At 66.9% G+C, this 54,224-nt stretch carries 60 protein-coding genes (1 of these 60 running past the window's edge); 27 read left to right on the top strand and 33 right to left on the bottom strand.

Annotated features, from left to right (window positions below; translation table 11 throughout):
* The 8 genes from BM282_RS07180 to BM282_RS07145 form a co-directional block, all read left to right on the top strand.
* A protein-coding gene (locus BM282_RS07180) for a complex I subunit 1/NuoH family protein (RefSeq protein WP_089878569.1) crosses the window boundary here: on the top strand, nt 1-963 show its 3' portion. 108 nt of this gene lie to the left of the window's left edge; the window shows 963 of its 1,071 coding nt (coding positions 109-1,071); its start codon lies off the left edge, out of view; its stop codon occupies nt 961-963.
* Complete coding sequence (locus BM282_RS07175; protein ID WP_089878567.1) at nt 960-1,421, top strand: NuoI/complex I 23 kDa subunit family protein; 462 nt, start codon at nt 960-962, stop codon at nt 1,419-1,421. Before BM282_RS07180 ends, BM282_RS07175 begins: the two co-directional genes overlap by 4 nt.
* 109 nt (nt 1,422-1,530) lie before the next feature.
* Complete coding sequence (locus BM282_RS07170; RefSeq protein ID WP_089878564.1) at nt 1,531-1,791, top strand: NADH-quinone oxidoreductase subunit J; 261 nt, start codon at nt 1,531-1,533, stop codon at nt 1,789-1,791.
* Complete coding sequence (locus BM282_RS07165; protein WP_089878560.1) at nt 1,788-2,165, top strand: proton-conducting membrane transporter; 378 nt, start codon at nt 1,788-1,790, stop codon at nt 2,163-2,165. Before BM282_RS07170 ends, BM282_RS07165 begins: the two co-directional genes overlap by 4 nt.
* A complete protein-coding gene (gene nuoK, locus BM282_RS07160; RefSeq protein ID WP_089878557.1) occupies nt 2,165-2,467 on the top strand; it encodes an NADH-quinone oxidoreductase subunit NuoK in 303 nt (100 codons plus the stop codon). Before BM282_RS07165 ends, nuoK begins: the two co-directional genes overlap by 1 nt.
* Before the next feature lies 1 nt (nt 2,468).
* Nucleotides 2,469-4,490, top strand: a complete 2,022-nt coding sequence (nuoL, locus tag BM282_RS07155; RefSeq protein WP_089878554.1) for an NADH-quinone oxidoreductase subunit L — start codon at nt 2,469-2,471, stop codon at nt 4,488-4,490.
* Nucleotides 4,487-6,016, top strand: coding sequence for a complex I subunit 4 family protein (locus BM282_RS07150; RefSeq protein ID WP_089878551.1), 1,530 nt, complete (start codon nt 4,487-4,489; stop codon nt 6,014-6,016). The genes nuoL and BM282_RS07150 overlap by 4 nt, the downstream gene beginning before the upstream one ends.
* Nucleotides 6,016-7,533 (top strand): NADH-quinone oxidoreductase subunit N, encoded by a 1,518-nt coding sequence (locus BM282_RS07145; RefSeq protein ID WP_089878548.1) that lies wholly within the window; start codon nt 6,016-6,018, stop codon nt 7,531-7,533. Before BM282_RS07150 ends, BM282_RS07145 begins: the two co-directional genes overlap by 1 nt.
* Nucleotides 7,534-7,610: 77 nt before the next feature.
* Here the strand turns inward: BM282_RS07145 and BM282_RS07140 are convergent, their stop codons facing one another.
* Nucleotides 7,611-8,009: a DUF7522 family protein gene (locus tag BM282_RS07140; RefSeq protein WP_089878545.1), complete on the bottom strand. Its 399-nt coding sequence runs from the start codon at nt 8,007-8,009 to the stop codon at nt 7,611-7,613.
* 120 nt (nt 8,010-8,129) lie between these two features.
* On the opposite strand from BM282_RS07140, the gene BM282_RS07135 reads away from it, so the two are divergent.
* Both BM282_RS07135 and BM282_RS07130 read left to right on the top strand, forming a co-directional pair.
* Complete coding sequence (locus BM282_RS07135) at nt 8,130-9,599, top strand: DHH family phosphoesterase (protein ID WP_089878542.1); 1,470 nt, start codon at nt 8,130-8,132, stop codon at nt 9,597-9,599.
* Nucleotides 9,600-9,643: 44 nt separating this feature from the next.
* Nucleotides 9,644-10,432 (top strand): CBS domain-containing protein, encoded by a 789-nt coding sequence (locus BM282_RS07130; protein ID WP_089878517.1) that lies wholly within the window; start codon nt 9,644-9,646, stop codon nt 10,430-10,432.
* A gap of 16 nt (nt 10,433-10,448) precedes the next feature.
* Here BM282_RS07130 and BM282_RS07125 read toward each other — a convergent pair whose 3' ends face one another.
* Nucleotides 10,449-10,682, bottom strand: a complete 234-nt coding sequence (locus BM282_RS07125) for a DUF7543 family protein (protein WP_089878515.1) — start codon at nt 10,680-10,682, stop codon at nt 10,449-10,451.
* Nucleotides 10,683-10,783: 101 nt separating this feature from the next.
* Nucleotides 10,784-10,960: a hypothetical protein gene (locus BM282_RS18465; protein WP_175501421.1), complete on the bottom strand. Its 177-nt coding sequence runs from the start codon at nt 10,958-10,960 to the stop codon at nt 10,784-10,786.
* Nucleotides 10,961-11,060: 100 nt separating this feature from the next.
* Here BM282_RS18465 and BM282_RS07120 point away from each other — a divergent pair, with 100 nt between their 5' ends.
* Nucleotides 11,061-12,395 (top strand): MFS transporter, encoded by a 1,335-nt coding sequence (locus tag BM282_RS07120; protein ID WP_089878512.1) that lies wholly within the window; start codon nt 11,061-11,063, stop codon nt 12,393-12,395.
* 160 nt (nt 12,396-12,555) lie between these two features.
* The gene (locus tag BM282_RS07115) at nt 12,556-13,134 is read left to right on the top strand and encodes an EcsC family protein (RefSeq protein ID WP_175501419.1); all 579 of its coding nucleotides are present in this window, start codon (nt 12,556-12,558) and stop codon (nt 13,132-13,134) included.
* A gap of 18 nt (nt 13,135-13,152) precedes the next feature.
* Here BM282_RS07115 and BM282_RS07110 read toward each other — a convergent pair whose 3' ends face one another.
* Entirely contained in the window at nt 13,153-13,965 is an 813-nt protein-coding gene (locus tag BM282_RS07110; protein WP_089878508.1) for a hypothetical protein, read from the bottom strand.
* A gap of 89 nt (nt 13,966-14,054) precedes the next feature.
* Nucleotides 14,055-15,116 carry a DUF7544 domain-containing protein gene (locus BM282_RS07105; RefSeq protein WP_089878505.1) on the bottom strand — a complete coding sequence of 354 codons (1,062 nt, stop codon included), beginning with the start codon at nt 15,114-15,116 and terminating at the stop codon, nt 14,055-14,057.
* 93 nt (nt 15,117-15,209) lie between these two features.
* On the opposite strand from BM282_RS07105, the gene BM282_RS07100 reads away from it, so the two are divergent.
* Together BM282_RS07100 and BM282_RS07095 are read left to right on the top strand one after the other, a co-directional pair.
* Complete coding sequence (locus BM282_RS07100; protein WP_175501443.1) at nt 15,210-16,319, top strand: aminopeptidase P family protein; 1,110 nt, start codon at nt 15,210-15,212, stop codon at nt 16,317-16,319.
* A 68-nt stretch (nt 16,320-16,387) separates the two neighbouring features.
* Nucleotides 16,388-16,573, top strand: a complete 186-nt coding sequence (locus tag BM282_RS07095) for a hypothetical protein (RefSeq protein ID WP_089878498.1) — start codon at nt 16,388-16,390, stop codon at nt 16,571-16,573.
* A gap of 10 nt (nt 16,574-16,583) precedes the next feature.
* On the opposite strand, the gene BM282_RS07090 is transcribed toward BM282_RS07095, so the two are convergent.
* The 6 genes from BM282_RS07090 to BM282_RS07065 form a co-directional block, all read right to left on the bottom strand.
* On the bottom strand, nt 16,584-17,681 hold the full coding sequence (locus BM282_RS07090) for a phosphotransacetylase family protein (protein ID WP_089878497.1): 1,098 nt from the start codon (nt 17,679-17,681) through the stop codon (nt 16,584-16,586).
* 3 nt (nt 17,682-17,684) lie between these two features.
* Nucleotides 17,685-19,778, bottom strand: coding sequence for an acetate--CoA ligase family protein (locus BM282_RS07085; protein ID WP_089878494.1), 2,094 nt, complete (start codon nt 19,776-19,778; stop codon nt 17,685-17,687).
* A 147-nt stretch (nt 19,779-19,925) separates the two neighbouring features.
* Nucleotides 19,926-20,216 carry a hypothetical protein gene (locus tag BM282_RS07080; protein WP_089878492.1) on the bottom strand — a complete coding sequence of 97 codons (291 nt, stop codon included), beginning with the start codon at nt 20,214-20,216 and terminating at the stop codon, nt 19,926-19,928.
* Between the two features lie 42 nt (nt 20,217-20,258).
* Nucleotides 20,259-21,479, bottom strand: a complete 1,221-nt coding sequence (locus BM282_RS07075) for a putative manganese transporter (protein WP_089878490.1) — start codon at nt 21,477-21,479, stop codon at nt 20,259-20,261.
* A gap of 105 nt (nt 21,480-21,584) precedes the next feature.
* On the bottom strand, nt 21,585-22,064 hold the full coding sequence (locus BM282_RS07070) for a YbaK/EbsC family protein (RefSeq protein ID WP_089878487.1): 480 nt from the start codon (nt 22,062-22,064) through the stop codon (nt 21,585-21,587).
* Nucleotides 22,065-22,099: 35 nt separating this feature from the next.
* Complete coding sequence (locus BM282_RS07065) at nt 22,100-22,420, bottom strand: MazG nucleotide pyrophosphohydrolase domain-containing protein (RefSeq protein ID WP_089879486.1); 321 nt, start codon at nt 22,418-22,420, stop codon at nt 22,100-22,102.
* Between the two features lie 236 nt (nt 22,421-22,656).
* On the opposite strand from BM282_RS07065, the gene BM282_RS07060 reads away from it, so the two are divergent.
* Together BM282_RS07060 and BM282_RS07055 are read left to right on the top strand one after the other, a co-directional pair.
* Nucleotides 22,657-23,418, top strand: a complete 762-nt coding sequence (locus BM282_RS07060) for a mechanosensitive ion channel family protein (RefSeq protein ID WP_089878485.1) — start codon at nt 22,657-22,659, stop codon at nt 23,416-23,418.
* Between the two features lie 150 nt (nt 23,419-23,568).
* Nucleotides 23,569-24,411, top strand: a complete 843-nt coding sequence (locus BM282_RS07055; protein WP_089878482.1) for a ZIP family metal transporter — start codon at nt 23,569-23,571, stop codon at nt 24,409-24,411.
* Between the two features lie 45 nt (nt 24,412-24,456).
* Here the strand turns inward: BM282_RS07055 and BM282_RS07050 are convergent, their stop codons facing one another.
* The 3 genes from BM282_RS07050 to BM282_RS07040 form a co-directional block, all read right to left on the bottom strand.
* Complete coding sequence (locus tag BM282_RS07050; RefSeq protein ID WP_089878479.1) at nt 24,457-24,741, bottom strand: DUF7545 family protein; 285 nt, start codon at nt 24,739-24,741, stop codon at nt 24,457-24,459.
* A gap of 84 nt (nt 24,742-24,825) precedes the next feature.
* Nucleotides 24,826-25,881, bottom strand: a complete 1,056-nt coding sequence (locus BM282_RS07045) for an NAD(P)/FAD-dependent oxidoreductase (RefSeq protein ID WP_089878477.1) — start codon at nt 25,879-25,881, stop codon at nt 24,826-24,828.
* 107 nt (nt 25,882-25,988) lie between these two features.
* The gene (locus BM282_RS07040) at nt 25,989-26,423 is read right to left on the bottom strand and encodes a hypothetical protein (protein ID WP_089878474.1); all 435 of its coding nucleotides are present in this window, start codon (nt 26,421-26,423) and stop codon (nt 25,989-25,991) included.
* An 88-nt stretch (nt 26,424-26,511) separates the two neighbouring features.
* Here BM282_RS07040 and BM282_RS07035 point away from each other — a divergent pair, with 88 nt between their 5' ends.
* On the top strand, nt 26,512-26,799 hold the full coding sequence (locus BM282_RS07035) for a DUF357 domain-containing protein (protein ID WP_089878471.1): 288 nt from the start codon (nt 26,512-26,514) through the stop codon (nt 26,797-26,799).
* Between the two features lie 17 nt (nt 26,800-26,816).
* Here BM282_RS07035 and cysS read toward each other — a convergent pair whose 3' ends face one another.
* From cysS to BM282_RS07020, 3 genes are all read right to left on the bottom strand, one after another.
* A complete protein-coding gene (gene cysS / locus BM282_RS07030) occupies nt 26,817-28,304 on the bottom strand; it encodes a cysteine--tRNA ligase (RefSeq protein WP_089878468.1) in 1,488 nt (495 codons plus the stop codon).
* An 86-nt stretch (nt 28,305-28,390) separates the two neighbouring features.
* Nucleotides 28,391-28,597, bottom strand: coding sequence for a hypothetical protein (locus BM282_RS07025; protein ID WP_089878465.1), 207 nt, complete (start codon nt 28,595-28,597; stop codon nt 28,391-28,393).
* 45 nt (nt 28,598-28,642) lie between these two features.
* On the bottom strand, nt 28,643-29,146 hold the full coding sequence (locus BM282_RS07020) for a DUF7523 family protein (protein ID WP_089878462.1): 504 nt from the start codon (nt 29,144-29,146) through the stop codon (nt 28,643-28,645).
* Between the two features lie 219 nt (nt 29,147-29,365).
* Here BM282_RS07020 and BM282_RS07015 point away from each other — a divergent pair, with 219 nt between their 5' ends.
* The 3 genes from BM282_RS07015 to BM282_RS07005 all read left to right on the top strand — a co-directional run bounded on the left by BM282_RS07015 (nt 29,366) and on the right by BM282_RS07005 (nt 33,929).
* On the top strand, nt 29,366-31,807 hold the full coding sequence (locus tag BM282_RS07015; RefSeq protein ID WP_217642689.1) for a S8 family serine peptidase: 2,442 nt from the start codon (nt 29,366-29,368) through the stop codon (nt 31,805-31,807).
* Nucleotides 31,808-31,930: 123 nt separating this feature from the next.
* Entirely contained in the window at nt 31,931-32,806 is an 876-nt protein-coding gene (locus BM282_RS07010; protein WP_089878460.1) for a CbiX/SirB N-terminal domain-containing protein, read from the top strand.
* Nucleotides 32,799-33,929, top strand: a complete 1,131-nt coding sequence (locus BM282_RS07005; RefSeq protein WP_089878457.1) for a DR2241 family protein — start codon at nt 32,799-32,801, stop codon at nt 33,927-33,929. Before BM282_RS07010 ends, BM282_RS07005 begins: the two co-directional genes overlap by 8 nt.
* Nucleotides 33,930-33,946: 17 nt before the next feature.
* Here the strand turns inward: BM282_RS07005 and BM282_RS07000 are convergent, their stop codons facing one another.
* Entirely contained in the window at nt 33,947-34,525 is a 579-nt protein-coding gene (locus BM282_RS07000) for a DUF7524 family protein (protein ID WP_089878454.1), read from the bottom strand.
* Nucleotides 34,526-34,575: 50 nt separating this feature from the next.
* Nucleotides 34,576-34,764, bottom strand: a complete 189-nt coding sequence (locus BM282_RS06995) for a methytransferase partner Trm112 (RefSeq protein WP_089878451.1) — start codon at nt 34,762-34,764, stop codon at nt 34,576-34,578.
* A gap of 111 nt (nt 34,765-34,875) precedes the next feature.
* Here BM282_RS06995 and BM282_RS06990 point away from each other — a divergent pair, with 111 nt between their 5' ends.
* Nucleotides 34,876-35,244, top strand: a complete 369-nt coding sequence (locus BM282_RS06990) for a group I truncated hemoglobin (RefSeq protein ID WP_089878450.1) — start codon at nt 34,876-34,878, stop codon at nt 35,242-35,244.
* A gap of 27 nt (nt 35,245-35,271) precedes the next feature.
* On the opposite strand, the gene BM282_RS06985 is transcribed toward BM282_RS06990, so the two are convergent.
* The gene (locus BM282_RS06985; RefSeq protein ID WP_089878447.1) at nt 35,272-36,609 is read right to left on the bottom strand and encodes an adenylosuccinate synthase; all 1,338 of its coding nucleotides are present in this window, start codon (nt 36,607-36,609) and stop codon (nt 35,272-35,274) included.
* Between the two features lie 318 nt (nt 36,610-36,927).
* Between BM282_RS06985 and BM282_RS06980 the strand changes: the two genes are divergently transcribed.
* Nucleotides 36,928-37,233, top strand: a complete 306-nt coding sequence (locus BM282_RS06980; protein ID WP_089878444.1) for a hypothetical protein — start codon at nt 36,928-36,930, stop codon at nt 37,231-37,233.
* Between the two features lie 299 nt (nt 37,234-37,532).
* Here the strand turns inward: BM282_RS06980 and BM282_RS06975 are convergent, their stop codons facing one another.
* Entirely contained in the window at nt 37,533-39,683 is a 2,151-nt protein-coding gene (locus tag BM282_RS06975; RefSeq protein ID WP_089878441.1) for a DUF7527 domain-containing protein, read from the bottom strand.
* A 173-nt stretch (nt 39,684-39,856) separates the two neighbouring features.
* Between BM282_RS06975 and BM282_RS06970 the strand changes: the two genes are divergently transcribed.
* Nucleotides 39,857-40,627 (top strand): DUF547 domain-containing protein, encoded by a 771-nt coding sequence (locus tag BM282_RS06970; RefSeq protein WP_089878438.1) that lies wholly within the window; start codon nt 39,857-39,859, stop codon nt 40,625-40,627.
* On the opposite strand, the gene BM282_RS06965 is transcribed toward BM282_RS06970, so the two are convergent.
* From BM282_RS06965 to BM282_RS06955, 3 genes are all read right to left on the bottom strand, one after another.
* Nucleotides 40,624-40,941, bottom strand: coding sequence for a hypothetical protein (locus BM282_RS06965; protein WP_245758324.1), 318 nt, complete (start codon nt 40,939-40,941; stop codon nt 40,624-40,626). The genes BM282_RS06970 and BM282_RS06965 overlap by 4 nt on opposite strands.
* Nucleotides 40,941-43,388: a penicillin acylase family protein gene (locus tag BM282_RS06960; RefSeq protein ID WP_089878433.1), complete on the bottom strand. Its 2,448-nt coding sequence runs from the start codon at nt 43,386-43,388 to the stop codon at nt 40,941-40,943. The genes BM282_RS06965 and BM282_RS06960 overlap by 1 nt, the downstream gene beginning before the upstream one ends.
* Before the next feature lie 63 nt (nt 43,389-43,451).
* Nucleotides 43,452-43,781 carry a hypothetical protein gene (locus BM282_RS06955; RefSeq protein ID WP_089878431.1) on the bottom strand — a complete coding sequence of 110 codons (330 nt, stop codon included), beginning with the start codon at nt 43,779-43,781 and terminating at the stop codon, nt 43,452-43,454.
* Between the two features lie 52 nt (nt 43,782-43,833).
* On the opposite strand from BM282_RS06955, the gene BM282_RS06950 reads away from it, so the two are divergent.
* A complete protein-coding gene (locus BM282_RS06950; RefSeq protein WP_089878429.1) occupies nt 43,834-45,486 on the top strand; it encodes a potassium channel family protein in 1,653 nt (550 codons plus the stop codon).
* Here the strand turns inward: BM282_RS06950 and BM282_RS06945 are convergent.
* The 3 genes from BM282_RS06945 to BM282_RS06935 form a co-directional block, all read right to left on the bottom strand.
* Nucleotides 45,467-46,042, bottom strand: coding sequence for a DUF998 domain-containing protein (locus BM282_RS06945; protein WP_089878426.1), 576 nt, complete (start codon nt 46,040-46,042; stop codon nt 45,467-45,469). The genes BM282_RS06950 and BM282_RS06945 overlap by 20 nt on opposite strands.
* Nucleotides 46,043-46,105: 63 nt before the next feature.
* Nucleotides 46,106-46,975 carry a cytochrome c oxidase subunit 3 gene (locus tag BM282_RS06940; protein ID WP_089878423.1) on the bottom strand — a complete coding sequence of 290 codons (870 nt, stop codon included), beginning with the start codon at nt 46,973-46,975 and terminating at the stop codon, nt 46,106-46,108.
* A gap of 117 nt (nt 46,976-47,092) precedes the next feature.
* Nucleotides 47,093-48,163, bottom strand: coding sequence for a phytoene/squalene synthase family protein (locus BM282_RS06935; protein WP_089878420.1), 1,071 nt, complete (start codon nt 48,161-48,163; stop codon nt 47,093-47,095).
* Between the two features lie 110 nt (nt 48,164-48,273).
* On the opposite strand from BM282_RS06935, the gene BM282_RS06930 reads away from it, so the two are divergent.
* Nucleotides 48,274-49,422 (top strand): acyl-CoA dehydrogenase, encoded by a 1,149-nt coding sequence (locus BM282_RS06930; RefSeq protein ID WP_089879482.1) that lies wholly within the window; start codon nt 48,274-48,276, stop codon nt 49,420-49,422.
* Here BM282_RS06930 and BM282_RS06925 read toward each other — a convergent pair whose 3' ends face one another.
* Complete coding sequence (locus tag BM282_RS06925; RefSeq protein ID WP_089878417.1) at nt 49,423-49,743, bottom strand: DNA-binding protein; 321 nt, start codon at nt 49,741-49,743, stop codon at nt 49,423-49,425.
* 86 nt (nt 49,744-49,829) lie between these two features.
* Here BM282_RS06925 and BM282_RS06920 point away from each other — a divergent pair, with 86 nt between their 5' ends.
* Entirely contained in the window at nt 49,830-50,105 is a 276-nt protein-coding gene (locus BM282_RS06920; RefSeq protein ID WP_089878414.1) for a DUF7111 family protein, read from the top strand.
* A gap of 28 nt (nt 50,106-50,133) precedes the next feature.
* Here the strand turns inward: BM282_RS06920 and BM282_RS06915 are convergent, their stop codons facing one another.
* Nucleotides 50,134-50,835 carry a protein sorting system archaetidylserine synthase gene (locus tag BM282_RS06915; RefSeq protein ID WP_089878411.1) on the bottom strand — a complete coding sequence of 234 codons (702 nt, stop codon included), beginning with the start codon at nt 50,833-50,835 and terminating at the stop codon, nt 50,134-50,136.
* A gap of 154 nt (nt 50,836-50,989) precedes the next feature.
* Here BM282_RS06915 and BM282_RS06910 point away from each other — a divergent pair, with 154 nt between their 5' ends.
* Nucleotides 50,990-51,451 carry a cupredoxin domain-containing protein gene (locus tag BM282_RS06910; RefSeq protein ID WP_089878408.1) on the top strand — a complete coding sequence of 154 codons (462 nt, stop codon included), beginning with the start codon at nt 50,990-50,992 and terminating at the stop codon, nt 51,449-51,451.
* Nucleotides 51,452-51,581: 130 nt separating this feature from the next.
* On the opposite strand, the gene BM282_RS06905 is transcribed toward BM282_RS06910, so the two are convergent.
* The 4 genes from BM282_RS06905 to BM282_RS06890 are packed head-to-tail and all read right to left on the bottom strand — an operon-like array spanning nt 51,582 to nt 54,160.
* The gene (locus BM282_RS06905) at nt 51,582-52,229 is read right to left on the bottom strand and encodes a 30S ribosomal protein S3ae (RefSeq protein ID WP_089878404.1); all 648 of its coding nucleotides are present in this window, start codon (nt 52,227-52,229) and stop codon (nt 51,582-51,584) included.
* Complete coding sequence (locus BM282_RS06900; RefSeq protein WP_089878401.1) at nt 52,226-52,498, bottom strand: KEOPS complex subunit Pcc1; 273 nt, start codon at nt 52,496-52,498, stop codon at nt 52,226-52,228. The genes BM282_RS06905 and BM282_RS06900 overlap by 4 nt, the downstream gene beginning before the upstream one ends.
* A complete protein-coding gene (locus BM282_RS06895; RefSeq protein ID WP_089878398.1) occupies nt 52,495-53,688 on the bottom strand; it encodes a hypothetical protein in 1,194 nt (397 codons plus the stop codon). The genes BM282_RS06900 and BM282_RS06895 overlap by 4 nt, the downstream gene beginning before the upstream one ends.
* A gap of 7 nt (nt 53,689-53,695) precedes the next feature.
* The gene (locus BM282_RS06890; RefSeq protein WP_089878396.1) at nt 53,696-54,160 is read right to left on the bottom strand and encodes a 30S ribosomal protein S15; all 465 of its coding nucleotides are present in this window, start codon (nt 54,158-54,160) and stop codon (nt 53,696-53,698) included.
* Nucleotides 54,161-54,224 lie beyond the last annotated feature (64 nt).

The following is a 54,224-nucleotide window of genomic DNA, read 5'->3' as shown; positions in this document are numbered from 1 at the left end:
TTCCTCATCGCGAACCTCCTGTTGGTCCAGACGGCCGTCGCCGGACCGTGGGCCAAACGGAAGATTACCGCCGCGTTCACGGACCGTATCGCGGTCAACCGCATCGGACCGTTCGGTCTGCTCATCATCGTGGCCGACGCGGTTCGACTGCTGTCGAAAGAACTCGTCGTACCCGAACACGTCGACCGTCCCGCGTGGGACCTCGGACCCATCGTCATCCCGTTCTCCGCGCTGCTCGGATTCGCCGTCATCCCGATGGGAAGCGGCATCCACCTCGCGGACCCCGAGACGGGACTGGCGTTCGCCTTCGCGGCGGCGTCCATCGCCTCGCTCGGACTGGTGATGATGGGGTACGCCTCGAACAACAAGTACTCGCTGCTCGGCGGTCTCCGCGCCATCGCGGCGAACCTCGCGTACGAGATTCCGCTCATCATCACGGCGGCGTCGGTGGTCATCTTCACCGGGTCGCTCCAGATGTCCGAAATCGTCGCCGCGCAGACCGAACCGCTTCTCACCGTCGCGGGCGTGACGATTCCGCAGTGGTTCGCATTCGTCAACCCGTTCGCGTTCGTGCTGTTCGTCGTCGCGAACCTCGCGGAGGTCGGACGGAACCCGTTCGACATCCCCGAGGCACCGACCGAAATCGTCGCCGGATACCAGACCGAGTACTCCTCGGTCCTGTTCGTGCTCATCTACCTCGGTGAGTTCATCCACATCTTCCTCGGCGGCGCAATCGCGGCGACGCTGTTCCTCGGCGGCCCGGCCGGACCCGGCCCGGAGAGTCTCGGGTTCATCTGGTTCGTCGCGAAGATATGGGCGTTCTACTTCTTCACGCAGTGGATGCGCTCTGCGATTCCGCGTCTCCGCGTCGACCAGTTCCTCGACGTGGGCTGGAAGGGCATGCTCGTCCTTTCGTTCGCGAACCTGGTGCTCACGGCCATCATCGTGGGAGTGATAGCATGATCGGACTGCTCAAATCCATGGCGACGACGATGAAGCACGCACTGGACGGTCAGACGTTCACGGTCGAGTATCCGGACGTCGCACCCGAAGTGAGTCCCCGGTTCCGCGGGGTCCACAAGTTCAGCCAAGAGCGCTGTATCTGGTGCCGTCAGTGCGAGAACGTCTGTCCGAACGACACGATTCAGATCGTTCAGGACGACCAGCGAAACGGCGAACAGTACAACCTCCACATCGGACAGTGCATCTACTGCCGACTCTGCGAGGAGGTCTGTCCCGTGGACGCGATTCTGCTGACGCAGAACTTCGAGTTCACCGCCGACACGAAAGACGACTTCGTGTACAACAAAGAACAGCTAAAGAACGTCCCGTGGTACAAGGACATCGACCCGCTGAACTCCCGCGAACCCGACCGCGACGCGTGGATCGGCGAGGGAGACGGCGAAGTCGACTACCAGTGAGGTGACTCACTGTACCGACCGTTCGCACGTCCGCTCGGCCGACTCGCGACGATTCGGCCCCCGGACGTTCTCGAAATGTTCAAAGGGATTCCTCAAGGAGACACACACAATGGTTTATGAAACCATCGCGTTCGCGCTGTTCGCCCTCGTTACCGTGGGCTGCAGCCTGGGCGTCGTCCTCGTGCGGGACATCTGGCATTCCGCACTCCTGCTCGGGGGCGCGCTCTTGAGCGTCGCGGTGCACTACGTGATGCTGCAAGCGGAGTTTCTCGCCGCGATGCAGATCCTCGTCTACGTTGGCGGGGTGCTCATTCTGGTCACGTTCGCCGTGATGCTGACGCGTACGAATACGGAGGCGAGTAGTACATGACAACGAAACCGCAGCTGAAGCTCGGGTCGCATCTCGTGCCGGGACTGGCGGCCGTCGCGCTGTTCGTCGTGATGGCGGCGGCGTTCCTGACGGCGTCGTTCCCGCAGGTGCAGGGCTTCCCGGCCGACGCGAACATCACCGCCAGCATCGGCTACGCGATGTTCAACCTCGACTTCGGCGACGTACCCTCGGAGAGCTTCCTCGTCGCCTTCATCGTCATCGCGGTGGCGCTTGACGTCGCGCTCGACGGGACCATTCTGCTGGCGCGACGCGAGTCCGGCACCGCCGAAGGCGGGCTTATCTCGGACGGTGGGCGGCGACTGAAGCAGACGCTCACCGGGTCCGAAACCGACGAGACGGAGGGTGAGAACTGATGGTTCCACCGGAGTACTATCTGGTGCTCTCCGCGGCCATCTTCTGCATCGGCCTGTTCGGCATCCTGACGCGGCGGAACGCGCTGTTGTTCCTGATGTCGGTCGAGCTGATGCTCAACGCCGCCAACATCAACCTCGTCGCGTTCTCCTACGTGTGGGGGAACGTCACCGGTCAGACGTTCGCGCTGTTCACGATGGCGCTCGCGGCCGCAGAGGTCGCGATCGGACTCGGTATCATCATGGTGCTGTACCGGAACTTCGGCGGCGTCGACGTCACCGACGCGACGACGATGAGGTGGTAAGATGGCAGGAATATTCGACTTCGTTCCGGCGATCGTACTGTTGCCGTTCGTCTCGTTCCTCGTCGCGCTCGCGGTGGGCAACCGCATGCCCAAGGGCGGCGCGTTCGCCGGCATCGTCGCGACGGCAGGCTCGTTCCTGCTCTCGCTCGCGACGTTCTTCACGGTCAGTCAGGGACAGACGTACAATCAAACGATATACACGTGGGCGCAGGGTCTCGACGGAGCCGTCACCTTAGAGTTCGGCCTCCTCATCGACCCGCTGTCGGCGCTGATGCTCGTCATCGTGACGCTCATCGCGCTGCTCGTCCACATCTTCAGCCTCGGCTACATGAACGACGAGGGCGAGACGGGCCTGCCGCGCTACTACGCCGGCCTCGGCCTGTTCACCGCCTCCATGCTCGGGTTCGTCGTCGCCGACAACCTGCTCATGGCGTTCATGTTCTTCGAGCTGGTGGGGCTGTGTTCGTACCTCCTCATCGGCTTCTGGTTCCGCGAACCCGGCCCGCCGTCGGCGGCGAAGAAGGCGTTCCTCGTCACCCGCTTCGGTGACTACTTCTTCCTCGTCGGCGTCGTCGCCGTCTTCGCGACGTTCGGGACGGCGGCGTTCGCCGGGTCCGAATCGTTCCCGCACCTCGCCGAACAGGCGCTCGCGGGTGAAACGTCGGTGAACACGTTCGGCTTCGCGGCAGAGACGTGGTTCACCATCGTCGGCCTCCTCGTCCTCGGTGGCGTCGTCGGGAAGTCCGCGCAGTTCCCGCTGCACACGTGGCTCCCGGACGCGATGGAGGGTCCGACGCCCGTCTCCGCGCTCATCCACGCCGCGACGATGGTCGCCGCCGGTGTCTACCTCGTCGCGCGGATGTACGGCTTCTACGCGCTCAGTCCGACGGCGCTCGCCATCATCGCCCTCATCGGGGGCTTCACCGCCCTCTTCGCGGCGACGATGGGCGTCGTCAAGCGCGAAATCAAGCAGGTGCTCGCGTACTCCACCATCTCCCAGTACGGCTACATGATGCTGGGGCTGGGTGGCGGTGGCTACGTCGCCGCGACGTTCCACCTCATGACGCACGCGTTCTTCAAGGCGCTCCTGTTCCTCGGTGCTGGCTCTGTCATCATCGCGATGCACCACAACGAGAACATGTGGGACATGGGCGGGCTCAAAGAGAAGATGCCCGTCACCTACTACACGTTCCTCTCCGGGTCGCTGGCGCTGGCGGGCATCTTCCCGTTCGCCGGCTTCTGGTCGAAGGACGAGGTGCTGTACGAGACGCTCATCCACGGCCTCGGCGGCAGTCCGATTCTGCTCGTCGCGTACGCGATGGGCCTCCTCGCCGTGTTCTTCACCGGCTTCTACACCTTCCGGATGGTGTTTCTCACCTTCCACGGGAAGCCGCGTTCGCAGACGGCCCGTGACCCGCACGGCGTCCGCTGGAACGTCAAAGGACCGCTCGCCGTCCTCGGCGTCCTCGCCGCGACGACGGGTGTGGTCAACATGGTGCCCGTCGAGAAACTCCTCGGCATCAAGGGCATCGACTTCCTGCACCAGTGGCTCGACATGAGCCTCGACGGCCTGACCGCCCACCACTACGCGGAACTCACCCCGTACAGTTCCGCGTACATCGGCGGTGAGGCGACGACGGTGGCCATCGGGGCCGCCGTCTCGCTGGGCCTCGCTATCGCCGGTGCCGGACTGGCGTACGTCCTGTACAACGTCCCCGAGCCGACGGAACACACCGACAAGCTCGGCGGCATCAAGACGCTGCTGTACAACAACTACTACCAAGACGAGTACCAGGTCTGGCTGGCGAACAGCGTCGTCCGCCCCATCTCGCGCGGCGCGGACAAGTTCGACCAGGGCGTCGTCGACGGCGTCGTCAACGGCGTCTCCAGCGTCAGCCTGTTCTCCGGGAGTCGCGTCCGCCGGATTCAGACGGGGGTCGTGAGCAACTACGCCGCGCTCCTCACGCTGGGTCTGACGGTGCTGCTTCTCGGGTTCGGTCTGCTCGGAGGGTGGTTCCAATGATGATCGAAGCACTCATGGCGGTCACGTTCGCCGCCGCGCTGGTCGTGTTCGTCGCCCCCGACGAGTACGCCGGCCGGTTGGCGGCGGCGCTCAGTCTGCTCCCCGTGGTCGGGAGCCTCCTGATGTGGGCACAGTACGACGCGAGCGGTAACGCGCTCCTCGGCGGAGACATCGCGTTCGAGACAGACTTCGTCTGGCTGTCGCTCGGCAATCTGGACGTCCACTGGTTCGTCGGCGTCGACGGCATCTCGCTGCCGCTTCTCGTCCTCACGACGATTCTCACGACGCTGGCTATCGTCAGCGCGTGGACGCCCATCGACGTCCGCCAGTCGCAGTTCTACGGTCTGATGCTGTTCATGGAGGCGAACCTCCTCGGCGTCTTCACGGCGCTCGACTTCTTCGTCTGGTTCGTCTTCTGGGAGGCCGTCCTTGTCCCGATGTACTTCCTCATCGGTATCTGGGGCGGCCCCCGCCGCAAGTACGCGGCGATCAAGTTCTTCGTCTACACGAACATCGCGTCGCTCGTGATGTTCATCGGCTTCATCGCGCTCGTGTTCGGCCTCGGCGACTCCGTGTCGTCGATGCGCCTGCCCGAAATCGCGCAGGCGCTCAGGGCGGACCAACTCGGGAGCTTCGCCGGACTCAGCGCGGACGCGCTGAAACTCGTCGCGTTCGTCGCGATGTTCCTCGGATTCGCCGTGAAGGTGCCCGTCGTGCCGCTTCACACGTGGCTGCCGGACGCTCACGTCGAGGCTCCCACGCCGGCGTCGGTGATGCTGGCCGGCGTCCTCCTGAAGATGGGGACGTACGCCCTGCTTCGGTTCAACTTCACGATGATGCCCGACGTGGCGAAGGCGCTCGTCGTTCCCATCGCCGTCATCGCGGTGCTGAGCGTCATCTACGGCGCGATTCTCGCGCTGGCACAGCAGGACCTCAAGCGCATCGTCGCGTACTCCTCTGTGTCTTCGATGGGCTACGTCATCCTCGGCCTCGTCGCGTACACGACGTACGGCGTCGGCGGCGCGACGTTCCAGATGATCGCACACGGCCTCATCTCCGGTCTGATGTTCATGGCCGTCGGCGTCATCTACAACACGACGCACACGCGGATGCTCGGCGACATGTCCGGTATCGCCGACCGGATGCCCGTCACCTCGGGCATCTTCGTCGCGGGCGCGTTCGGCTACATGGGACTGCCGCTGATGGCGGGCTTCGCCGGGGAGTTCTTCATCTTCCAGGGCTCGTTCCAGTCCACCGTCCACTCCGCGATGCCGCTGTTCACGGCGGCGGCGATGTTCGGTATCGTCATCGTCGCCGGCTACCTGCTGTCGGCGATGCAGCGCACGCTGTTCGGGCCGTTCCGATTCGACGGCGACTACGAGGTCACGGAGGCGGCGTTCCACGACGTGGCACCCCTCGCCGTGCTCCTCTTGCTCGTCATCGTCCTCGGTGTCGACCCGGACATCTTCTTCACGATGATTCAACAAGCGGTTAATCCGATTCTCGAGACGGGAGGTGGGCTCTGATGGCTGGCGCACTCGCGCTCCAGAGCGGCCCGCTTCCGGACTGGACGGCGGTTTCGCCGGCGCTCATCCTCGCGCTGACGGGACTGCTGCTCTTCGTCATCGACAGTATCGACTCCGACTCAGACAACACGGTCCTCTTGGCCGGCCTCTCGACGGTCGGGTCGCTGTTCGCGTTCGGCGTCGCGGGCTGGTTCCTCGTCGAAGGGACCGGACAGGCGGCGACCGGCGGGGCGATATCGCTGTACGGTGACGCGCTCGTCGTCGACGGGATGAGCCTGTTCTTCACGCTCATCTTCACCATCGTCGCCGCGATGGTCTGCATCGCGTCGCTCGACTACGTCGCAGAACAGCGCCACCAAGCGGAGTTCTTCTCGCTCGTGCTGTTCGCCGCGACCGGCATGACGCTCATGTCGATGTCGAACTCGCTGGCGACGGCGTTCATCAGTCTCGAACTCGCCTCGCTTCCGTCGTACGCGCTCGTGGCGTACCTGAAGGACAACAGAGGAAGCGTCGAGGCGGCGCTGAAGTACTTCCTCATCGGCGCGCTGTCGTCTGCGGTGTTCGCGTTCGGTATCAGTCTCGTCTACGCCGCAACCGGTTCGCTGCTCCTCTCGGACATCGCCAGTTCGCTCGGCGACGCCGACGGGATGACCGGCATCCTCGGGATGGGCGTACTGATGCTCCTCGGCGGGTTCGCGTTCAAGACGGCCTCCGTCCCGTTCCACTTCTGGGCGCCGGAGGCGTACGAGGGTGCGCCCGCACCGATATCGGCGTTCCTCTCGTCGGCCTCGAAGGCCGCCGGGTTCGCCATCGCGTTCCGCGTCTTCGTCGAAGCGTTCCCGCTCGGGCAACTCCCGGCGGGCGTCGACTGGGTGCTCGCGTTCCAGGTGCTTGCCGTCGTCACGATGACGCTCGGTAACTTCGCCGCGGCGACCCAAGAGAACGTCAAGCGGATGCTCGCGTACTCCTCTATCGGACACGCGGGCTACGCGCTCATCGGCCTCGCCGCGCTCACCGCCGGCGGACCGAACGCCAACGTCCTCGGTGCGTCGATGGCGCACCTGCTCGTGTACGGCTTCATGAACACGGGCGCGTTCCTGTTCATCGCCCTGGTCGAGTACTGGGGCGTCGGCACGACGTTCGAGGACTACAACGGCCTCGGCGCGCGCGCCCCGATGGCGTGCGTCGCCATGAGCGTCTTCATGTTCAGTCTCGCCGGTCTGCCACCGTTCGGCGGCTTCTTCTCGAAGTACGTCCTGTTCTACTCGGCCATCGAGGCCGGGTTCTGGTGGCTCGCCGCCGTGGGCGCGGTCAACAGCGCACTGTCGCTGTTCTACTACAGCCGCGTCGTGAAGGCGATGTGGATAGAAGACGCCGCTCCGACGCTGGAACTCGGCTCGAAGCCCGTCGGCCTCTACACGGCCGTCATCTTCGCCGCCGTCGGGACGCTGCTGTTGCTCCCGGCGTTCCAGCCCGTCATCGAGACGGCACAAACCGTCGCCACGGCGCTCTTCTGAGCGCTTTCGGCGAAGAATTCCGATTCGGATTTTTTGCGTTCGGTTCGACGACGCGTTCGCGTTCGGTCGGAGACGCGCTACACCGCCTCCGAGAGCTGTCGTTCCAGTAACTCTCCGAGCGCGCTCGCGACGTCTTCGGAGCGACGCATCGTCAACCCGTCCGTCGTGACGAACACCCCGTGGTCGCCGTGGGTGATGCGCGTCATGTAGCCGTTCTCGAACGCGCGGATGGTGAACTGGTAGTCGCCGAGTTCGGACCCGCGGTAGGCGCGTGTCGCGTGAAACCCGTCCGTCTCGTGTTCGACGAATCCCGCCAAGTCGGCATCGGAGTCGAGGTCAGACCGAAGGTACACCTGCTGGAACGCCGAGGGCGTAAAGTAGGTGATACTTCGGAGACTGTCCCCGACGGCGGTTCGACAGGCGGCACGAATCGACTCCGAGAACTCGGAGTCTACGAGGTCAGGGTCGGCATCCATGACGTGCGTTATCACACGTGGACGAGTCATAATTCCATCGCCCGGACGAAACCGGCCGCCCGGGCGCACTCCGGCCGGTCGGACGGTAGGGTTTTGCCGGGGGGGAACCACGGGACGGACATGCAACGGCGGTTGGTCCTCGGATGCGGGTCGGCCGCACGGGGCGTGGTCGAGGAGGTTGCCGGGTGGCCGGGGACGCTGACGGTTCTCTCGCCCCGAAAGAGCGTCGTCGACTCGTTCCGAGAGGAGGGCGTCGAGGCGAGACGGTCCGCGCTCGACGACGAGGAAGCGTACCCCGACGCGGCCGACCTGGTGTTCGCCGCCAGCGACGACGCGGCGGCGAACCTCGAAGCGGTCCGGACGGCGGCCGAACGGTTCCCGGACGCGTACCTCGTCGCCTACGTCGGCACCGACGCCGACGCCGACGTTCGCGAGGCGCTCGACGCGTCGACGGACCGCCTCGTCGACGCGCGACGGGCGCTCGCGGACCGACTGTCCGAGTTGACCGACGACGACTCGGCCGAGCGTCTGCACCGTCTGCTCCGCGTCCTCAAGAGCGTCGACGGCACCCTCGCCGTCGTCATGCACGACAACCCCGACCCGGACGCCATCGCCAGCGCCCTCGCACTCGCCCGCATCGCCGAGAGCGTCGGAGTGCGAGCAGAGCCCTGCTACTTCGGCGAGATATCGCACCAGGAGAACCGCGCGCTCGTCAACCTCCTCGAAGTGTCTCTCACCAACCTCGAACGCGGGGCCGACACGTCGGGGTACGGCGGCGTCGCCCTCGTCGACCACTCGCGTCCGGGCGTGAACGACGGCCTCCCCGAGGACACCGAAGTCGACATCGTGGTCGACCACCACCCGCCCAGAGCGCCCGTCGAGGCCCGCTTTCTGGACCTTCGGCGCGACATCGGGGCGACGAGCACGCTGATAGCCGACTACCTTCGTCGCCTCGGCGTCGAACCCGGCGAGACGGTGGCGACGGCGCTCCTGTTCGGTATCCGCGTCGACACGCGCGACTTCACTCGCGAGGTGTCCGTCACCGACTTCGAGGCCGCGGCGTGGCTGGTGCCACACGCGAACCTCTCGACGCTCCAGCGCGTCGAGTCGCCGAGCATGAGTTCGGAGGTGTTGGAGACGCTGGCACGGGCGATTCAGAACCGCGACGTCCGCGGCGACGTCTTAGCGACGAACGTCGGCGAGATTCGCGACCGCGACGCCCTCGCGCAGGCGGCGGACCGCCTCCTCGACATGGAGGGGACCCGCGTGACGGTCGTCTACGGCTTCAAAGAGGGGACGGTCTACGTCTCGGGGCGGGCGCGCGGGACGGACGTGGACCTCGGTGAGACGCTCAGAGACGCCCTCGGCCCCATCGGCAGCGCGGGTGGACACGCCGACATGGCCGGCGCGCAGATTCCGCTCGGCATCCTGGCGGACGTGGGTGAGGACTCCCGCGAGTCGCTCTCGCGCGTCGTCACCGACGTCATCTCCGGTCGCCTGTTCGAGACGCTCGAAGACGCGACGCGGACGCTCGACGTGGACGAAGACGGAACCGACCTCGCCTTCGAGTTCCCGATGGACGAGTGGTGAACGCCGGGGCCACGCTTTTGACAGTCCCTCGCGTACCCCCCACGATGAGCGGGAAGGCGGCCGTCAAGGACTACATGACCAGAGAGGTACAGACGGTGTCTCCCACCGACACCGTCGCAGACGTGGCGAAACGAATCGTCGAGAGCGACGGACACAACGGCTTTCCCGTCTGCGACGGGCGGAAAGTAGAGGGGTTCGTCACCGCCCGTGACCTCCTCCTCGAAACCGACGACGCACCCATCTTCACGGTCATGTCCGAGGACATCATCGTCGCGCATCCCGACATGGCCGTCACCGACGCCGCGCGGGTCATCCTCCGGTCGGGTATCCAGAAACTGCCCGTCGTCGACGATGCGGGGAACCTCGTAGGCATCATCTCGAACACGGACGTGATTCGCTCGCAGATAGAGCGCGCGACGCCCGAGAAAGTCGGAAAACTGATGCGCACGCTCGAACAGATTCACGGAATCACGGTCCATCAGGAGAAGGCGACGGTCCACCTCGACGACCTCATCCCGACGCAGGCGCGCGTCTACGCCGATGAACTGGAGGGCCGGCGCTACGAACTCGACCGCGGTCTCGCGGAACCACTCGTCGTCATCGACAACGACGGCACCCTCCTCCTCGCGGACGGTCACCACCGCGTGATGGCCGCCCACCGCACCGGTATCGAGGAGATGGACGCCTACGTCATCGTCGTGGACGACCCAATCGAACTCGGGATGCAGCGAACGGCCGAGAAGGAGGGACTGCGGTCTATCGGCGACATCGACGTCGTCGACTACGGCCGACATCCGCTGGTCGAGACGACCCGCCGTCTCCAACGGGACTGACGCCGGTACGCACCGCTTACCGGTCGTCCACGTCGTACTCCTCGCGCCACTCCTCGACCAGCGCGAGCGCCTCGTCTTCGCTGTCGAAACGCTCTCTCCGGTAGCCGCGCCCCTCGTCGGACTGATAGAGGCGGTCCAACCGAACCACGAACGTCTCGTCGACGCGGCGACGGAGCCGAATCGTCGCGGTGCCGTCGCTTCGCTCCCACTCGGTGATTTGACCGTCCGCGCGGACTTCCTGCCAACTCATGGCTGTCCGTCCGCGACGGGCCTACCTGTGTCTTGCTCTCTGGTCCGACGGAGACGGCCGACGAGCGCCCACGAGCGACGCGAGGCGGTCCGTGGGGCGCTCTAGTCGAGCGCTTTCGTCTGCGCCCACGTGGCCGCTTCGACGCCCGCGAGGGGGCCGGTTCGAGCGCCGCAGTCCGGACACTCGGGGTAGCCGAGACTGTCGTAGCCGACGGTGTCGGCCCGTTCGAGTTCACCGCACGCCGCACACTCGAAGTACGAGGTCCATTCGAATGCCATGGGGTATCATGGGAGAAGACAGTCTTTGTTATCGACCACTTACCGCCGCGCGTGGCCCGTACCGGTGGCTTCATTCCCGGGTCGGCCCGAGTTCCGGTCGATGGGTGTGGACAACTCTCGGCGGGCGCTCGCCGTCGTCTTCGTCATCGTCTTCGTCGACCTGCTCGGGTTCGGCATTCTGATTCCGGTCATCCCCCTGTACGCGCTCTCGTTCGGCGCGACGGAGTTCGTCGGCAGTCTCCTCATCGCCTCCTACTCCGCGATGCAGTTTCTCGCAGCCCCCTTCCTCGGCCGCCTGTCGGACACCCGTGGCCGTCGTCCCGTCCTCTTGCTCTCGCTCACCGGGTCCGTCCTCGCGTGGACGCTGTTCGGCCTCGCTGGGTCGCTGGCCGTCCTCTTCTTCGCGCGGATGCTCGCCGGTGCGATGGGCGGCAACATCGCCACCGCGCAGGCGTACATCGCCGACGTGACGCCGCCGGAAGAGCGCGCTCGGGGACTCGGACTCCTCGGCGCGGCGTTCGGCCTCGGCTTCATTTTCGGCCCCGCGATGGGAGGGTTCTTCGCCAGCGACGCCGTCGTCACCGCCGCGCAGTCCGTGTTTCCGGCGTGGCTCCCGGCGACGGAGTTCTCGCTGCCCAGTTTCGCCGCCGCCGCCATCACCGCCTCGAACCTCGTCGCCGCGTACTTCCTCCTCCCCGAATCTCGCCCGCCGGAGGCCCGTGGAGAGAGCCGTGCGGAAGAACGCGAGTCGCGCGTCGCGGAACTGTTGGCCGCCCTGCGAACGCCCGCGCTCGGAACGCTCGTCGTCGCCTTCTTCCTCGTCTCGTTCGCCTTCTCGGCGCTGGAGAGTCAGTTCATCTTTCTCACGAACGAGCAGTACGGCTACGGCGCGACGGAGAACGCCCTGCTTCTCACCTACTTCGGCGTCGTCATCGCCGTCGTTCAGGGCGGCCTCATCGGCCCGCTCACGGACCGCTACGGCGAGTACCGCGTCGCCATCGCGGGCGCGGCGATACAGGTGTTCACCCTCGCCGCCGTCCCGTTCGCGCCGAAAATCGGGTCGTACCTCCCGGCCGTCGGCCCCCTCCTCCCCGTCGGTCCGACGCTCCCCGCCGCCATCGTCGCCCTCGCTCTCGTCGTGACGCCGCTGGCGTTCGGCAACGCCATCACGAACGTCTCTCTGAACACCCTCGTCTCGCGTTCGGCGACGGCCGACGACCAGGGCGGCGCGTTCGGACTCACCCAGAGCGCCGGCAGTCTCGCGCGGACGTTCGGCCCCGCACTCGCCGGACTGCTCTACACGGGTGTCGACTTCTGGGCCCCGTTCGTCCTCGGCGGCGCGTTGATGATACCCATCGTCGCCCTCCTGTTGCGACTGGACGCGTCGCTACTGGTCGGTCAGGGTGAGTCGAGAGACGCGGAGTCGGTGGACTGAACGCGGTCGGTCTCGACTCGTGACGGATGACGACGCCGCCGGACCCCGCGCCGGCGAGACGAGTCAGTCCGGGAGCAACGCAGATTATCTCCACCGGCGACGTACCTGTCAGCGAAATATTATGGCTCTCTTCGGGCGTAGACGAACGGTCTCGAGCGACGTGGTCGAACCGAACCGAATCACCGAGACGTTAGAGAAGTTCGGAAGCGACGCGACGGACGCGATACGGTCGGCCAGTCGGTACGACGACACCGAGGAGTGGGTCGTCCACCAGGCGCGGAAGTCGTTCGTTGCAGGCGCGGGTGCGGGTGCAGTCCCCGGCGCGTATTGGGTTCTCGGACCCGTGGACGTCATCTACCTCGTTCGGACGATGATGACGACTGCGTGGGGTGTCGGAGTGATACGCGGTTGTTCGATAGATGCCGCCACCGACTTAGCGTTGATTCTCGCCGTCTGGTCCGGACACGTCGACCCCGCGGACGTGCGGATGCAGTTGGCCAGAGAGTCTATCGTCGAGTTCCGAGACAGTCAGCACGGAGTCTCCAGACAGTTCCTCAAGAAAGTCTCGACGAAAGTGGCTGCGAAGATCGGCGCGAAGGTGGCGGGAAAAGTCGTCGGTCACCACATCCCCGTCGTCGGACCGATAGCCTGTGGCGGCGTCAACGCCTACTTCGTCCGGTCGATAGCGGACGTCGCCGAGCACTACTACGCCGAAAAGGAGGCGTTCTCGACGTACTGAGCGGAGCGGACGAGGTTGTCAGGACCGTCGCCCGGAGCGAGCGCGCAGGACGTGTTCGAGGACGCTCACGAGGTGTTTGACGTCTATCGTGCGCGCCCGCCTCGACAGTTCGGAACCGAGAGCGAGGACGAACGCCAGACAGAGTTCGTGTTCGACCGTGTCGATGCTGACGGCGTCTACGAGCGTCGCGGTGAGCGATTCGATGTCGGCGTCGGAGACGCCCATCGCGTGAATCGCCCCGTCCGCGAGGACGAGCGTGGTTCCGAACGCCGCGAGTTTCGCGTACTTCGGTCTGACGCCGTGTTGTTTCAGCACTCGTACGAGTTGGTCTTCGAGGAACGGAGACACACCCAGCACGTTCTCGACCGTTCCGCGATGCGACTCGTCGATTCCCAACTCCTCGGCCGTATCGAGCGCCAGTTTCAGCAGGCCCGGGATGGTGTTCCGTCCCTGCGCCTGCGCCAACTGCCGTTTGAAGACGGCGAACGGTTCCCCGCTGTCGGTCGTTCTCGCTCGCTCGAACAGTTGGAACGTCTCGGGTTTTCGAATCGCGCTCTCGTTCTCGGTGAACACCTGCTGGAAGTACGTCGAGGGATGACCGGCCAGCGTGCTGCCGTCCGTCGCGCCCGCGAACAGCGTCGAGACGTCGAAGTCGTCGATGGACGGCCGAGATATCAACTCGGTCGTCGTCGGGTCGACGAGTCCGTCGACGTCCCACGCCTCCGCACCGTCGCCGAAGATACCGTCTCCCCCGTCGAACGTACCGACCGGAACGCTCCAGCCGTCGGCGTCGAGTTCCGTGACCGACCGGATATCGTCGATGTCGATCATGCTTTCACCGGGTGCACAGACGCGAGCGGCGAGAATAACTGTAGTTCATCCCACACGAGGAGGTCCGTTCCGCCGACCCTACCACGGGGTCAGGCGGCCACGGAGCCGCCGGGGCTGTCGCCGGTCGTCTCCTGCGGCGACGCGCCCACGAGGTCGAGTCCGTCGTCCAGACGCCCGAGGACGTACAGCGAGTAGTACCGGAAGAACGTCACGACGGGGACGAGGAGGAACGCGCCCGCGACGGCGACGGTGAGCGCGTAACAGAGACCGACGACGGCGAGGAGCGCCCACGCGACGAGGGGGAGCGCACCCGGTGCGGAGAACGCCAGCAACACCGCGCCGCCGAGAATCACGAACGGAAGGGCGACGAGGACGGCGACGAACAGCGTCGCCGCCGCGACGAGCGCACCGACCAGGATGCCGAGCGAGAACCGGATGATGACGTACAGCGCGAACTCCTCCCACTCGGTGCGGAGCGTGGGGAAGAAGCGCCGCCAGCCGTCGAGGACGCCGACGTCGGCGGCGAGCATCGTCGGCACCACGAAGTCCGTCGTCAGTTGGAACAGGAGGGCGACGACGAGTGCGAGTGCGACGCCGACGAGGACGACGGGGAGGAGGACGACGAGGAGTCCCGGGTTGACGGTGGCACCGCCGAAGACGGTGAGCGCGAGGGGGCCACCGACGACGAGGAGGGTGAGGGCGACGACGGCGAACTGGAAGCCGAACAGACGGAGCCCGTTCCCGAGATGCGTGCGGAACGGGCCGCGGATGCGCACCTCGCGGTCGGCGAGTCCGGTGACGAAGACGAACTGCATCACCGCGGCGACGAGCGAGAACGCGAGGGCGAACAGGAACAGGACGCCGACGAGGGCGGCGACGCCGAGGAGCACGCGCTGACCGGTCACCACCCCGGGGTCGAACGGCGGGAGACCGTCGAACGGGAGGTCGAACGGACCGAGCGGTCCGAACTGCGGGAGTCCGGGCGTCGTCGTTCCGCCGAGGTTGAAGTTCACGGAGGCGTTGCTCGCCGTCCCGCCGACGAAGACGGCGACGAGAGCGAGGCGGGCCCACGTCCCGAGGCTGAACGGGCGGAGGAGTCCCGTCGTCGCCGCGCGCGCGTCGTCCAAGGAGTCAATCGAGTGCCACGACATACGTACCGATGGGTCGCGTGAGCGGATAAAACGGCAGGTCGGCCGACCCCCCGCAGGTTCTTGTACGGTGCGGCGGAACGTCACGGTATGGCGATTACACCGTTCGAGCGCCGGACGCGCGACGCGCAGGCCGCACTCGCAGACGCGGAGGCAGACGCTCTCGTCTGTTTCCCCAGCCGAAACCTGTTCTACCTCTCGGGGTTCGACGAAGCACCCGGCGAACGCCACCTCTTCTATCTCGTTCCGGCCGACGGCGACCCGGTGTTTCTCGTCCCCGACCTGTACGAGACGCAGGTGCGGTCGGCCTCGTGGGTCGACGAGGTGCGGACGTGGGCGGACGACGCCGACCCCGTCGCCGCCACCGCCGACGCACTCGACGCGATGGACCTCCCGTCGGCCCCGCACGTCCTCGTCGACGACACGATGTGGGCGCGGTTCACCCACGACCTGCGCGCCGTCCTGCCCGAGGCGACGTTCGGCCTCGCGAGCGACGTGGTCGCTCCGCTTCGCGTCCGGAAAGACGACGCCGAACTCGACGCACTCCGTCGGGCGGGCGTCGCCGCGGACGAAGCGGTCGACGCCGTCCGGGAACTCGGCGCGGACGCCGTCGGGATGACCGAGACCGAACTCGCGGCCCGCATCGAGACGTACCTCGCGGAGGCGGGCGGCGCGGGCGTCTCATTCGAGACTATCGTCGGGTCGGGGCCGAACGGCGCGATGCCGCACCACCACCACGGTGACCGGGAGATAACCGCGGGCGACCCGGTCGTTCTCGACTTCGGCACGCGCGTGGACGGCTATCCGAGCGACCAGACGCGAACGCTCGTCTTCGACGGCGACCCCGGCGAGCGATTCCGCGAGGTGCACGAGGTGGTCCGCGAGGCGCAGGCGGCCGCCGTCGACGCCGTCGAACCCGGCGTCACCGCGGCGTCGGTCGACCGCGCGGCCCGCGAGGTCATCGACGAGGCGGGCTACGGCGACGCGTTCGTCCACCGGACGGGACACGGCGTCGGACTGGACGTGCACGAAGACCCCTACATCGTCGCCGGGAACGACACGGAACTCGAACTGGGGATGGTGTTCAGCGTCGAACCCGGCGTCTACCTCGACGGCGAGTTCGGCGTCCGCATCGAAGACCTGGTCGTCGTCACCGAGAACGGCCGTGAGCGGTTGAACGACACCGACCGCGGCTGGGAGTGCTGAGGTAGGCGGCTCGAGGCGGTTCGCTCGCGGATAGAAGACGGTTTGTCCGGGGAACGCCACGGGAGCGTATGCTCACCAGAGCGCAGCGAGTCGTACTGGCCGGCGTCGTCCTCTCGATTCCGACGACGTATCTCGTCTACGTCGCCACCGGGTCGTTTCCGCTGGCGGGAGCGACGCTTCTCTCGGTCGGATTCGTCGTCCCGTCGGGTATCAACGGCTATCTGGACGGTCCGAGCGAAAAATCGAGTCGCTGACGTCGCCGGACTACTCGGCTTCGTCGGCCGTCTCGTCGTCGCCGCTCACGTCGCCACCGACGAGCGAGTCGACGTCGGTGTGTTCGAAGAGGAGGTCACGCATCCGCGCCACCGTCTCCTCGTCGCGGGTGCGGCCCGAGTGAATCACGTCCTCCGCTCTGTCGACGACGGACAGCGTGTCGCCGTTGACGAGGAGGACGGGGACGCCCCGCTCTTCGGCCTTCCCGAGGACGGCCGGAGACGGGCGGTGGCCGCCGGTGAGGATGATGGCCTTCACGCCCGGCGCTTCGATGGCGGCCGTGATTATCTCCGAGCGGTCGCCGCCGGTGATGACCGCGGCGTTCTTCGTCCGTCGGAAGTAGCGCAGGGCGGCGTCGCCGCCCATCGCACCGACGAGGAACCGTTCGACGTAGGCGTCGCTTCCGCCTTGCGTCGCCACGTCGGCGCCGAGTTCGTCGGCCAGTCCGTCGACGGTGACGCCGGCGAGTTCTCGCTCGCGCGGGACGACGCCGAGGACGGGGACGCCGCGGCCTTCGAGGAACGGCACGACTTCCTGTTCGAGTTCGTCGAAGGCGGCGTCGGAGACGCCGTTGAAGAGGACGCCCGCGAGTCGGTCGTCGAACTGCTCGGCGGCGGCGAGGACGTCGTCGACGTCGCCGGGTTTCTCGTAGTGGCTCACCAGCAAGACGCCCGCGTCGAGTCGTTCGGCCACGTCGACGTCCGTCAGGTCGACGATGCCGCCGGTGCTCCAGACGCCGCCGCCCTCGACGAGCATCAGGTCCTTGTCGGCCGAGAGCTGCTCGAAGTACTCCTCGATTATCTCGCCGAGTTCGTCGCCGTCTTCTTGACCGCGAATCGCGCCGTCGACGAACGTCGGCGAGTAGACGACGGGTTCCATCTGGTGCATCTCGGCGTCGAGTCCGAGCACCTCGCGGGCGAGCATCGGGTCTTCGTCGAGCGTCTTGCCGACGTTCGACTGCAGGCGCGTGCCCTTCGGCTTCATGTAGCCGACCGAGCGGCCGCGTTCCTGCGCGAGTTTGCCGAGTGCGAGCGTGACTGCCGTCTTGCCGGTGCTTTCGTGGGTCGAGGTGACGAGTAACGTGTTCATGGGTCAGAGTTGGTCGGGGTCTACCGTCAATCGCACGTCGACGGCTTTGACGCCGTCGGGGGTTGCGACGAGGGGGTTGATGTCCAGTTCGAGGATGGCCGGAAAGTCCGTGACGAGTTGGGAGAGACGCTGGATGGTCTCGGTGACGCCCTCCACGTCGACGGGGTCGCGGCCACGCGCACCGCGAAGCAGCGGTGCGGAGTCTATCTCTTCTGTCATCGCGCGCGCTTCGGACTCCGCGACGGGAGCGACGCGGAACGTCGTGTCTTCGAGGACTTCCACGAAGATACCGCCGAGGCCGAACATGAGAAGCGGACCGAACTGCGGGTCTTTGTTCATGCCGACGATGGTCTCGACGCCGCTGTCGAGGTCGACCATCTCCTGCACCTGCACGCCGATGATGTTGGCGTCGGGTTGGTAGTTGCGCGCTCGGGTCACGAGGTCCTCGTAGGCGTCGTACACCTCCTCGTTCGGCACGCCGACTTTGACGCCGCCGATGTCGGATTTGTGCAGGATGTCGGGGCTGACGATTTTCATCACGACGTCGCCGTCGATGCGCTCTGCGACTTCGAGCGCGTCCGCGGGGGCGTCGACGATGTCGCCCTGCGGCGTCTCGATGCCGTAGGCGTCGAGCAGGTCCATCGCTTCCACGCCGAGGCGCGTGTCGTCGCGGTCCTCGACCGAGGAGAGAATCTCGTGGACCCGCTTTTCGTCCACGTCGAACGTCGTCGGCCGGTCGTACTCGCGTTCGGAGATGTCGCGGAACCGAGAGAGCGAGTCGAGTCCCTGCACGGCGCGGGCGGGGTCGAAGTAGTTCGGGATGCCCGCCTCGGTGAGTGCCTCCGCGGCCGGTTTGACGCGTTCGCCGCCCATGAAACAGGCGGCGACGGGCTTGTCGTACTTCTCCTGTAACTCCACCGTATCGGCGGCGAGTTGCTGGTAGTCCAGCACCGCCGTCGGACACGTCAGGACGATGGCACTCCCGACGTTGTCGTCGGCGAGTGCCAAGTCGAGTGCGTTTCGGAAGCGTTCGTTGTCGGCGTCGCCGACGATGTCGACGGGGTTGTAGATGTTCCCCTCGGCGGGGAGTTTTTCGGAGAACGCGTCGAGGGTGTCGTCGGTGAACGACGCCATCGAGAGGCGCGAGTCGCCGACGGCGTCCGTGGTCATCACGCCGGGACCGCCCGCGTTCGTGATGACGGCCACGTCGTCGCTGTCGGGGAGGGGTTGGCTCTCCAGCACTCGCGCGGCGTCGAACAGGCCCTGCACCGACTCGGCGCGGATGACGCCCGCCTGCTCTAACCCCGCTTCGTACGCCTGGTCGGACCCGGCGATGGTGCCCGTGTGACTCGACGCCGCCTGCGCGCCCGCGTCCGTCCGCCCGGACTTCACGAGGACGATAGGCGTGTCTTGGGTCACCTCGCGGGCGGTGTCGATGAACTCGCGGCCCTCGGAGATGCCTTCGAGGTAGCCGATGATGACGTCGGTGTCCTCGTCGTCGCCCCAGGCGTCGACGAAGTCAGCCTCGTCGAGGACGGCTTTGTTCCCGAGCGACACCACGTCTTTGAAGCCGATTCCCTGGTCGTTCGCCCAGTCGAGGACGGCCGTGATGAACGCGCCCGACTGGCTCATGAACGACATGTTGCCGGGAGTCGCGTTCTCGGGGCCGAACGTGGCGTTCATCTGCTTCGGCGTCGACATGACGCCCAGGCTGTTCGGACCGACGAGGTTCAGGCCGTACTCGGTCGCCACGTCGACGAGTTCTTGCTCGCGGGAGGCGCCTTCGCTCCCCGTCTCGCCGAACCCGGCGGTGATGACGACGACGTTCTGGACGCCCGCCTCACCGGCCTCGCGAACCGCGTCCACCGCGATGTGCGGCGGGACGACGATTATCGCGAGGTCGGCGTCGGACTCGCCGACACCGGCCACCGCCGGGACGCCGAAGACCTCGTCGTACTTCGGGTTCACGGGGACGACGTCCCCCTCGAAGTCGTCGACGAGGTTCTCCATGATGGCGCGACCGACGGACCCTTCGCGCTCTGTCGCACCCACGACGGCGACGCGTCGCGGTGCGAACAACTCGGATAACTCTCCCATCGCCGCGAACTACTCGCTCTCGCCGTTTAAATCCGGGTATGTATAGTTTTACATGGGCCGTGCGGCCACGTCTCCCTCACGATTTTTCGTTCGTTCACGAATTTCTGTAGATGTGTTCGGTTCTCTCTTCGGGCGGCGAGGCGGGCGTCACACCACGTCGTCGGGGGCGTGCGCCGCGCGCATCTCCGCGACGGCGTCGGCGTACCGGGCTCTCGTCTCGTCGTCTTCGACGGTTCCGAGGTGGTCGGCGTCGGTGTCGAGGGCGGCCGTCGTGTCGCGGACGTCCGAGAAACTCGTGAGCGAGCGCTCTTTGCGGAGGTACTGCGACCCGTCGGGCGTCGCGTAGACGAGGATGATGATGTTCTGCTCGTCGTCGGAGTAGGTCCGCTCGACCAACCAGACGCGGGTGGTCGCTTCGGATTCGGAATCGGCGCTCATGGTGTCGACGTCCGCCGCGTGGGAGAAAAGTCCGCCGCCGACTCAGCCGATGACGCCGAAGCCGAACATCGGGAAGCCGAAGACGGCCGTCCACGTGTAGTGGAGGGCGACGCCGACGACGACGGCCGGAATCGTCGTGTAGATGCTGGCGACGACGGCGGCCGTCTTGTCGATGGCGATGAGGGGGAACAACGCGTCGCCGTCCTGACTGATGGCGTTCGCCGTCAGCGCGGAGAACGGAATCGCGCCCTGCGCGTACGCCGCCGAGAGGATAATCTGCGGCCCGCATCCGGGGATGAGGCCGACGGCGGCGCCCGCGACGGGCGCGAGGACGCCCGCCGCGGCGGCGGCGGAACCGATGTCCAACCCAGTGAAGAGGATGGTGTACTCGTAGAGGAGGTACGCGCCGATGACCCAGACGGTGACGAACGACGTCTCCATCGCGGCGTGCGTCAGCGTCTCGTAGACGCTCCCGAAGGTGTCCTTCGCTCGCCCGACGTCGCCGTGGCCGATGTACGTCCGACCGACGAAGTAGAGATACGCCGACAGCGTCGTTCCCGTAATCCCGGCGACGGTGAACACGCCCGCGAAGGAGAGTCCGGCGACCATCGGCACGTCCGGTGCGCCGCGGAGGAGATAGAGGACGCCCGCGCCGAGGCCGGCGGCGGCGGCGACCCACCACGCCGCGAGGGCGGCGAGCGTCACGGAACGCATCGTCCCGGACTCGCGAGTCGGGCCGTGGTCGTGGCGTTCGCAGGTGACTCCCTCGTCGTAGTGGTGGACCTTGCTTCCGGCTACCGGCGTCGCGACACCGCCGTCTGTCAGGGTGGGACGGAGTTGTCTCACCGCTCTGTCGACGCGGCCGACGCCCAGTCCGAACGCGTCGATGGCGTAACCGAACACGACGCCCGTGACGAGTGCGATGCCATAGGCGTACAGGGCCGCCTCGGGCGCGAGGACGAGAATAACGAACGCCGCGTCACCCGCGGTGGCGATGAGCGTCGCCACCACCGTCCCGAACGAGACGGACCCGCGGATGTATAGCGGCATCATCACGATTGCGCCGCCACACCCCGGTGTCAGACCCATCAGCGCACCCACGATGGGCCCCGCGCGGCGGTTCTCCTCTAGCTTCTTCACGAGGCGGCCGTCCGTCCGGTACTGGACGTAACTGAAGAGGAGGACGGTCACGGCGACGAACGCGCTCACCTGCACGAAACCGTCGCGCACCGACCCGAGAAAGATATCGAACAGCTCAGACATAGACTCCCCCTCCGAGAGGTACGTCGTCCTCCGAAGCGCAGATAATAGTAGTCATCTCACTCAAAGATTAGACGCGTCTAAAAATAAAGTTATGTGAGAGAAATGCTACTCTTCTGCCACCGCGACGACGTCCGCGTCGGCGAGTCGACGGAGTTCGGACGGGTCGACGGGGAAGACGGCTTCGGGCGTTCCCGCCGCCGCCCAGACGGTGTCGTGCGTCGTCAGCGTCTCGTCGAAGAGGACGGGGAGCGACGACGCGTGGCAGAACGGCGGGACGCCGCCGATAGCCCACCCGACGACGTCCCGAATCCGTTCCGGGTCGGCCATCGACACCGCCGCGGGCGACACGCCGAGGTGGTCGGCGAGTCGCCTCTCGTCCACGCGGTTCGCGCCACTCGTGACGACGACGACGAGCGACCCGTCGGCGTCGAAGACCAGACTGCTGGCTATCTGACTCACGTCGCATCCGACGGCCGCGGCGGCGTCTTCGGCCGTCTTCGTTCCTTCGGGGAACTCCTCTACGGTCACCTCGAACCCGTACCGTTCGTTCGCGGCGTCCGCGAACTCGCGCGCTCTGCGGTGCATGCTGTCCACCCGCACGCGATGGGGCCGCTAAAAACTCACTTTTCCGGCACGCCAGACCCCGGGTCGCCGCTGTCGTCGATGCGCGACTCGTACTTCGCCAACGACTCGTCGACGGCCGCCTCGGCGTCGACGCCGAGTTCCTCGGCGAGTGCGTACAGACAGAACAGTGTGTCGCCGAGTTCGTCGCGGTTCACGTCGAGGTTCTCGGGGGTCGACCCGTACGCCGTGGAGTTCGTCGCGTCCGCGGCGAGTTCGCCGACTTCGCTCGCGAGGTCCAAGAGGCGGTAGGCGGGCGGCGCGTGCAGGTCGTTCGCGTCGAGGAAGTCCGCGACGCGTCGTTGCGGGTCGCTCGTCACACAGAACATCCGTCGAGGAGACGTATTAAGCCCTCCCGCATTGCCGTCCGAATCGAGTGACGAAACCGAGAGAAACGGTGTGTTAACGTGCGCACACGAGTTCTGATGCTCCGTCAGATAGTCTCCCCGCCGGGTGTCTCTCGGTTACGGCGATATTTAGGAACGTGACGGAAAGTCGGCACGACGGTTCTCGAATCATACCTACGTTCTCCTGAGTCGTATCCTGACGACGTCCTATGCAGACAGTACTCCAACTCGCAGTACCCGAATTCCTTCAGGAGGTCATCGCGGAGACCATCGCGTTCACGCCGCGTCTCATCGGTGCACTCCTCGTGCTCCTCGTCGGGTGGTTCCTCGGCGGAATCGCCGCGAGAGTCGTCACGAGAATCGCCGACCGCGTCGAACTCGACAAGGCGACGCTGAAGACGCCCCTCGGTGCGATGCTCGGCGGCACGGAACGGGCCGTCTCGACGGCGTTCGGGACGCTCGCACGCTGGTTCGTGTTCGCCGTCGCCATCCTCGCCGCGGCGAACGTCCTCGCCATCGCCCTCCTCTCGGAGTGGGTGAGCACGGCCGTCTCGTACCTCCCGGCGTTCGTCGCCGGCCTCCTCGTCATCGTCGTCGGCTTCGTGGTGGCCGACTTCATCGGCGACGCCATCCTCCGCACGCAGGCGGCGACGGAGACGCGCTACACGGGCATCTTCGCGACGGGAACTCGGATGTTCCTCTACTTCACCGCCGTCGTCATCGGCCTCAGCACGATGGGCATCAACGTCGAACTCCTGTTCACCATCGCGCAGGCGTTCGCGTGGGGCCTCGCCGCCGCCTTCGCCATCGGCGCGGGTATCGCCCTCGGATGGGGTGGCAAAGACTACGTCGCCTCCAACATCGGCCGCTGGATGGGCAACGTCAACTACGCCGCGACGCGGTCGGACCGCGCGGGCGACGGCGCGATGGCCGACGGCGGCCACGTCGACGCCGACCCGATGGACGACTGAGTCGTCGCTCGCGAACGTTTCGGTTCGGTCGGTTCAATCGATTCGACCGGTTCGGTTTTTCGAGACTCGCCCCTCCGAGCGTCGGGTTTAGGGCCGCCGAAAACATCAGAAATATGGTACGTTTATCCGCGTCGGGAGCCAACGGTCGGTATGTCTGTCGGGAGTTTCCTCTTCGTCTTCGTCGCCGGACTCGTCACCGCCTTGGCGACGGGACTCGGTGCGCTCCCGTTCTTCTTCGTCAAGGAGGTGAGCGACCGTTGGAACGTCGCACTGTGGGGTCTCGCGTCGGGCATCATGCTGTCGGCGTCCGTCTTCGGACTCGTGTTGGAGGCGCTCGCCGAGTACGTCAGCGTGTCGCTCTCGGGAGTGTCGGCGACGGCGGTGCCCGCGCGGACGCTTCTCCTCCTCGGCGTCGGCCTCCTCGCCGGCGTCGCCCTCGTCGTCGTCGCCCACCGCGTCATCGACGGCGCGGAGGTGGACCCGAAGCGCTACGAGGAGGCCGACTTCCGGAAACTCCTCCTCATCCTCGGCGTCCTCACCGTCCACAGTTTCCCCGAGGGCGTCGCCGTCGGCGTCGCGTTCGCGGACCTCGGATTGGAGGGCGGACTCCGCCTGTTCGGCGTCGCCGTCCCCCTCCTCGCGGTGTTCATGACCGTCGCCATCTCCATCCACAACGTCCCCGAGGGCGTCGCCATCTCTATCCCCCTGCGCGCGATGGGCGTCTCGAACTGGCGACTCGTCTGGTGGTCGGTGTTCTCCAGTCTCCCGCAACCCATCGGCGCCGTCGTCGCGTTCTACTTCGTGCGCCTCGCCCGCGAGTTCCTCCCCGTCGGATTCGGCTTCGCCGCCGGAGCGATGATATACCTCGTTCTCACGGAGTTCATCCCCGAAGCGCTCGAACGCGGCGCGGAACTCCCCAGCGGCGGCCGCCCGGAACTCCTCGCGGGCGTCGTCGGCGGCGTCGTCGCGATGGTGCCGTTGCTGTTCGTGTGAGTCGGTCGAGTCGCGAGAAGACGGCACGGCGACGGGCGTGCGTCGTTAGTGACTGTGACCCATCGCGTCCGAGAGCGAGAGGCCGAACCGTTCTTCGAACAGTTCTTCCATCTTCTCGTTGAGTTCCGCGAGGTCCGCCGGCGTGTCGCCCTCGGCGTGGTGGACGGCGACGTGCGCCTGCTGTGCGAACGACTGCACGACGAGGTCACCGACGACGTTCGTCGCCTCCTCGCCCTGTTCTGTGAACACGTCGACGAGTCCCTCCGGGAGTTCGACCTCTTCGACGTCTCCGTCCGGTCCTTCGATGGTGTAGGTCTCGGTTTCGACCATAGCCTCACTGGGTCCTCTCTACTTAAGGGTCTGTGGGAATCTGGCAACGAGGCGAGACGGAGAGAACGGCGTCGAAACGCGACGTCAGTCGTCGGATTCGGCCGCCGCGGGTTCGGGCTCTGCTCGCTCTTCGCGTTCGAGTTCTTCGAGGTAGTCGTCGGCGTCGAGGGCGGCCTTCACGCCGTCGCCGCCCGCCGTCGCCGCCTGCTGGTAGTGGAAGTCCACGACGTCGCCGGCGGCGAAGATGCCGGGGACGTCCGTGGCCGTCTGGTTGGCCCCCTTCCCACCCTTCGCGACGACGTAGCCGTCGGCGTCGCGTTCGACGCCCGTCCCTTCGAGGTAGTCGGCGTTCGGCGTGTGACCGATGGCGTAGAACACCGCGCCGCAGTCGAAGTCGAACGTCTCCGTCTCGGGGTCGTCGAGTTTGTCCGTCGGGTGGCCGTCGGGATGGCGGACCATCGTCACGTGGTCGACGCCCTCCTCGGGCGACCCGTGGAGTTCCGTCACCTCGGTGTTGAGCAGGAGTTCTATCTCGCCGTCGTCGACTTTCTCCATCACGCGGTCGATCCAGTAGTCCTCCGCGCGGAACTCCTCGCGGCGGTGCGCGATGTACACCGTCGAGGCGAACTTCGTGAGGAAGTTGGCCTCCTCCATCGCGGCGTCGCCGCCGCCGACGACGAGAATCTTCTCGTCGCGGAAGAACGCGCCGTCACAGGTCGCACACGTCGAGAGACCGTAGCCCATCAGGTCGTCCTCGCCGGGGATGCCGAGCGTCCGGGCGGACGCGCCCGAGGCGGCGATGATGGCGTCTGCGGTGTAGACGTCGCCGTTCTTCATCGTCACCGTGAACGGTCGCTCGTCCGCCTCGACGGACTCGACGATGCCGTGGTCTACCTCCGCGCCGAACCGTTCGGCCTGCGTCTTCATGTTCTGGATGAGTTCGGGGCCGGAGATACCTTCGGGGAAGCCCGGATAGTTGTCCACCTCGGTCGTCAGCGTCAACTGCCCGCCGGGTTCGTCGCCCTCGAACACGAGCGGTTCGTTGTTCGACCGGGCGGCGTAGATGGCGGCCGAGAGGCCGGAGATACCAGACCCAGCGATGATGAGTTTTCGGTGTTCGACGAAAGCGTCCTCGCTCATACCCCCACGTTCGCTAGACCGACCCTTTTAGGTTCCGCTGTCGTGCACGATTGCCGTCGGCATCGTGAGCGCTTCTCACGGCGATAGATAGCACTTCGCACGAAACGTCAGGCCGGGTCGGCCGGCGGCGACATCGAGGCGAGGAGATGCCGCGCCGTCGTGCCGAACAGCCACCCGAACCCGGCGATGGCGAGGCCGAATCCGAGCGTCGGGCCGGCCGCGACGGCGGCCAGTTGCTCGCCGATGGGTCCCTGCGGGAGTCCGAGGCCGAAGAACGCCGCGAGTCCGAGCGGCGGGAACACCCCGAAGGAGAGCGGTGCGGCGACGCCGCGCGTCCGGTACGCGGCGAGCGACGACCCGCCGACGACGAGGGCGGTGAGCGACGACGGGAACGTCATCGCGTCGCCGGTTTGCTGCGAGAACAGGAGTTCACACGCGAGGAGAACCGCCGGGAGAAGCGCGACAGCGAGTGCGACGTACCGACCGGTCGCGCGGACGTCGTCACCGACGGCTATCGACCGAACTGGAGGGCGCAGACGCATAGCCGTGACTTCTCTCGGGAGCGACATAAGTCTCCGTCAGACGGAACGGAGGGACGCGTTCATACCCCCGGGTCGCAGACGTGAGGGTATGCCCGCGGACTTAGACGAGAAGACGGACCGCTACGGACGGATGCTCGCGGACGCCCTCGAAGAGGCGGCTGTCGCCGTTCCGGCCGAGACGCCACTCGGCGGCGCCGCCGCGGAGATAGAGGAGATGGCCGTCTCGTACTTGGAAGACGGCCGACACTTCCGCGAGAACGACGACCCGGTGAACGCGCTCGCGTCGTACTCCTACGGCTACGGGTGGTTGGACGCCGGCGTCAGGATGGGCCTGTTCACCGTGCCCGACGACACCCACCTGTTCACGATGGAGTGAGGAGGACGAGCAGTTCGCTACTCGAACCGATACGTCGGACCGTCCGCGGAGTCGCCCACCTCGACGCCGAGTTCCGCGAGTTCGTCGCGAATCTCGTCCGCTCGGTCGTAGTTCCCGTCCGTGCGTTCGGCCTCGCGAACCTCCAGTAGCAGTTCGACGAGGTCCTCTGCGATGGTCACGTCGCCGCCCTCGTCTCGGTCGCCGAAGCCGAGTCCGAACACGTCGCCGCCGAGTTCCTCGAACGTCTCGACGGCTTCTCGGAGGCCGCGATAGTCGTACGCCGACGCGTCGCCGACGTGCGTGTTGACGGCCCGCGCGAGTTCGATGAGCGCGGCCATCGCCTCGCGGACGTTGAAGTCGTCGTTCATCGCCTCGCGGAACTGCGCGCGCGCCGTCTCGACGGCGTCTCTGAGCGCCGCGGATTCGACGGAGGCGTACGCGTCCGGGCCGTCGCACGCGTCCACGGCCGTCTCGTAGGCGCGTTCGAGGCGGTCCCAGCGCTCTTCGGCTTCGGCCATCGCCTCGTCGCTGAACGTCTGTTCGGCGCCGTAACCGGTCGAGAGGTAGAACGTCCGAATCACGTCGACGCCGAACTCGTCTAAGGCGTCCGAGACGGTGAAGAAGTTACCCAGACTGGAGGACATCTTGTCGTCTTCCATCTGGAGGAGGCCGACGTGGAGCCAGTAGCGCGCGAACGTCTGGCCCGTCGCCGCCTCGCTCTGCGCCACCTCGTTCTCGTGGTGCGGGAACACCAAATCGCGCCCGCCGACGTGGATATCGATGGTGTCGCCGAGGTGCGTCATCGACATCGCCGAGCACTCGATGTGCCATCCGGGGCGACCCTCGCCCCACGGCGACTCCCACGTCTGCCCGCACGGTTCGTCGACGGCGTCCAGTCCGTCGTGGCGGTGTTCGGCTATCGCCTCGGGGGAGACGGCACCGGCCTTCCAGAGGGCGAAGTCGGCGGGGTGGCGCTTCTCGGCGCGTTCGTCCGTCTCGCCCTGCGCCTCTATCTCGTCGATCCGTTGGTTCGAGAGCTTGCCGTACTCCTCGAAGGCGGTCACGTCGAAGTACACTGACCCGTTCGACTCGTAGGCGTAGCCCTTCGCCACCAGCGTCTCGATGAGGTCGATTATCTGCGGGACGTGTTCGGAGACGCGGGGATACACCTCCGCGCGCTTGAGGTTCAGCCCGCGCATGTCTCGGACGACGTGGTCCACGAAGTGTTTGGCCACCTCGGGTTCGGTGTCGCCGACGTCGTCCTCGCCGATGCGCGCGGCTATCTTCTCGTTCACGTCGGTGAAGTTCTCGACGTGGTGGACGGTGTAGCCCTCGTGTTCCAGCCACCGGTGCATCACGTCGGCGTGCATCCAGAGGCGGGCGTGGCCGAGGTGGGCGTCGTCCGAGACCGTCAGTCCGCAGACGTAGAGCAACACGTCGTCGTCGTCCTGTGGTTCGAACTCCTCGCGTTCTCCCGTCAGGGTGTTGGTCACGGACAGCGTCATCGCCGTCGGATACTCCGTCGTCGGGTTTCAACCCGTCGGAACGGTCGGTCCGACGCGCGACCGGTCGGACTCGTCGTCGGCCCGGGTCACTCGGGCGACCACTCGCACGACGCACCGGTCGTCAGTCCCTCGCTGTCGACGTGCGCCGACAGACAGGCGTAGTTACAGAAGTACGTCGGCGAACCGCAGTCGGCGTCGCAGTCGCGCACGCAGATGGGGTCGTGGTCGAAGATTCGCGAGTCGCAGTACGCACAGCGCTCCTCGGCGTCGGGCGTCTCGATGGTCGTGGACATGTGGACACGGACGGGACCGAACCACGAGAACGTGTCGCCCGCAACTCACGCCGGGAGCGACTCGAAGACGGACTCCACGTGACGAAGCGCCGTCGCGCCCTGTCGCCGCGGGACGACGACCACCAGTTCGTCCCCGGCGACGCCCGCGGCGTCGACGACGACGTTCTCCGCGGCGAGTCGGTCGCAGACGACGGCGAGCGAGTGCGCGTCCACCTCGCCGGTGGCGACGAGTGCGGTCAACGCCCCCCCGGCGGCAACGAGTGAGACGCCGCCGACGGCGAGGACGGGTTCGTCGTCCGTCCCGGCATCGACGTCCTCGCCCGCCATCCCGACGCCGCTTCGCATCCGCACGGTTACGTCTCGGCGTTCGAGTTCGACGGGCGGCAGGTCCTCCGCGAAGCGTCTGAGCGCCGTCGCGACCGAATCGGCGTCCCCGTCGACGTCGAGCGTCTCCGCGGCGGCCGCGTAGTTGACGACACCCGTCCGAAGTGCTGACAGCAGGTACGGTCGCGCTCTGACGGCGTCTCGCGTCTCGGCGGCGAGTGACATGGCTCGACTCTGGTCCGCCGACGGCGAAAATCGTTCGGGTCTCTCCGGCGAACTGCCAAAATGTCAATCGAGAGCGATAATCTGTCGAATCGTGAAAACGGAGTAGAAGCACGCGCTCGTGAACGTCTCCTATTTGCTAGAATTATTTATATAATATTAAATACATATGTTTACTAGCGGTCTCTTCGTCGCGAAGAGTCGCCGGGAGGGTTGGTAAACATGTACCAGAAAGAGACGGACGACCCCGAAGAGTGGCGAGTGAGCGCGAGCGAGGGAGCGGAAATCTCCGACGTCCCGCCGGGGGGAGACAGTACGCCCGAAGAACTCGACGAACTACCGGACGCCGAGGAGTTCGACGCCGGAAAGATGGGCGGAGCGGACGCACCGCCGCACGCCGAGGTGGACGTCGAGACGGTCGACGAACTGCCGGGGGGACATCTCGGCGAAGAGAGCGGCGAGATAGACGGTGACGGCGGCAAAGAGCGCGTCCTCGTCGAAGTGAAACTTCCGCTCGACGTCGACGCAGACATGGCGATGGCTGAGACGTCGCTCGCGTCGACGGGGTTCGAGTTGAACCCCGACTACGGCGTGATACCCATCTCCGCCTCCGAGGACCAACTCGCGGCGGACATCGACGCCGGAACCGAACAGATAGTCGTCCTCTGCGGCGAGGTGGACCGCGAAAAACTGGACGAACTGAAGTCGCGACCGAACGTCCTGAGCGTCCGGAAGGACTCGCGAATCGCGCCGATGTCCGCGCCGGAACTCGAAGACAGAGACGACGAGACGGCGGCCGCAAGCGGTGCGGTAGCGTCGGCCGATGCGGCGGAGTCGCCCGAACTCGCCGTCGAAGCCGTTCCGGGACAGAAACTCGTCGAACACGACGAAGCGCAGGTCCAACCGATGAGCGAGGACGCCAGTTCCTGCCCCATCGGGTCGTGTGACTGTTCGCCGGGGACGGCGAAAGGGACGATTCAGGACGTCGCGGCGTACCTCGGCGTGGACGCCATCCACGACGAGGGAATCACCGGTCAGGGAATCGTCGTCGGCGTCGTCGACGGCGGAATCAGAGCGAGCGGACGCGTCAGCGGTGGCGCGTTCGACAACGTCACCGACGGCTACCCGTCCAACTGGGGACAGGTCGCCCACTGGAGCGGACACGGCGAGATGTGCGCCACCGACGTCCGCGGGATGGCCCCCGACACCGAACTCTACGACATCCGCGTCGCGGGTTCGTCCGGCGGCTATCTGTCCGCGATGCTGGCGGGCATCCACTGGGCCATCACGAAGCACCAGCAGACCGGTGACCCCGACATCCTGACGTTCTCGAACGGCATCTTCCAGGAGTCGTGGGACGCCGACTACGCGCGCAACCCGAACCACCCGGTCACCCGGAAAGTGGTCGAAGCCATCGACGAGGGCATCCTCGTCACCTTCGCCGCGGGCAACTGCGGTGCGACGTGCCCCGACGGCCGGTGCGGGTCCGACAACGGACCGGGCCGCAGCATCTGGGGCGCGAACGGCCACCCGAAGGTCATCACCGTCGGCGCGGTGAACAAAGACGAGCAGTTCGTCGGCTACAGCAGTCAAGGCCCCGCCGCGCTCTCGGCCGAGAAGCCCGACATCTGCGGCATCACGCACTTCGAGGGTTACTTCAACAGCGACAGCGGAACGTCCGCCGCGACGCCCATCACCGCGGGCGTCCTCGCTCTGATGAAGCAGGCGAACCCCGCGATGGACCAGGACGCGGCGAAGGCGGCGATGAAGCAGACGGCGAAAGACATCGGTCCGTCCGGGCACGACCAGCACTCCGGGTCCGGCATCCTGCAGGCCAAGGCGGCCTACGACGCGGTGAAAGAGCGGTGGAGCCGCTGGGAACGGCTCTACAAGCCGGCGTTCGACGTGACGGCGACGACCCGAGGCACGGACGGGTTCGACATGTTCGTCACGGCGAGCAACCAGCACGTCTACCACCGGGCGCGCAAGGGCGGCCAGTGGGGAAGTTGGACGCGCGTCGTCGGCCCGGTCCTGAAGAGTTCGGCGCTCTCTCGGTCCGCCGACAGCCTCGACTTCTTCACCATCACGGGCAACGGCACGCTCTATCGCCGCCCGTGGACCGAGTCGGGTGGCTGGGGCAACTGGGACCGCATCGTCGGTCCGGTGTACGACGCCATCGCCGTGCCGCGCGGCACGGACCGCTTCGACCTGTTCATCCACTACGGGAACGACCACGTCTACCGCCGTCCGTGGACCGCGTCCGGTGGCTGGGGCAACTGGGAGGCCGTCTACGGACCCGTCCAGCAGATGGCCGTCGCCGCCCGCGACGACGACACGGTCGACCTGATGATAGAGGCGTCGAACAGGCGGCTGTACCGTCGGACGCTCACCACCGGCGGTGGCTGGGGCAACTGGGAGTACGTCGCCGGCCGCGCCGTCGAGATGAGTCTCGCGTCGCGCGCGCCCGACGGCCTCGACCTGTTCGTCACGATGCCGAACCGGAGCCTCTACCACCGCACGTGGACGCAGGCCGACGGCTGGGGCGGACTCGAACGCGTGGGCGGCCCGGTGCGTAAGCACCTCGCGAGTTCACAGGGCGACGGCGACCTCGACCTGTTCACGCTCGGTATCGACGGCTCCGTCTACCGTCGTCACCTCGGCTGAGACCGACGAACCGACGCCGCGGACGGTTTTTTCGCTGGCTCGATTCGAACTCGACGCCGGAAATCGGCAAGATTCTTTTCCGTAATGCGAAGTCACTAAGGCCGTTCTCGCGTACGTACGACCATGCAAGCGCTGGTCATCGTGGCGCACGGGTCGCACTTGAACCCGGATTCGAGTTCGCCGACTCAGCGTCACGCGGACACCATCCGCGCGACGGGAGCGTTCGACGAGGTGAAGACGGGGTACTGGAAGGAAGAGCCCTCGCTCCGCGAGGTGCTTCGGACCGTCGAGTCCGACGAAGTGTTCGTCGTCCCCCTGTTCATCAGCGAGGGCTACTTCACCGAACAGGTCATCCCCCGCGAACTCCGTCTCGACGGCTGGGACGTCTCCGAGTGGGACTCAGACGGCCTGAGCGCCGACACGGCGACGCTGACGGCGACGGACACCGGTCAGGTCGTCCACTACTGCGGCCCCGTCGGCACGCACGAGTCGATGACCGACGTCCTCGTTCGCCGCGCGGAGACGGTGACCGGCGACCCGGACGTCGGCGAGGGGTTCGGCTTCGCCGTCGTCGGCCACGGCACCGAACGCAACGAGAACTCCGCGAAGGCCATCGAGTACCACGCCGACCGCATCCGGGAGATGGACCGGTTCGACGAGGTGCGTGCGCTCTACATGGACGAGGAACCGGAAGTGGACGACGTGACCGACCACTTCGACTCCGAGGACGTCGTCGTCGTCCCCCTGTTCATCGCCGACGGCTTCCACACCCAAGAGGACATCCCGGAGGACATGGGCCTCACCGACGACTACCGAACCGGCTACGACGTCCCCACCGTCGTCGACGGTCACCGAATCTGGTACGCCGGGGCCGTCGGCACGGAGGGGCTGATGGCCGACGTCGTCCTCGAACGCGCGGCCGAGGCGGGCGCGGACGTCGGGGCGGCGGTGGAACGAGTGCGCGAACAGACCCGCGAGACGCCGACGGCGGGTGACTGACGTGCGGGCAGAGCAGTTCGAGTCGCTGGTCCGCCGCGTCGAGGAGGAACCGGTCGACTTCGACGGTCTGTACGTCGCCCGCGAGGACGACAGCTACGCGTTCGAGACGCCCGACGGCAGCCACGACGGCCTCTCGGAGGCGGGACTCCACGAGGCGGCCGCCGACGCCGCCCCGTACGTGACGAACTGGTACTACTGGGAGGAAGTCGTCGGCCACCGGGGCCGTCACCGCCGGGCGTTTCTCCGGAAACTGGAGGCCGCAGACGAGTTCTCGGTCGGCCGTCGGTACGACGAACTGCGAGACGGGATGCACACCGAGTGGGGGCAACTCCGAATCACGGCCACGCTCGGCGACGACGGCGACCGACGCTACGAGGTCAGACACGAGGCCGACGAGGCTGTCGACGCCGCCGAACTCGACGAGTACACGGACCCGCTGAACGCCAGAGAGCTAGCCACGTCCGACGAACGGGGTCGCTACCGACCGCTCAAGACGGCACCGACGCTCGTCGACGGCTGGGTGTTTCCGGCGCTGGACGGGCGTGACCTCGTGGAGACGGTCGACACGTTCTACCCGGCGACCGTCGCCAACTGGAACCTCGAACGCGAGGGCGAACTCGACGTGAGCCACTGGGAGGAGACCATCGAGCGACAGACGGGCATCTACGGCGTCGTCAAGACGTGGAACCGCGGCGAGGGACACGAACACGTGAACTGGGTCGCCGAGGCCTGCTGTGACGACTCGCAGTGTCTGAAGCGGCGCGAGTGGCAGTACGACGAGAACACCGAACTCGACGTGGACGGCGGCGACGGCGCGTTCCCCTGTCGAGAGCCGTGTTCCGTGGTCATCGCCGCCTCGCGCAAGTGGACGCGACTGGAAGGCGAACAGTCGCGGACGTACGAGTTCGACCTCACGCCGTCGGAGAAAGAACAAGTCGAAGCGATAATCGACGCCGTCGCCGACGGCCGCGTCGACGACATCCGCGAGGCGGACATCTACGAGGGCGCAAACCGCTACCGGACGCGGTTCCTCCGCGCGAAGCGATTCGACGAGGACGGGAACCTGTCGGGGACGCCGACGGACGCCGCGGAGGACGGGGACGGCGGAGAAGACGACGAGTAAGGCGTTCGCACCGGCTCTCAGGCCTCTCGCAGGACGAACGCGGCCGCGACGGCGACGGCGCCGAGGATGGCGCCGACGGTGAGGACGACGACGGTGTTCTGAACGACGGTGACGACGACGCCGGCGACGACCAAGACGAGGAGGCCCAGTGCGACGGCGGGGAGGACCGTCTGCGAAGGGAGGAGGTCGGCGAGTTGCTCGCCGATGCTGGGTTCCGGTTCCCGTTTCGGCGGGCGACTCAGCGTCTCGTCGACGTCGATTCCCGGTTTCTTCTCGGCCGCCGGTTCGATTCTGACGGTGACGTACGCCGTCTCGGCGCCGTACCCGGTGACTATCTTCAGTCGCCCGGAGACGGGTTCAGAGAGCGACGCGGTTCGGACGTGGACCCGTTGCACGTCACCCCCCGTCACGTAGTGGTTTCCGGTGTCGATACTCGCGGCGGTCGACAGTTCGTCGTCGAGGTGGACGTGGACGTGGACCGCCTGCCCGACGTTCTCCAACACGATGTCGAACGCGCCGGTGGCCGAGAACGATGGCGGCGCCTCGACGGAGTGGAGTCCGTCCCCGTTCAGTTCGACTTCCAACGACCCAGTCACGTCTGTGTGAGTCGACACGACGACTGAAAAGCGTTCAGGTCCGTGCGGGCCTACTCGTCGTCTCGCATGTCCGGCGGCAGGAGGTTCGGGATGCCGTCCTCGATGGGGTACTCCTCGCCCGTGACGGTGCCGACGAGGCGACCGGTGATTATCTCGTCACCGTCGCGATCGGTCACTTCGAGTTCGAGGTCGCTCTTGTCGAGTGGGTCACAGAGGATGTCCATCAGAGACTCTTTCATACTCGGCTGTTGGGCTTCGATGCGACAAAAGACTACGGGTTCACCGCCGCGTCCCGCGAATCGAGAATCGCCACCGACGTTTTTGTCCTCCGTCCGACGACAGCGAAACGCATGTCGGAGACCACGCTCTACCGACGACTCGGCGGACGAGACGCCATCGCCGCCGTCGTCGACGAGTTCTACGACCGCGTCCTCGCGGACGACCGACTCCGGCCGTTCTTCGAGGACGTGGACATGGCGGCACAACGGGCCCACCAGACGCAGTTTCTGGCCGCGGTCACCGGCGGCCCGGTGGACTACGACGGAGCGGAGATGGACCGCGCCCACGCGCACCTCGACATCGACCACGAGGACTACGACGCCATCGAGACGCATCTCGACGACGCTCTCGGCGAGTTCGAGGTTCCGAAAGAAGACCGGGCGGCGGTCGTCGACGCCGTCGAAGCGTACCGAAGCGATATCGTGAGTAACGACGGGTGACGCGCCGTCCGCGGTGACGCCCGCGCGTTACTGCTCGAACGGGTTCGCGAGTTCGACCGTCTCCGCGCGGTCCGGCCCGACGCCGACGGCGTAGATGGGGACGTCCATCTCGCCGGAGACGTAGTCGAGATACTCGCGCGCGTTCTCGGGGACGGCGTCGTAGCCGTCCTCGGCGACCGACGACCAGTCGACTTCCGGCCACGGGTCGAACTCGCGGAGGTTGGGTTCGCACTTCGCCCAGCGCTCGGTCGTCGCGGGCATCGTCAGCAGTTCCTCGCCGTCCAACTCGTAGGAGTGACCCACCTTCACTTCGTCCAGACCGGCGAGGACGTCGAGGTGGTTGACGGCGATGCCGGTGAACCCGCTGACACGGGCGGCGTGGCGGAGCATCGGGATGTCGAGCCATCCGATGCGGCGGGGGCGACCGGTGACGGTTCCGAACTCGCCGCCCTTCTCGCGGATGAAGTCCGCGAGTTCCTCCTCTCTGTCGTCGTCTTTCAGTTCGGTCGGCATCGGCCCCTCGCCGACGCGCGAGAGGTACGACTTGACGATGCCGACGACTTCCCCCCGGCCGACGACGCTCGGTCCGACGCCGGTGCCCGTCGCCGCCCCGCCGGCCGTCGGGTTCGAGGAGGTGACGTACGGGTAGCTTCCGTGGTCGATGTCGATGAGCGTCCCCTGTGCGCCCTCGAACATCACGTTCTCGCCGGCCTCGCGCCGTCGCGCGAGGAAGTCGCCGCAGTTGACGGTCATGTCGTCCTCGGCGAGGCGACGACCGATTTCTGTGTACTCCTCGACGAGTTTCTCGACGTCGCACTCCTCGCCCGCTTCGAGGCCGTACACGTCCTCGATGAGCGCGCGCTTTTGCGGGACGGCGTACTCGAGTCGCTGTCGGAGCACCTCGGGGTCCAACAGGTCGCCGACGCGGATGCCGCGCCGGCCGGCTTTGTCCTCGTAGGTCGGACCGATGCCGCGCCCGGTGGTTCCGACGACGAGTTCCTCGTCCGAATCCGCCTTCGCCTCCTCCTCGACGTTGTCGAGACGGCGGTGGTACGGCATGATGACGTGTGCGCGACGGGCGAGTCGCACGTCGGGGTCGAGTCCGCGCTCGCGGAGCGTATCTATCTCCGAGAACAGCGTGTTCGGGTTGATGACACAGCCGTTTCCGAGCACACCGACCTTGTCGCGGACGGCCCCGCTCGGAACGAGAGAGAGCTTGTACTCCTCGCCGTCTTCGACGACGGTGTGGCCTGCGTTGTCTCCGCCCTGATAGCGGGCGACGACGTCGGCGTCGCCTCCCCATAGGTCGACGAGCGCACCCTTGCCCTCGTCTCCCAACTGGGAACCGACGATTGTGACGGTCATACTCGGCGGTTCTGTGGCAGGCTTCAAACCGATTACGGTACGCGACCGTCAGATACGCACAGTCGTGCAACGAATCGGTGTCGGAGTCGAGGTGCTACCCACCGACGTGCATCCACGATACGAGTACCCTACCCAAACGGTTATGAGCCAGTGTGCGCAAGCCTACGGCAGCCACAGCGCGTCTACACCAGATTGCTCGCTCACGCTGCGGCGTCTGTGAGCGGGCGTTCGAGGACGTGCAGCGAGACGCGATTTCTCTTCGAACGTCCCCGACGGAGAGTAACATTTAAAAGCTGCAAAGACGAGTTAACAAATGGCATGATAGACCGACTTGAGAAGGAAGTGGATATGCTGGAGCGGCACTTGCAGGTGCTGAAGATGGTCATCGAGAGCGAACCGATCGGAATCGTGAAGATGTCCAACGAGACCGGCTACCCACACCACAAGGTCCGCTACTCTCTCCGCGTTCTCGAAGAAGAGAACCTCATCGAGCCCTCCAGTCAGGGTGCGATCACGACCGAGCGCACCGAAGAGTTCGTCGACGAACTCGACGAGAAACTCGACGAAATCGTCGAGAAACTGGAGACGATGAAGATCGAAGAAGCGGCCGAGATCGAGAACTGAGACTCGCCCGACGGTCCCGCGTCGTACCGCCGCGCCAGTGATACCGAGGCCGACTCGTCTTCTCTCTTCGACGAGACCGGGACCGGCCTCCTCTCGCGGCAGGCGGACTCCGGACTGACCACGCGGTGACCCTCCTCACATCATCTACGTTCTGCGCGACAGCGACAGCAACGGCGACGGCGACGCGATTCGGTACGCACTCGTTCCGAGCGAGCACGCACGAGGAGTCGACTGTCTTCGCTTCGGGCTGAGAAAGCGTGGTCCGGCGGTCCGGACCGTCGGTCGAAACGCCGCGCCGCTCAGAGGTCCGGGACGTTGACGTGGAACTCGTTGTTCCGCGCCTCGACGAGACAGACGTGGAAGCCCTGTTTCCGCGAGAGTTTCACGAACGACTTCCGCTTCGAACGGGAGAGGAAGCCGCCGCCGGTCTCCTCGGCGACTTTCTCCAGCGCTTCGGGTTCGAAGAACGACTCCGTGACGTAGAACGCCGTCGCCAACGCGTCGTCGCTCTCGGCCACCGCGCGGGCGTTGCCGACGAGTGAGGCGACCATCGCCTCGGTGGCGGCGTTGCGCGAGGTGTTCATGTCGGCGACGAACAGGGCGTCACCCATCTGGTCGCGGAAGATGACGTCGAACGCCCGGTCTTCGACCCCCTCTTCGGTCTGGAACCCCACCACGCCGTGCAGTTCGATGCGGTCGATTCGGGGGAGGGCGTCGAACAGGTCCGCCAGCGCGTTTCGGTTCCCCGTCTCGCCGATTTCGTACAGGAGGTCGGTGACGACCCACTTCGCGAAGCCGTACTCCGTGCTGTCGTGGAGGAACTCCTCGTACGGTCTGTCCTCGACGGCGAGTCCCTCGGTGTCGAACGTCGTGTGGTGTTCGAGTCGGAGGTTGTCGATGACCTCCTGTCGGGAGGCCTGCCCGTCGTGGGCGTGTTCCAGCGTCGCCTGCCCCTTCCGCTGGTAGCGGACGAACAGGTTCGTCCCCGAGAGGGCGTTCTGCGGCGACATCGACTCCTCGGCGACGAAACCGCCGTTCGCCGCCTCCAACTGCGACTCCAAGCGGTCTATCTCCGTTTCCAGCGTCTCGACGCGCGCCTCCAGTTGCTCGGCGCGGTCACGGAACTCGTCGCGTTCGGCCTCCAGTTCGTCGCGTTCGCTCGCGAGTTCGTCGCGCCGCGACTCCGCCTCGTCCAGTTGGTCGCGGAGTTCCGCGACGGCCTCGGCCGACTCGGACGCCTCCTTCGCCGTCTCTTCCGCGGCGGCGGCGGCTTCCTCGCGGCGACGCTTCGCCCGTTGCTCTTCCCGTCGTCGACGCTCTTGGGCTTCCTGGCGCTGCTTTCGCCGTTTCTGCTGCCGCTTCGACGGCTTGTCTCGCTGTTTCTGTGCGGTCGGCGCTCCGACGCCCGATTCGCCGTTCTGCGTGCTGGACTCGCTCGGGTCGAGCGACGGAATCGACCGCGCCTCGCGCCACTTCTCTTCCGCGGAGAACGGGTCGTCGCCGGTCTTCTCGGTCGCGGTCGCGGCCGCGGCCTCGGACTGCGGGTCGGCGAGTGCGTCGGACTGCGCCTGCGCGTTCGACGCCTCGGTCGATGCGGTCGGTTCGGTGGGGGACGCCGAGTCTGCCGCCGGGGCGTCGCCGTCGGCGGTCGTCGGGTCGGGCGTCTCCGCCTCCGCCGGGTCGGCGTCGCGGGGGTCCTCGTCGCCGGCGTCGGCGTCGGGGTCCGGTCGGACCGGGTCCTCGCCGGCCTCGGACGCCTCCGGCGCGGGCGTCTCGGCGGACGCCGAGTCTGCCGCCGCCTCGTCTTCGCGTTCGTCCGCGGCCGTCTCGGGTGTGGGGTCGTCCGCCACGTCGGACGCGTCGTCCGCCGCCTCGTCGGCCGCGACCGACGCTGGTTCGTCGTCCGAGGCGAGTTCGGGCAGGTCGACGATGGAGATGTCGGCCTCTTTGACCTCGTAGATTCCCACCTCGTCGTTGGCCCGTTCGAACGCGTCGTCGCCCGTGACGAGACGCTCGCTGCTGCCGACGAACGCCGCGCTCATCGACTTGCCGCCGTAGTAGACGACGTAGTAATCCCCCGAGAGAACGTTCTCCGACAGTTCGACGTAGCCGGTGAACCCCCCGGACGAGAGCGTCTCGTCGGCGTCGGCCAGCGGCGTGTTGTTCGTGTAGTAACTCGCGCGCGTCTCGCCGCCGGTCTCTTGCATCGTGTACAGAAGCGAGAGCGCCGGGTCGGGCGCGCGGTAGGCCGTCAACTCCGCGCCGTCGAACGACTCGATGTCTCCCTCGAAGACACCGATGAACCGCCCGTTGAGGACGAACGCCCACGTCGTCCCCGACGAGACGGCCCCGGAGAACCCATCGTCGGCGAGTTGGTGGAGTCCCTCGTACCCCGCGGAGACGGGGACCGTCTCCCACCCAGTTACCGCGTCGATAATCTGACTATCCATTTGGCGGTATATCACAGAATCCGCATCAAATACTTTCCGGAGAAACACCCTCGTTTCACCTCAGAAACGGTCAGAATATAGTCAGAACGGGCGTCGAACGGCCCGAAGCGTGACGTGCGTCTGACGCGCACACGCCCAGTCGGTTTAATCGACTGTCGTTCTAACCGACGCGCGTGTACGCTCCGTCGTTCTCCTCGCCCTCCGTCGACCCCGCGTCGCTGTCGGCGCGGTACCTCCTCGCGGTCCGCACCGGCGACGGAGCCGCCGCGACCGACGCGCGCGAACGACTCTCCGCTATCGACCCCGCGACGCTCTCGCGATGCCTCCCCGACGACGCCCACCGGACGGCGTTCTGGCTGAACGTCTACAACGCCGTCGTGCAGGAGCGTCTCACCGAGCGTCCGGAGGCGTTCGACCGGCGGACCCGGTTCTTCCGCCGCGACCAGGTTCCCGTCGCGGGCCGCCTACTCAGTCTCGACGACGTCGAACACGGCATCCTCCGACGGTCGATGCTCTCGTGGGGACTGGGCGACCTCCCGCGGCCGTTCCCCGACGGGTTCGAGCGCGCGAACCGCGTGGACGAACGCGACTTCCGGGTTCACTTCGCGCTGAACTGCGGCGCGGCGAGTTGCCCGCCCATCGCGGTGTACGGCCCCGAGACGATAGACCGTGACCTCGACTGGGCGACGGAGGGCTACCTCCGGTCGGCCGTCGACTACGACGCCGGCGCCGGCGTCGCCCGCGTCCCGCGACTGTTTCTGTGGTACCGGGGCGACTTCGGCGGCGGAGCGGGTATCAGAGAGATTCTCCGACGGTACGACCGGGTACCCGAGGACGCCTCGCCGAAACTTCGCTACCACGGCTACGACTGGTCGCTGTCGCTCGGCGAGTACGCGACGGACCGCCGCGGCGGGGACTCCGATTCGCCCGAGTCGTCCGACTAACCCAGCGCCCGGGTCCCGACCGCTGCGACGGGTGCGAGCAACGCCGCGACGAGTGTGAGGAGCGGAACCGGTCCCGCCTCGACCCAGACGCCGAGCGCGCCGTTCCACGCCAACCACGCGGCGAACGCGGCGACGAGGACGAACGAGAAGGTGAGGCCGAGGACGAACGCTCGGGTGACCGAAGACGAGACGACACCGACGAGAACGCCCGCGGCGACGATGCCCGTCCAGTGGACGCTGCCGGCGAGGAGTCCGACGACGAACACGGCGAGGAGAGCCAGTTCGGCGTAGCGCCCCGTCCGGACCGCGTCCATCACGTCGACGCCTCCTCGGTCCCGAAGACGATGTCCGGGGGACCCGTCGGCGCGTCCAGCGACATCGGCTTGTACGCGCCCGTCGCCCACTCGTCGAGTTGGTCGTGGTAGTGCGGCGACCAGAAGACGCCGCTCTGGCCGCCCGGAATCACGCCGAGCGAAACGTCCTCGTCGGCCGTCTCGCCGAACGCGACGACCATCCGCCAACTGCTCCCGACGGGACTGTCGCCCGCGCGGTAGTTCGAGACGGTGTACGCCGACCCGTCCATCGGTCGCTCCGGCCAGTTCAAGAACGCGCGGTCGAACGGGTGGGCCAGGTCGAGTCGGTTCACGTCGCCGTACGTCTCGTCTCCGTCCTGGTCGATTCGCTCGGCGACCCGTTCCATCGCCGTCGCCGCCGCGTCGGCGCGCGTCTCCGTCTCCGCCGTTCGCACGTCGTCGAACCACCGCGCGTCCGCGGGGAGCGTCTCGGTCACGTAGGGGGTCGGGTGGTACGAGTCGTCCAGTCCGACGGCACCGAACTCGTCGCCGAACGTCGCGTTCACGAACTCGGCTCTGAACAGACGGGCGACGAGCGCTCCCCGACTGTCGGCGCGCATCTCGCCGTCCCAGCGGTCGAGTTCGGCGACGAGTTCCCGGGCCTCGGGCGAGAGACCGTCGGCGGTGCGTGCGATTCGCGCGAACGACGCGCCCGCCCGCGACGCCGCGTCTCGCTGGAGCGTCTGCATGTCGTCCGCCGTCGCCCCGGCGTCGGCGACGGCGTCGAGTCGGTCGTAGATGCGCGCGCCGCGGTACGGTTCCGCGTAAGTCGCACTCGTTCCGACGTAGAACGGCGGGTCGTCTATCGTTCGCTGGTTCGCGGAGGCGAGCACCGCCGGGTCGTCGACGTGCGGAATCGACTCGAACGGGACGAACCCCGACCACGAGGAGGTGCCGTACGGCGTGTAGCCCGGCCACTCGCCCTCGCCCGCCGAACCGTCGAATATCCGGTCGCCGCGGACGACGTCGCCGTCCGTCACCCTGAGCGGATAGCGTCCGGCGGGGTAGTACAGCGTCCGGCCGTCTCGCGTCGCCGCGACGAAGTTCTGCGCAGGCACGTCCCAGATGCGGAGGGCGTCGCGAACGTCGGCCATCGTCTCCGCGCGGTTCAGTCGGTAGACGCCGAGCGATTCGTTCGTCGCGGAGAACCCGGGCCAGGCGATGGCGACCTCCCGACCCTCGCGTTCGACGACGGGGCCGTGGACCGTCTTTCGCACCTCGACGGTCACGTCGGGCGCGCCGGCGACGGAGATGGTCTCGGTCTTCGTGTCGTAGTCGCGGTACTCGCCGTCGTACAGGTACTGCCCGTCCCGCGTCTCGTAGGTGTAGGCGTCGGTGAAGTCGCCGCCGACGTTCGTGACGCCCCACGCCACGTCGGTCGTCCGGCCGATGATGACGAACGGGACGCCGGGGAAGGTGACGCCGCGCGCGTTCGTCGAGTCGTCCGCGACGCCGCCGCCGACGCTGGTGTGCATCTCGTACCAGACGGACGGGACGGTCAGCGAGAGGTGCGGGTCGTTCGCGAGCATCGGCCTGCCCGTCGCCGTCGCCGCGCCCGACAACACCCAGTTGTTCGACCCGATGCCCTGCTCCGTCTCGAACGGTTCGAGAGCCTCGTAGAGCGCCGCGAAGTCGCCAGCCGAGTCACCGTCGGCCGCCCCGTCCCGTGCGTTCACCGCGACGGCTTCGGCGTCGAACGGGTCGGCGTCCGACTCGCCTCTGACCACCGGGACGTCGTGCGCCAACGCGTCCGGGTAGAGTTCGGCCGTCGCCTCGGGGCCGAGTCGGGACCGAACCGTCGCTCGGCGGAGGTCGGCGAAGTTACCGGAGAGCCGCCAGGAGATGAGTTTGCCGACGAGGAGCGTATCTGTCGGGTGCCAGCGCGTCGGTTCGTAGCCGAGGAGGGCGAACTCCGGCGGATGCGCTCCGGCGTCGACGTAGCGATTCACGCCGGCGGTGTACGCTTCGAGGTGTGGGCCCGCCTCGGTCCGCCGCAACTCCGCCCACGACGCCGCCGCGGCCGTCTGGAAGTCCATCTGTCGGTAGAAGCGGTCCGACTCGACGGCCCGTTCGCCGAACGCCGCCGAGAGGGTGCCGCCGACGAGGCGGCGCTGGAGGTCCATCTGGAACAGTCTGTCCCGCGCCTGAACGTAGCCGACGGCGTAGTACAGCGCCTCCTCGTTCTCGGCGTCGACGTGCGGGACGCCGTAGTCGTCGTAGCGGACCGTCGCCGTCCCGTACGGACTCGCGACGCGTTCTGCACCCGTGGCCGGGCCCTGCTGGACGCTGTCGAACGCGTCGCCGGAGAACGGGGCGGCGAGTCCGAGGTACGACCCGCCGAGAACCGTCGAGGCGACGACGGCGGCGGCGCACCCGACGGCCACGACGGCTCTGAGAGCGGTGTTCATTCCCGTACCGAGGTGTCAACGGTGAATAACCATTGCGACAGTTGTCCGTTTCCGCGTGACGACTCAGCGACCGAGCGACGTGAGCACCGCGAGGAACAGCAGATACGCGGCGAGTCCGGCGGCGAGGACGGTGGCCGCGACGGAACCGACGAGGGCGACGGCGACGGCGACGCCGAGGAGTCCGACGGCGACCGAGGCGAGTTGGACCCGCGGACGGTCCCACACGGCCCGTACGCGGGCCGCACGGAGCGACAGGAGCGCTTCGAGGGCGAGCGCGCCGAGTGCACCGACGGCGACGGCGAACGGCGTCACGGGCGCGTCGAGAGCGACGACGACGGCGACGGTGGGGACGAGCACGGCGAGTGCCGCGACTGCGTCACGACGACGGCCCATACCGGACGGAGGGATGATGGGGTTTTAGCCCCCCGGGTTCTACCGGCCGGGTATGGTCGACGGCCCCTCTGAGACGCTGTCGGGTGCCAAGCGACGCCTCCTGCTGTATCTCTCTGCGGTGGCGGTGCTGATGCTCTCGTACGCGCTCCTCTATCAGTGGGGGATGGCGACGTTCGAGGGACGCCCCGTGACGTTCGTCGAGGCCTTACACGTCGTCGTCGAGACGTTCACGACGACGGGGTACGGCGAGGACGCCTCGCAGTGGACGACCGACGCGATGAAACTCATCACGATTCCGATGATGCTGTCGGGCGTCACGGTCATCTTTCTCACCCTCCCGCTGTTTCTCGTCCCGTTGGTCGAGGAGGCGCTCCGAACCGCGCCGCCGACGACGACGGACCGAACGGGTCACGTCATCGTCTGCACGTTCACCTCCCGCGGCGACACCCTCGTCGAGGAACTGGAGTCGCGCGACGTGCCGTACGTCGTCGTCGAGGAGGACCGCGCGACGGCCCAACGCCTGTCGGCGGACGGCTACGAGGTGGTCCACGGCAACCCCGAGTCGGTGGACACGCTCGAAGACGCGAACGCGGCGGCGGCGATAGCGCTCGTCGCAGACGACGACGACGAGACGAACGCCTCCATCATCCTCTCGGCCAAGCAGGCCGCCCCCGACCTGCGCGTCATCAGCCTCATCGAAGACGCGACGCTCTCGGACTACCACCGCTACGCGGGCGCGGACGAAGTCGTCTCGCCGCGGCGCATCCTCGGCGAGAGCCTCGCGCGGAAAGCCGCCTCGCCCATCGCCTCGGACATCGACGACGCCGTCGAGATAGGGGACGACTTCGAGGTGGCCGAGATGCTGGTCCAGCGCGGGTCCGCGCTCGAAGGCGACACCATCGCCGAGAGCGACATCGGCCGCCGGACCGGCGTGAACATCATCGGCGCGTGGTTCCGCGGCGAGTTCGTCACGCCGCCGGACCCCGACGCCGTCGTCGACGAACACACCATCCTCCTCGTCACCGGTCGCGAACGGCAACTGGAGCGTCTGAACGCGCTCACGCGCTCGGAGACGCGGCGGTTCAGCCGCGGGAACGTCGTCATCGCGGGTTACGGCGAAGTCGGGGCGACGGCGGCGGACGCCCTCGTCTCCGGCAACGTCCCGAGCGTCGTCGTCGACGAACGCGAGATGCCGGGCGTGGACGTCGTCGGCGACGTGACGGACAGACAGACGCTTCTCTCGGCGGATATCCACGAGGCGCAGAGCATCGTCCTCGCACTCGACGACGACACGACGGCCATCTTCGCGACGCTCGTCGTCAAGCAGGTGTCCCCCGAGACGGAGGTCATCGCCCGCGCGAACGACGCCGAGAACATCGCGAAACTCTACCGGGCGGGCGCGGAGTACGTCCTCGCGCTCTCGACGGTCAGCGGGCGTATCCTCGCGTCGAACCTCACCGAAGAGGAGGTCATCGCCCCGCAGTCGCAGGTCGAAATCGTGCGGACGTCCGCCCCGCAGCTAGCGGGGCAGACGCTGGCCGAGGCGGACGTGCGCGCGCGGACGAACTGCACGGTCATCGCCGTCGAACGCGACGGCGACCTCCTCACGGAGATCGGCCCGGAGTTCGTTGTCCGGACCGACGACACCCTCGTCGTCGCCGGGACCGACGACGACATCAACGAGTTCAACGCCGTCTGCGGCTGACCCGCGTCCGAAGCGGCGCGACGGGCGAGAGTCCGACCACCCACACCGCGAGCGACACCGCGCCGACGAACTCCGGAACGGCGATTCCCGACCCGACGTCGAGCGTCCACCAGAGCGGCCACGCCGCGAGGGAGACGGCGGCGAGGACGAACGAGACGCGTCCGGTCGTCGTCTCGCGGCGACGCACGCCGTCGACGCCGAGCGTCAGCGTGAGCAGGAGGAAGAACGAGACGGCCGCGGGGTAGTGCGCCGCGGTGTCGGAGGGGAAGACGCCCACGAGAATCATCGCCACCGCGCAGAGCGTGTAGCAGACGGCGACGGCGCGGTCGGCCGTCCAGAGCGCGAGCGAGTAGCCGAGAGCGACGAGGCCGCCGACGGCGAGACCACCGTTGAAGAGGAGTGCCGTCGCGGGCGCGACGCCGAGGTCCGAGAGCGCGCTCTCGGCCCACGAGAACGTCGCCGAGACGGCGGTGGCGACGAGGATGGCCGAGAGCGCGAAGACGGCACCGACCGGGCCGGCGAGGCGGGAGACGCGGCGAAGAGACTGAGCAGTCACGGTGGAGCGTCGTCCCGGGAGAACGAAAGTTTCGGGGTCGCGGTGCGCCGGCGGTCGACGCGGTTAGAACGCGCCGGTGCCGATCTCCGCGCCGACGTAGAGGACGACGACGAGGAACACCCACACCACGTCCACGAAGTGCCAGTACATCGACGCCGTACTGACGGAGACGTGACGTTCCGCGGAGTACTGTCCGGCGAGTGCGCGGACGAAGACGATACCGAGGAGGACCGCGCCGAGACTGACGTGCAGGCCGTGCAGGCCCGTCAGGCCGTAGAACGCCGACCCGAACAGTCCCGAGACGAGGGTGAACTCCTCGTGGATGATGAACTCGTAGTACTCGTACACCTGCCCGCCGATGAAGATGACACCGAGGAGCAAGGTGGCTGCGAGCCAGCCGAGGAACTTCTTCCGGTCGTTATTTCGAATCGCACCGTGCGCCCAGTGGAGCGTGACGGACGAGACGATCAGGATGGCGGTGTTGATGAGGACGAGCGACCCCGTCAACTCGGGGACGCCGACCAGCACCTCGGACCAGTCGCCCGCTCTGATGTAGAAGTAGTACCCGAACAGTGCGCCGAACGTGCCGAGTTCGGACCCGAGGAACGCGACCATTCCCCAGCGGAGTTTGTTCGCGCCCTTCTCCGAGGCGTCGCGCGACCAGAAGTGGCTCACGAACGCGTGGTAGACCCACCCGTACAGGCCGGCGAGGAAGATGCCGATACTCGCGACGAACGCGGCAGGTCCAACCAGCGAACCGACGATTGCGTTGTCCCCGCGACTGAGGATGTAGAGACCCGCACCGGCGTAGATTCCTGCCGCGCCGATTGCGGTGACGAACGGCCACCAACTCGCCTCACCGAACCCGCGAGGCCAGTCCTCGACGGCGGGGAGGTGGTGCCCGTGGTCGTCGTGTGCTTCTTCGGTACCCATAGGCGGGACTAGCCAGCGAACTACTAAAAATCCTCCCAAGTCGCGGTGGGGGTCGGCGGACGTGCGACCGGGAGAAGTGCCGTCGCCGTCCGGGGGGATGCCGTCGCCGTCCGAACGTCAGTCCGCCCGCGTCGGCACGCGGTGGTACGGTTCGGCCGCTATCTGTTCGCGCATCTCCGCGAGTGCGTCGCGCCCGGCGTCGCCGGACATCTCCGAGACGACGGCGAACACCTCCTGTCGGGACACCTTCACGCCTGTCTTCGAGAGGGCGTCCTCCGGCCGCGCGAGGAGTTCTCTGAGCGTCCCCACCGAGAGGAGGAACGGCACCGCCCACGCCGCGAGGGTGTTGCCGTCGGTGGTGGGCACCGTCTCCAGATACGTCTGCGCGTCGTCGAGGAACGACGAGGCATGTTCCGCGGTGCGGCGGACGACGGACGACGCCGCCTCCTCGTGTTCGGGGGCGACGACTTCGTCCTGCGGGACGCCCTCTTCGTTCAGCCACTCCGCCGGGAGGTAGACGTTGTTCTCGGCGGTGTAGTCGTCGTAGACGTCCTTCGAGATGTTGACGAGTTGGAGCAACAGACCGAACTGTTCGGCCGTGTCGTACAGACGCCGACGACGCTCCGCCGCGATGTCGCCGCGGGTGACGAGGTTCGTGATGAGGTTGCCGACGGTGCCCGCCGCGTAGTAGCAGTACTCTTCGAGTTCGTCGCCTGACTGGATTCGCAGGCCGCCGGTGTCGTCGTACCGGTCGACGAACAGCGCCATCCCCTGGACGAGTTCGCGGGCGGGGGGTGTCACCGCCTCGCGGACGTCCTCCGGGAGGCCCTCTAACGTGCGAATCACGCGGGGCGAGTCGCGGACGACGCGCCAGTCTTCGTTCATCTCCTCGGGGAGATGCGGCTCCACGACGGCCACGAACTCCTCGACGGCGGTGTCGTCGTCGGGAGCCAAGACGGCGTCGTACGTTCGTAAGATATCCGCCTGTGCCGACGGCGGAATGTGAGAGGCGTCCTCGACGGTGTCGGCGATTCGGCAGACGAGGTAGCCGACGCAGATGTAAGACGACATGGGTTCGTCGAGGACGTCCACGGTCAGTGCGAAAGTGCGAGAGACCCCCTGAACCGCCTCGTGACACCATTCGAGGTCAGTTCGGTCGACCTGGGGACGTTCATCCTGCTGAGACATTCGGAGTGTAACTCCCTACGGAATGGGGACTAAAAAGTTTCGTGGGGATTCAGTCGCTCTCGGCCGGTCCGGAGAGACAACGTAAAGTAACGACGATGATAGACTCTCGTATGGATTTCGCGCTCTCCGCGGAGCAGAGACAGATACGCGACATGGTGGCCGAGTTCGTCGACGAGGAGATTCGGCCCCGTGCGGCGGAGATAGACGAGACGGACGAGTTCCCCGCGGACCTGGTGTCGGAGATGGCCGAACTCGGCCTCATGGGGATGCCGTTCCCGGAGGAGTACGGCGGCGCGGGACTGGACTACCACTCGTACGCCATCGGCCTCGAAGAGATTTCGCGAGGCTCCGGTGGCCTCGGCACCGTCGTCGCCGCGCACACCTCGCTGGCGGGCAACATGCTGTACGAGTTCGGGAACGAAGAACAGAAGCAGGAGTACCTGACGCCGTTGAACACCGGCGAGGACATCGGCGCGTTCGCCCTCTCGGAGGCCGGCGCGGGCAGCGACGTCCCCGCGATGACGACGACGGCGACGAAAGACGGCGACGAGTACGTCGTCAACGGCGGGAAACTGTGGATATCGAACGGCTCCGTCGCCGACACGGTGACGCTGTTCGCGAAGACGGACCCCGACGCGGGTAACAAGGGCATCTCCTCGTTCGTCGTCCGCCCCGAGGAGGACGACGGCTTCGTCGTCGAGGGGACGGAGCACAAACTCGGCGACAAGGGCTGTCCGACGGCCGAACTCCGCTTCGACGACATGCGCATCCCCGAGGACCGCTTGCTCGGCGAGGAGGGGCGCGGGTTCGTCCACGCCCTGAAGACGCTCAACGGCGGGCGAATCACCATCGCGGCGCGGTCCGTCGGCATCGCGCGCGCGGCCCTCGAAGACGCCTTGGAGTACGCCGACGACAGAGAGCAGTTCGACCAACCCATCGCCGAGTTCCAGGCTATCAAGCACAAACTCGCCGACATGGACACGAAGGTGCAGGCCGCCACGTTGCTCATGCACAAGGCCGCCGACCTGAAAATCCGCGGGGAACCGTACATCAAGGAGGCCGCGCAGGCGAAGTTGTACGCCTCGGAGATTAGCCGCGAAGTCGCCAACGAGGGGATACAGATTCACGGCGGCTACGGCTACACCAGCGACTTCCCCGCGGAGCGCTACTACCGCGACGCCAAACTCAACGAGATATACGAGGGCACGAGCGAGATTCTCAGGAACACCATCGGCGACCGACTCCGCGCGGAGAAGTAGTCAGTCGTCTCGCTCTTCCGTCACCGTCCGTTCTTCCGTCGCCGTCCCATCCCGGACGCGTTCCGAAAGCCACGCGTGGTACGCCTCCACCGTCGCCGCCCCGTAGTCGGTGAGCGCGTACACGTCGTAGATGCCCTCCGTGCGGCGTTCGAGGTGTCCCTTCGAGACGAGTGCGTCGAGCGTTCCGTAGAACGACTGCGGGTCGATTCGGGCGTCGTAGTACGACTCCAGTCGTGTCTTCAGTTTCTGTCCACGGAGTTCGCCCGCGTCGTAGAGGATAGCGCAGAGGTCGCGGCGACGTCCGCTCTGGAACCACGGCATGGGTGGACATCGGCCGAGGGACACACGACACTTTCGTTCCCGCGCGAACCGGTAGTTTCGATTACCGCGACTCCCTACGTCGACCCATGACCGACAGCGAGGTGACGGCGAACGACATCACCGCCCGCTACTACGAGACCGACTCCGAACGGATGCTCACGTTCGAGAGAGGCGGACAGACGGCCGCCGTCGCGCAGAACCGCGAGGGGTACGCGATGCTGAAGGTTCGTCCGGCCCCCGACGGCGACGAACTCGAACGCTACTACGGGTTCGACATGGCCCTCGACCACGCCGCCGAACTCCTCGGCGTCTCGCCGCACGACCTGCCCGTGCCCGAAGACGCCGAAGACATGGGGATGTAACCGTCGACCGGGCCGGTCTCCGACCGACTCAGTCCCGACGCCAGTAGAACATCGGCCCCAAGAACAGGTACGAGAGCGCGAGGAACAGCAGTCCGAACGCGAACCCCTCTCCTAACTCCCCGGCGACGCGCCGCCCCCACTCGCCCGAGAGCAGAATCGCCAGCGCCTGCACGACGCCCATCACGACTGCGTCCTGCGCGTGCAGGTCCGGGTAGGTGATGGTCGTCACCATCAGGACGGCGAGGAGGTAGACGAGCGGAACCAACACGACCGGTTGCGTGAACCCCGCGAGGACGCCCGCGGAGAGGATAGTCGCCGCGAGCGTCGTCTGGACGCCCTCCGTCTCGGCGAGGTCGCTGTCGTAGGCGGTGTACAGTCCCAATCGCGTGACCGCCGCGGCGACGAACAGCGCGGACCCGGCGAGGGCGACGGCGACGAGCAGGTCGTCGGAGCGCCACACCTCCAGCACGCCGACGGCGACGAGGAGGGCCGGTGCGACGCCGAACGAGGCCACGTCGGCCAGCGAGTCGAGGTACTCGCCGACCGACGTTCCGCCGCGTCGACGGGCGATGACCCCGTCGAGGGCGTCGGCGATGGCGGCGAGGAGGATGAGGCGGGCCGCGAGCGTGACGCTCACCGTCGCCGCGACGGCGGCGAGGAAGCCGAGGGCGGCGTTAGCGACGGTCACCGCGTCGGCCAGGCCCATCTTGCCGACGAAGCGGGGCTTCATACAGTCGGCGTGGACGACCGACGCTTTACGTTTTTATATCGACCGCGGGCGGAGCACGGACTCGACGCCCGTTCGCGGACACGCCACCCGTTCGCGAACCGAATTCGAGACGCCGACCGCGCCGCATTTATCCGTCGACCCCTGACGTCCGACCATGTACGAACGGAACCGCGTCGAGGCGTCGCGCCGCCGGTTTCTCGCCGGTCTCGGCTCCGTCGCCGCCGCGGGACTGGCTGGCTGTACGACCGCCGGACAGGGCGACTACGACGTGGGGATGACCGCCGTCGCGTTCGACCCCCCGACGCTCACCGTCGCCGTCGGCGACGAAGTCGTCTGGCGGAACACGAGTTCGCGCGGCCACACCGTCACCGCCTACGACGACCGGATTCCCGAAGAGGCGGAGTTCTTCGCCACCGGCGGGTTCGAGAACACCGAGGAAGCCCGCGACGCGTTCAACAACCGCGTCGAGGGACTCATCCAGAGCGGCGAGTCGTTCTCGCACACGTTCGAGGTGCCCGGCGAGTACCAGTATCTCTGCATTCCCCACGAACAGAGCGGGATGGTCGGCACTATCGTCGTCGAGGAAGCAGGCGAGACGACGACCGACTCCGCGTAGTCGACGCGGCGTCGACCTGCGCGAGGGTCAGTGCTGCGACGGCGGTGAGTACGTCGTGCGAGTCAGAGAGCGGTCGCTGGCGGCCGTGAGAAATGGTGAGAATCGGGTGTCGAGTCGCTGTCGAAGACGCTTACGCTTCGTCGACGGCGACGTCTTCTTCGTCGACGTCCACGGCGGCCTCTTCCTCGGCGGCGACCTCTTCGGGACGCGCTTCGAGGGTGAGCTTCTGGACCTCAACCCGGCGGAGCGGGTAGATGGTCTTGGCCTCGCCGTAGATGGCCGAGGAGAGGCGTCCGTCGACGACGGCGCTGTCGACGAGTTCCTCGAAGGTGCGCTCTTCGGCGGCCTCTTCGACGTAGTCGATCATGACACGGCGAATCGCCTTCTCCTGACTGCGGTCGGCCTTCTTCGTCGTGAACGCCACGGGCTGAATCTGGACGCGGTAGTCGTCCTTCGTCAGCACCGTGATGCTGGCCGAAATCTTCGACGCGCCGCGGCGGACGAGACTACGGAGGTAGTCGCGCGCGAGTTCGTGCTTGACGAACTCGGTGTACGCCGCGTCGCTGGACACGTCGTTCACCTTGAAGGTGAGCTTCGTGTTGTTCGCGCCCTGGTCGCCGGTGAGGTCACCCAGGGTGACCTCGATGGTTCGACCGTCGACCTTCTCCGGTTCGTCGGCCATGGTCTCTCCCAGTTCTTCGCGGTCGAACTGCTCCGGCGCGATGAGAGTGTACCATCGCTTGCCACGCTTCTGCTTCGAGACTGATCGTTCGCTCATATGTTGTTGGTTACTGTGTCGATGACGGCGTCTGCCACCGTCAGATTGACCACGGTGTCGTCCACCGTGGACTGAAGCCCGCCGGTCGTCTCCCGTTCGATGTCCGTCACGAGGGTGTCTCCCTCGACGGTCATCCGAATGGAGTCGGTGTTGTCCGGACGAAGCGCGGCCGCCACCACGTCGGCGGCGTCGTGCGTCGTCCGCAGGCGGGCGGTGCGAGAGGGGGACTCTGCCCCGCTTCCGTCTCGCTCGTTGTGTGCGTTCGTCACGTCGATGCCTCCCTCACTGCTGCGATGATGTCCGCCTCCTCGGTGTCCGCGTCGAACCTGACGACCGCTCGCGTCGCGTCGCCCGTCCACGCGCCGTCCTGACCGCCGAACTCCTCGGCGAGGGTGGACGCCGCGTCCGCCGCGCCGCGTTCGACCGCGGCGAGTGCCGCCACCCCGCGGCCGACGACGAGTGTCGTCGGTTCGGGTGCGCGGAAGTCGCGGGCGAGTCGGGCGACGGTGGCGAGACGGCCGACGTGTTCGGCCACCTCGTCGGTGGCGCGAACGACGTGGACGCCCTCGTAGCGGCCCGTGTGCGCCTCGCGGAGCGTGCGGTGTGCGGCGGCGGCGTGGTCGCGCCACGCCTCCAGCGCGGGGACGCGCGCGTCGTGTCCGAGTGCGAGAGCGACGCCGGTACCGGGCCGTTCCCGCGCGACGGCGTCCAACACGTCGGCGTAGCCGCCGAGCGTCGTGAACGGCGCGTCGGGCGTCGTGTACGGGTGCAGTGCGCGTTCGACCGCCTCGGCGGCGCGTTCGGTCGCGTCGTCGTCGCCGGCCACGTCCAGTGCGACGAGCGACGCCAGCGTCCGATGCGCCGCGGCGTCGAGTTCCGCGGGCAGGTCGAGTTCCGCGAGGACGGCGGTGGCCGCCTCCCGGTCACCCGAGAACGACGCGTGCGCGAGCGTCGTGTGCGCGAGTCCGTCCGCGAGGTCCGAGACGGGAGCGGCGACGCCGGGTCGCCGCCCGACGGCACCCGTCTCTTCGGCGACGGAGAGCAGACTGCCGTCCGCCGCGCCCGGGTGTTCGCCGGCGGCGACGACGCCCGCGAGTGCGAGGACGGGGTCCGGCCCCGACTCGCCCTCGGGTGTCAACGCTTCGGCGACTTCGTGCGCACGCAGGCTCGTCGTTCCGTCGCCCAGTGCGACGGTGGCGTCCGCGCCCGGGACGTCGAGTCCGACGGCGACCAGTACCCCGTCGTCCGACGGTGCGCCCGCCTCGCTGGCGAAGGCACCGGCGCGGACGTGGAACGGCACGTTCGCGCGTCGGAGTGCGCGAGCGAGCAGCCCCCCGGCGGCGAGTGCGTCGCCGTCGGCGCGACAGACGACTCGGACGAACGAGGCGTCCGAGAGCGTAGCCGCGACGCTCGATGCGGGGGCGTCCGGCGCGTTGGTCGGGTCGGGTCGTGCGGACACGTCTCAGTTATTCGAGGAGTTCGACGGCGACGTCGTAGCTGTAGGTGAAGTCCTCGTCGAGTTCGTCGCCACGGTAGTAGTTGACGAGGCGGCGAATCTTCGACTCGGTGTTCTGGAGTGCGCGCTTGTTCTGCTTGTCCTGCGCGTTCTCTTCCATGTGCTCGCGGAGACGGATGGCGCGCTCCATGAGGTTCCGAAGGTCCTCCGGAAGCTCGGGTGCGGCGTCGTTCTCTTCGAGGATGGTGGTGACTTTCTTACCGGTCGCCAGTTTGACGTCGGGGACGGGGGTACCTTTGACGCCTCCATCGCGAAGCTTCAGCCCAATCTGGCTGGGGTCGTGACCCTGCTCCGCGAGTTCGACGACGCGGGCTTCGATGTCTTCTGCGTCGACGTCACTCCACTCCGGGGGTTCGTCTGCCACGGGCTTGTCCGAACCGGACGTGCCGCGGCGGCGGGTGTGCATTCGTGCCATTGTTGAAATTGGAACGGCACAGACCGCAGAAAGGCGTATTCGCGACCGACGACTGTCGGTCGGA

Origin of the sequence: Halogeometricum limi (genome assembly GCF_900115785.1) — an archaeon.
Taxonomy (GTDB): domain Archaea; phylum Halobacteriota; class Halobacteria; order Halobacteriales; family Haloferacaceae; genus Halogeometricum; species Halogeometricum limi.
The sequence above is the reverse complement of the archived record's forward strand: the minus strand, read 5'-3'. Positions and strand labels throughout refer to the sequence as shown.

Bases quoted from the DNA above. Each gene is read 5' to 3' on its own strand.
- BM282_RS07085 (WP_089878494.1), bottom strand. From the start codon at position 19,778: ATGGGAGAGTTATCCGAGTTGTTCGCACCGCGACGCGTCGCCGTCGTG.
- BM282_RS06930 (WP_089879482.1), top strand. From the start codon at position 48,274: ATGGATTTCGCGCTCTCCGCGGAGCAGAGACAGATACGCGACATGGTG.
- BM282_RS18465 (WP_175501421.1), bottom strand. From the start codon at position 10,960: ATGGCATTCGAATGGACCTCGTACTTCGAGTGTGCGGCGTGCGGTGAA.
- BM282_RS06940 (WP_089878423.1), bottom strand. From the start codon at position 46,975: ATGGGTACCGAAGAAGCACACGACGACCACGGGCACCACCTCCCCGCC.
- BM282_RS07165 (WP_089878560.1), top strand. From the start codon at position 1,788: ATGACAACGAAACCGCAGCTGAAGCTCGGGTCGCATCTCGTGCCGGGA.
- BM282_RS07145 (WP_089878548.1), top strand. From the start codon at position 6,016: ATGGCTGGCGCACTCGCGCTCCAGAGCGGCCCGCTTCCGGACTGGACG.
- BM282_RS07105 (WP_089878505.1), bottom strand. From the start codon at position 15,116: ATGTCGTGGCACTCGATTGACTCCTTGGACGACGCGCGCGCGGCGACG.
- BM282_RS06985 (WP_089878447.1), bottom strand. From the start codon at position 36,609: ATGACCGTCACAATCGTCGGTTCCCAGTTGGGAGACGAGGGCAAGGGT.
- BM282_RS06995 (WP_089878451.1), bottom strand. From the start codon at position 34,764: ATGAAAGAGTCTCTGATGGACATCCTCTGTGACCCACTCGACAAGAGC.
- BM282_RS06980 (WP_089878444.1), top strand. From the start codon at position 36,928: ATGATAGACCGACTTGAGAAGGAAGTGGATATGCTGGAGCGGCACTTG.
- BM282_RS07055 (WP_089878482.1), top strand. From the start codon at position 23,569: ATGTCTGTCGGGAGTTTCCTCTTCGTCTTCGTCGCCGGACTCGTCACC.
- BM282_RS07020 (WP_089878462.1), bottom strand. From the start codon at position 29,146: ATGTCACTCGCCGCCGAGACGCGAGACGCCGTCAGAGCGCGACCGTAC.
- BM282_RS06935 (WP_089878420.1), bottom strand. From the start codon at position 48,163: ATGTCTCAGCAGGATGAACGTCCCCAGGTCGACCGAACTGACCTCGAA.
- BM282_RS07140 (WP_089878545.1), bottom strand. From the start codon at position 8,009: ATGGATGCCGACCCTGACCTCGTAGACTCCGAGTTCTCGGAGTCGATT.
- BM282_RS06965 (WP_245758324.1), bottom strand. From the start codon at position 40,941: ATGGACGCGGTCCGGACGGGGCGCTACGCCGAACTGGCTCTCCTCGCC.
- cysS (WP_089878468.1), bottom strand. From the start codon at position 28,304: ATGACGCTGTCCGTGACCAACACCCTGACGGGAGAACGCGAGGAGTTC.
- BM282_RS06910 (WP_089878408.1), top strand. From the start codon at position 50,990: ATGTACGAACGGAACCGCGTCGAGGCGTCGCGCCGCCGGTTTCTCGCC.
- nuoK (WP_089878557.1), top strand. From the start codon at position 2,165: ATGGTTCCACCGGAGTACTATCTGGTGCTCTCCGCGGCCATCTTCTGC.
- BM282_RS07090 (WP_089878497.1), bottom strand. From the start codon at position 17,681: ATGAACACGTTACTCGTCACCTCGACCCACGAAAGCACCGGCAAGACG.
- BM282_RS06990 (WP_089878450.1), top strand. From the start codon at position 34,876: ATGTCGGAGACCACGCTCTACCGACGACTCGGCGGACGAGACGCCATC.
- BM282_RS07120 (WP_089878512.1), top strand. From the start codon at position 11,061: ATGGGTGTGGACAACTCTCGGCGGGCGCTCGCCGTCGTCTTCGTCATC.
- BM282_RS07170 (WP_089878564.1), top strand. From the start codon at position 1,531: ATGGTTTATGAAACCATCGCGTTCGCGCTGTTCGCCCTCGTTACCGTG.
- BM282_RS07110 (WP_089878508.1), bottom strand. From the start codon at position 13,965: ATGATCGACATCGACGATATCCGGTCGGTCACGGAACTCGACGCCGAC.
- BM282_RS07025 (WP_089878465.1), bottom strand. From the start codon at position 28,597: ATGTCCACGACCATCGAGACGCCCGACGCCGAGGAGCGCTGTGCGTAC.
- nuoL (WP_089878554.1), top strand. From the start codon at position 2,469: ATGGCAGGAATATTCGACTTCGTTCCGGCGATCGTACTGTTGCCGTTC.
- BM282_RS07070 (WP_089878487.1), bottom strand. From the start codon at position 22,064: ATGCACCGCAGAGCGCGCGAGTTCGCGGACGCCGCGAACGAACGGTAC.
- BM282_RS07125 (WP_089878515.1), bottom strand. From the start codon at position 10,682: ATGAGTTGGCAGGAAGTCCGCGCGGACGGTCAAATCACCGAGTGGGAG.
- BM282_RS07010 (WP_089878460.1), top strand. From the start codon at position 31,931: ATGCAAGCGCTGGTCATCGTGGCGCACGGGTCGCACTTGAACCCGGAT.
- BM282_RS07040 (WP_089878474.1), bottom strand. From the start codon at position 26,423: ATGCGTCTGCGCCCTCCAGTTCGGTCGATAGCCGTCGGTGACGACGTC.
- BM282_RS07045 (WP_089878477.1), bottom strand. From the start codon at position 25,881: ATGAGCGAGGACGCTTTCGTCGAACACCGAAAACTCATCATCGCTGGG.
- BM282_RS06960 (WP_089878433.1), bottom strand. From the start codon at position 43,388: ATGAACACCGCTCTCAGAGCCGTCGTGGCCGTCGGGTGCGCCGCCGCC.
- BM282_RS07075 (WP_089878490.1), bottom strand. From the start codon at position 21,479: ATGTCTGAGCTGTTCGATATCTTTCTCGGGTCGGTGCGCGACGGTTTC.
- BM282_RS07095 (WP_089878498.1), top strand. From the start codon at position 16,388: ATGCTCACCAGAGCGCAGCGAGTCGTACTGGCCGGCGTCGTCCTCTCG.
- BM282_RS06890 (WP_089878396.1), bottom strand. From the start codon at position 54,160: ATGGCACGAATGCACACCCGCCGCCGCGGCACGTCCGGTTCGGACAAG.
- BM282_RS07130 (WP_089878517.1), top strand. From the start codon at position 9,644: ATGAGCGGGAAGGCGGCCGTCAAGGACTACATGACCAGAGAGGTACAG.
- BM282_RS06975 (WP_089878441.1), bottom strand. From the start codon at position 39,683: ATGGATAGTCAGATTATCGACGCGGTAACTGGGTGGGAGACGGTCCCC.
- BM282_RS06950 (WP_089878429.1), top strand. From the start codon at position 43,834: ATGGTCGACGGCCCCTCTGAGACGCTGTCGGGTGCCAAGCGACGCCTC.
- BM282_RS07080 (WP_089878492.1), bottom strand. From the start codon at position 20,216: ATGAGCGCCGATTCCGAATCCGAAGCGACCACCCGCGTCTGGTTGGTC.
- BM282_RS07015 (WP_217642689.1), top strand. From the start codon at position 29,366: ATGTACCAGAAAGAGACGGACGACCCCGAAGAGTGGCGAGTGAGCGCG.
- BM282_RS07050 (WP_089878479.1), bottom strand. From the start codon at position 24,741: ATGGTCGAAACCGAGACCTACACCATCGAAGGACCGGACGGAGACGTC.
- BM282_RS07150 (WP_089878551.1), top strand. From the start codon at position 4,487: ATGATGATCGAAGCACTCATGGCGGTCACGTTCGCCGCCGCGCTGGTC.
- BM282_RS07135 (WP_089878542.1), top strand. From the start codon at position 8,130: ATGCAACGGCGGTTGGTCCTCGGATGCGGGTCGGCCGCACGGGGCGTG.
- BM282_RS07175 (WP_089878567.1), top strand. From the start codon at position 960: ATGATCGGACTGCTCAAATCCATGGCGACGACGATGAAGCACGCACTG.
- BM282_RS06955 (WP_089878431.1), bottom strand. From the start codon at position 43,781: ATGGGCCGTCGTCGTGACGCAGTCGCGGCACTCGCCGTGCTCGTCCCC.
- BM282_RS06905 (WP_089878404.1), bottom strand. From the start codon at position 52,229: ATGAGCGAACGATCAGTCTCGAAGCAGAAGCGTGGCAAGCGATGGTAC.
- BM282_RS07060 (WP_089878485.1), top strand. From the start codon at position 22,657: ATGCAGACAGTACTCCAACTCGCAGTACCCGAATTCCTTCAGGAGGTC.
- BM282_RS06920 (WP_089878414.1), top strand. From the start codon at position 49,830: ATGACCGACAGCGAGGTGACGGCGAACGACATCACCGCCCGCTACTAC.
- BM282_RS06925 (WP_089878417.1), bottom strand. From the start codon at position 49,743: ATGCCGTGGTTCCAGAGCGGACGTCGCCGCGACCTCTGCGCTATCCTC.
- BM282_RS06915 (WP_089878411.1), bottom strand. From the start codon at position 50,835: ATGAAGCCCCGCTTCGTCGGCAAGATGGGCCTGGCCGACGCGGTGACC.
- BM282_RS07035 (WP_089878471.1), top strand. From the start codon at position 26,512: ATGCCCGCGGACTTAGACGAGAAGACGGACCGCTACGGACGGATGCTC.